49 protein-coding genes and 1 pseudogene (1 of these 50 running past the window's edge) are annotated in these 57,671 nt (G+C 41.1%); 19 read left to right on the top strand and 31 right to left on the bottom strand.

The window, feature by feature from the left end:
- The 3 genes from pgk to PR699_RS08725 form a co-directional block, all read left to right on the top strand.
- Nucleotides 1-489, top strand: partial view of a phosphoglycerate kinase gene (gene pgk / locus PR699_RS08735; RefSeq protein ID WP_004927258.1) — the end only. The gene continues 675 nt to the left of window position 1, outside the view; only the last 489 of its 1,164 coding nucleotides appear in the window; the start codon falls outside the window, past its left edge; its stop codon occupies nt 487-489.
- A 59-nt stretch (nt 490-548) separates the two neighbouring features.
- On the top strand, nt 549-1,625 hold the full coding sequence (gene fbaA / locus PR699_RS08730; protein WP_004927260.1) for a class II fructose-bisphosphate aldolase: 1,077 nt from the start codon (nt 549-551) through the stop codon (nt 1,623-1,625).
- A 158-nt stretch (nt 1,626-1,783) separates the two neighbouring features.
- On the top strand, nt 1,784-2,188 hold the full coding sequence (locus tag PR699_RS08725; protein WP_004927262.1) for a hypothetical protein: 405 nt from the start codon (nt 1,784-1,786) through the stop codon (nt 2,186-2,188).
- Nucleotides 2,189-2,236: 48 nt separating this feature from the next.
- Here the strand turns inward: PR699_RS08725 and PR699_RS08720 are convergent, their stop codons facing one another.
- The 3 genes from PR699_RS08720 to PR699_RS08710 all read right to left on the bottom strand — a co-directional run bounded on the left by PR699_RS08720 (nt 2,237) and on the right by PR699_RS08710 (nt 4,348).
- Nucleotides 2,237-2,944, bottom strand: coding sequence for a colicin Z family toxin (locus PR699_RS08720; RefSeq protein WP_004927264.1), 708 nt, complete (start codon nt 2,942-2,944; stop codon nt 2,237-2,239).
- Nucleotides 2,945-3,114: 170 nt separating this feature from the next.
- Nucleotides 3,115-3,483, bottom strand: coding sequence for a DUF4440 domain-containing protein (locus PR699_RS08715; RefSeq protein WP_223854846.1), 369 nt, complete (start codon nt 3,481-3,483; stop codon nt 3,115-3,117).
- A 13-nt stretch (nt 3,484-3,496) separates the two neighbouring features.
- Nucleotides 3,497-4,348, bottom strand: coding sequence for a LysR substrate-binding domain-containing protein (locus tag PR699_RS08710; protein ID WP_014656753.1), 852 nt, complete (start codon nt 4,346-4,348; stop codon nt 3,497-3,499).
- Nucleotides 4,349-4,433: 85 nt separating this feature from the next.
- On the opposite strand from PR699_RS08710, the gene PR699_RS08705 reads away from it, so the two are divergent.
- The 8 genes from PR699_RS08705 (at nt 4,434) to PR699_RS08670 (ending at nt 12,884) form a co-directional block, all read left to right on the top strand.
- Nucleotides 4,434-5,120, top strand: coding sequence for an ankyrin repeat domain-containing protein (locus PR699_RS08705; protein WP_014656752.1), 687 nt, complete (start codon nt 4,434-4,436; stop codon nt 5,118-5,120).
- A complete protein-coding gene (locus PR699_RS08700) occupies nt 5,120-5,584 on the top strand; it encodes a nucleoside deaminase (RefSeq protein ID WP_014656751.1) in 465 nt (154 codons plus the stop codon). Before PR699_RS08705 ends, PR699_RS08700 begins: the two co-directional genes overlap by 1 nt.
- Nucleotides 5,584-6,804 carry a cyanate transporter gene (locus tag PR699_RS08695; protein ID WP_014656750.1) on the top strand — a complete coding sequence of 407 codons (1,221 nt, stop codon included), beginning with the start codon at nt 5,584-5,586 and terminating at the stop codon, nt 6,802-6,804. Before PR699_RS08700 ends, PR699_RS08695 begins: the two co-directional genes overlap by 1 nt.
- Nucleotides 6,805-6,897: 93 nt before the next feature.
- A complete protein-coding gene (locus PR699_RS08690) occupies nt 6,898-7,767 on the top strand; it encodes a helix-turn-helix domain-containing protein (RefSeq protein ID WP_004927282.1) in 870 nt (289 codons plus the stop codon).
- A gap of 102 nt (nt 7,768-7,869) precedes the next feature.
- A complete protein-coding gene (locus PR699_RS08685; protein ID WP_115113463.1) occupies nt 7,870-10,011 on the top strand; it encodes a TonB-dependent siderophore receptor in 2,142 nt (713 codons plus the stop codon).
- The gene (locus tag PR699_RS08680) at nt 10,011-10,268 is read left to right on the top strand and encodes a hypothetical protein (protein WP_014656748.1); all 258 of its coding nucleotides are present in this window, start codon (nt 10,011-10,013) and stop codon (nt 10,266-10,268) included. The genes PR699_RS08685 and PR699_RS08680 overlap by 1 nt, the downstream gene beginning before the upstream one ends.
- A complete protein-coding gene (locus tag PR699_RS08675) occupies nt 10,265-11,695 on the top strand; it encodes a PepSY domain-containing protein (protein ID WP_014656747.1) in 1,431 nt (476 codons plus the stop codon). Before PR699_RS08680 ends, PR699_RS08675 begins: the two co-directional genes overlap by 4 nt.
- Nucleotides 11,673-12,884 carry a RhtX/FptX family siderophore transporter gene (locus PR699_RS08670; protein WP_014656746.1) on the top strand — a complete coding sequence of 404 codons (1,212 nt, stop codon included), beginning with the start codon at nt 11,673-11,675 and terminating at the stop codon, nt 12,882-12,884. Before PR699_RS08675 ends, PR699_RS08670 begins: the two co-directional genes overlap by 23 nt.
- Before the next feature lie 40 nt (nt 12,885-12,924).
- Here PR699_RS08670 and PR699_RS08665 read toward each other — a convergent pair whose 3' ends face one another.
- The 22 genes from PR699_RS08665 to PR699_RS08560 all read right to left on the bottom strand — a co-directional run bounded on the left by PR699_RS08665 (nt 12,925) and on the right by PR699_RS08560 (nt 42,402).
- Nucleotides 12,925-15,585 (bottom strand): TonB-dependent receptor, encoded by a 2,661-nt coding sequence (locus tag PR699_RS08665; RefSeq protein WP_232074367.1) that lies wholly within the window; start codon nt 15,583-15,585, stop codon nt 12,925-12,927.
- A gap of 308 nt (nt 15,586-15,893) precedes the next feature.
- Nucleotides 15,894-16,412: a 4-hydroxyphenylacetate 3-monooxygenase, reductase component gene (hpaC, locus tag PR699_RS08660; protein WP_004927299.1), complete on the bottom strand. Its 519-nt coding sequence runs from the start codon at nt 16,410-16,412 to the stop codon at nt 15,894-15,896.
- 19 nt (nt 16,413-16,431) lie between these two features.
- Nucleotides 16,432-17,994: a 4-hydroxyphenylacetate 3-monooxygenase, oxygenase component gene (gene hpaB / locus PR699_RS08655; protein WP_004927302.1), complete on the bottom strand. Its 1,563-nt coding sequence runs from the start codon at nt 17,992-17,994 to the stop codon at nt 16,432-16,434.
- Between the two features lie 552 nt (nt 17,995-18,546).
- Complete coding sequence (locus PR699_RS08650; protein WP_004927309.1) at nt 18,547-19,230, bottom strand: LysR family transcriptional regulator; 684 nt, start codon at nt 19,228-19,230, stop codon at nt 18,547-18,549.
- A 501-nt stretch (nt 19,231-19,731) separates the two neighbouring features.
- A complete protein-coding gene (gene galU / locus PR699_RS08645; protein ID WP_004927318.1) occupies nt 19,732-20,622 on the bottom strand; it encodes a UTP--glucose-1-phosphate uridylyltransferase GalU in 891 nt (296 codons plus the stop codon).
- Nucleotides 20,623-20,732: 110 nt separating this feature from the next.
- Nucleotides 20,733-21,629, bottom strand: coding sequence for a sensor domain-containing diguanylate cyclase (locus tag PR699_RS08640; RefSeq protein ID WP_004927322.1), 897 nt, complete (start codon nt 21,627-21,629; stop codon nt 20,733-20,735).
- Nucleotides 21,630-21,650: 21 nt separating this feature from the next.
- Nucleotides 21,651-22,106 carry a cellulose biosynthesis protein BcsD gene (bcsD, locus tag PR699_RS08635; protein WP_004927325.1) on the bottom strand — a complete coding sequence of 152 codons (456 nt, stop codon included), beginning with the start codon at nt 22,104-22,106 and terminating at the stop codon, nt 21,651-21,653.
- A 2-nt stretch (nt 22,107-22,108) separates the two neighbouring features.
- Entirely contained in the window at nt 22,109-25,804 is a 3,696-nt protein-coding gene (locus PR699_RS08630; RefSeq protein ID WP_272577836.1) for a cellulose synthase subunit BcsC-related outer membrane protein, read from the bottom strand.
- 1 nt (nt 25,805) lies between these two features.
- Nucleotides 25,806-28,109, bottom strand: a complete 2,304-nt coding sequence (locus PR699_RS08625) for a cellulose biosynthesis cyclic di-GMP-binding regulatory protein BcsB (protein ID WP_272525952.1) — start codon at nt 28,107-28,109, stop codon at nt 25,806-25,808.
- Nucleotides 28,102-30,213, bottom strand: a complete 2,112-nt coding sequence (gene bcsA, locus PR699_RS08620; RefSeq protein WP_014656739.1) for a UDP-forming cellulose synthase catalytic subunit — start codon at nt 30,211-30,213, stop codon at nt 28,102-28,104. The genes PR699_RS08625 and bcsA overlap by 8 nt, the downstream gene beginning before the upstream one ends.
- A gap of 49 nt (nt 30,214-30,262) precedes the next feature.
- The gene (locus PR699_RS08615; protein ID WP_004927336.1) at nt 30,263-30,598 is read right to left on the bottom strand and encodes a hypothetical protein; all 336 of its coding nucleotides are present in this window, start codon (nt 30,596-30,598) and stop codon (nt 30,263-30,265) included.
- A gap of 459 nt (nt 30,599-31,057) precedes the next feature.
- Nucleotides 31,058-31,942 carry a 4-hydroxyphenylacetate catabolism regulatory protein HpaA gene (hpaA, locus tag PR699_RS08610; RefSeq protein ID WP_004927338.1) on the bottom strand — a complete coding sequence of 295 codons (885 nt, stop codon included), beginning with the start codon at nt 31,940-31,942 and terminating at the stop codon, nt 31,058-31,060.
- A 75-nt stretch (nt 31,943-32,017) separates the two neighbouring features.
- Nucleotides 32,018-33,388, bottom strand: a complete 1,371-nt coding sequence (hpaX, locus tag PR699_RS08605) for a 4-hydroxyphenylacetate permease (protein WP_004927339.1) — start codon at nt 33,386-33,388, stop codon at nt 32,018-32,020.
- A gap of 323 nt (nt 33,389-33,711) precedes the next feature.
- Nucleotides 33,712-34,518, bottom strand: coding sequence for a 4-hydroxy-2-oxoheptanedioate aldolase (gene hpaI / locus PR699_RS08600; protein WP_014656738.1), 807 nt, complete (start codon nt 34,516-34,518; stop codon nt 33,712-33,714).
- 10 nt (nt 34,519-34,528) lie between these two features.
- Nucleotides 34,529-35,332 carry a 2-oxo-hept-4-ene-1,7-dioate hydratase gene (gene hpaH, locus PR699_RS08595; protein ID WP_004927346.1) on the bottom strand — a complete coding sequence of 268 codons (804 nt, stop codon included), beginning with the start codon at nt 35,330-35,332 and terminating at the stop codon, nt 34,529-34,531.
- Nucleotides 35,333-35,434: 102 nt separating this feature from the next.
- A complete protein-coding gene (locus PR699_RS08590; protein ID WP_004927350.1) occupies nt 35,435-36,901 on the bottom strand; it encodes an NAD-dependent succinate-semialdehyde dehydrogenase in 1,467 nt (488 codons plus the stop codon).
- On the bottom strand, nt 36,898-38,124 hold the full coding sequence (locus PR699_RS08585) for a Bcr/CflA family multidrug efflux MFS transporter (protein ID WP_004927355.1): 1,227 nt from the start codon (nt 38,122-38,124) through the stop codon (nt 36,898-36,900). The genes PR699_RS08590 and PR699_RS08585 overlap by 4 nt, the downstream gene beginning before the upstream one ends.
- A gap of 9 nt (nt 38,125-38,133) precedes the next feature.
- The gene (locus tag PR699_RS08580) at nt 38,134-38,514 is read right to left on the bottom strand and encodes a 5-carboxymethyl-2-hydroxymuconate Delta-isomerase (protein WP_004927358.1); all 381 of its coding nucleotides are present in this window, start codon (nt 38,512-38,514) and stop codon (nt 38,134-38,136) included.
- 9 nt (nt 38,515-38,523) lie between these two features.
- Nucleotides 38,524-39,405 (bottom strand): 3,4-dihydroxyphenylacetate 2,3-dioxygenase, encoded by an 882-nt coding sequence (gene hpaD / locus PR699_RS08575; protein WP_004927362.1) that lies wholly within the window; start codon nt 39,403-39,405, stop codon nt 38,524-38,526.
- 134 nt (nt 39,406-39,539) lie between these two features.
- Nucleotides 39,540-41,006 (bottom strand): 5-carboxymethyl-2-hydroxymuconate semialdehyde dehydrogenase, encoded by a 1,467-nt coding sequence (gene hpaE / locus PR699_RS08570; RefSeq protein ID WP_004927363.1) that lies wholly within the window; start codon nt 41,004-41,006, stop codon nt 39,540-39,542.
- Nucleotides 41,006-41,773: a fumarylacetoacetate hydrolase family protein gene (locus PR699_RS08565; protein WP_004927367.1), complete on the bottom strand. Its 768-nt coding sequence runs from the start codon at nt 41,771-41,773 to the stop codon at nt 41,006-41,008. Before PR699_RS08565 ends, hpaE begins: the two co-directional genes overlap by 1 nt.
- Complete coding sequence (locus tag PR699_RS08560) at nt 41,773-42,402, bottom strand: fumarylacetoacetate hydrolase family protein (protein WP_004927370.1); 630 nt, start codon at nt 42,400-42,402, stop codon at nt 41,773-41,775. Before PR699_RS08560 ends, PR699_RS08565 begins: the two co-directional genes overlap by 1 nt.
- Before the next feature lie 408 nt (nt 42,403-42,810).
- Here PR699_RS08560 and hpaR point away from each other — a divergent pair, with 408 nt between their 5' ends.
- On the top strand, nt 42,811-43,263 hold the full coding sequence (gene hpaR / locus PR699_RS08555; protein ID WP_004927374.1) for a homoprotocatechuate degradation operon regulator HpaR: 453 nt from the start codon (nt 42,811-42,813) through the stop codon (nt 43,261-43,263).
- 78 nt (nt 43,264-43,341) lie between these two features.
- Here hpaR and PR699_RS08550 read toward each other — a convergent pair whose 3' ends face one another.
- The 4 genes from PR699_RS08550 to PR699_RS08535 all read right to left on the bottom strand — a co-directional run bounded on the left by PR699_RS08550 (nt 43,342) and on the right by PR699_RS08535 (nt 47,451).
- The gene (locus PR699_RS08550; RefSeq protein WP_014656736.1) at nt 43,342-45,348 is read right to left on the bottom strand and encodes a choline BCCT transporter BetT; all 2,007 of its coding nucleotides are present in this window, start codon (nt 45,346-45,348) and stop codon (nt 43,342-43,344) included.
- Between the two features lie 468 nt (nt 45,349-45,816).
- Nucleotides 45,817-46,083: a DksA/TraR family C4-type zinc finger protein gene (locus tag PR699_RS08545; RefSeq protein ID WP_004927380.1), complete on the bottom strand. Its 267-nt coding sequence runs from the start codon at nt 46,081-46,083 to the stop codon at nt 45,817-45,819.
- 72 nt (nt 46,084-46,155) lie between these two features.
- Entirely contained in the window at nt 46,156-46,593 is a 438-nt protein-coding gene (locus PR699_RS08540) for a GNAT family N-acetyltransferase (protein ID WP_004927383.1), read from the bottom strand.
- Between the two features lie 180 nt (nt 46,594-46,773).
- Nucleotides 46,774-47,451 (bottom strand): hypothetical protein, encoded by a 678-nt coding sequence (locus PR699_RS08535; RefSeq protein WP_014656735.1) that lies wholly within the window; start codon nt 47,449-47,451, stop codon nt 46,774-46,776.
- Nucleotides 47,452-47,748: 297 nt separating this feature from the next.
- Here PR699_RS08535 and PR699_RS08530 point away from each other — a divergent pair, with 297 nt between their 5' ends.
- Nucleotides 47,749-48,402 (top strand): DUF421 domain-containing protein, encoded by a 654-nt coding sequence (locus PR699_RS08530; RefSeq protein WP_014656734.1) that lies wholly within the window; start codon nt 47,749-47,751, stop codon nt 48,400-48,402.
- Between the two features lie 77 nt (nt 48,403-48,479).
- Here PR699_RS08530 and PR699_RS08525 read toward each other — a convergent pair whose 3' ends face one another.
- Nucleotides 48,480-50,189 (bottom strand): phosphoethanolamine transferase CptA, encoded by a 1,710-nt coding sequence (locus PR699_RS08525; RefSeq protein WP_004927389.1) that lies wholly within the window; start codon nt 50,187-50,189, stop codon nt 48,480-48,482.
- A 370-nt stretch (nt 50,190-50,559) separates the two neighbouring features.
- Here PR699_RS08525 and PR699_RS08520 point away from each other — a divergent pair, with 370 nt between their 5' ends.
- Genes PR699_RS08520 through ccmB form a run of 3 tightly spaced genes read left to right on the top strand, consistent with a single transcriptional unit; the run spans nt 50,560 to nt 53,033 of the window.
- Complete coding sequence (locus PR699_RS08520; RefSeq protein WP_004927391.1) at nt 50,560-51,735, top strand: ion channel; 1,176 nt, start codon at nt 50,560-50,562, stop codon at nt 51,733-51,735.
- A gap of 15 nt (nt 51,736-51,750) precedes the next feature.
- The gene (gene ccmA / locus PR699_RS08515; protein WP_014656733.1) at nt 51,751-52,368 is read left to right on the top strand and encodes a cytochrome c biogenesis heme-transporting ATPase CcmA; all 618 of its coding nucleotides are present in this window, start codon (nt 51,751-51,753) and stop codon (nt 52,366-52,368) included.
- Nucleotides 52,368-53,033, top strand: a complete 666-nt coding sequence (gene ccmB, locus PR699_RS08510) for a heme exporter protein CcmB (RefSeq protein WP_004927397.1) — start codon at nt 52,368-52,370, stop codon at nt 53,031-53,033. The genes ccmA and ccmB overlap by 1 nt, the downstream gene beginning before the upstream one ends.
- Before the next feature lie 204 nt (nt 53,034-53,237).
- On the opposite strand, the gene ugpQ is transcribed toward ccmB, so the two are convergent.
- Nucleotides 53,238-53,978, bottom strand: a complete 741-nt coding sequence (ugpQ, locus tag PR699_RS08505; protein ID WP_004927402.1) for a glycerophosphodiester phosphodiesterase — start codon at nt 53,976-53,978, stop codon at nt 53,238-53,240.
- 489 nt (nt 53,979-54,467) lie between these two features.
- Here ugpQ and PR699_RS08500 point away from each other — a divergent pair, with 489 nt between their 5' ends.
- The 3 genes and pseudogenes from PR699_RS08500 to PR699_RS08490 all read left to right on the top strand — a co-directional run.
- A complete protein-coding gene (locus tag PR699_RS08500) occupies nt 54,468-56,573 on the top strand; it encodes a type VI secretion system Vgr family protein (RefSeq protein WP_014656732.1) in 2,106 nt (701 codons plus the stop codon).
- The gene (locus PR699_RS08495) at nt 56,570-57,376 is read left to right on the top strand and encodes a DUF4123 domain-containing protein (protein WP_004927410.1); all 807 of its coding nucleotides are present in this window, start codon (nt 56,570-56,572) and stop codon (nt 57,374-57,376) included. The genes PR699_RS08500 and PR699_RS08495 overlap by 4 nt, the downstream gene beginning before the upstream one ends.
- Nucleotides 57,373-57,671, top strand: a pseudogene (locus PR699_RS08490) (hypothetical protein); the annotation flags it as partial. The gene PR699_RS08495 and the pseudogene PR699_RS08490, both read left to right, overlap by 4 nt.

Raw genomic sequence — 57,671 nt, 5'->3', positions numbered from 1 at the left:
GGCAACAACGTTGGTCGCTCTTTATATGAAGCGGACCTGATCCCTGAAGCGAAAAAATTACTGGCAAACTGCCATATCCCAGTTCCGACTGATGTTCGTGTGGCGACAGAGTTCTCTGAAACTGCCGAAGCGACACTGAAATCCAGTTCAAAAATTAAAGATGACGAGCAGATTTTGGACTTAGGTGATGAGTCTGCTGAGCGTCTGGCTGAAATTTTGAAAAATGCCAAAACCATTCTGTGGAATGGCCCTGTTGGTGTCTTTGAATTCCCTAACTTCCGTAAAGGAACAGAAATCGTTGCTCGTGCTATCGCCGATAGTGAAGCTTTCTCTATCGCGGGTGGTGGTGACACATTAGCGGCTATCGATCTGTTTGGTATCGCGGATAAAATTTCATACATCTCAACTGGCGGCGGTGCTTTCCTTGAGTTTGTTGAAGGTAAAAAGCTGCCAGCAGTTGTGATGCTGGAAGAACGTGCTAAAGCGTAATTAATTTGTCATGAACAACAGGCTGCCGATGCAGCCTGTTTAACACAGGACCTTTTCAAATGTCTAAAATTTTTGATTTTGTAAAACCGGGTGTTCTCACAGGTGATGATGTACAAAAAGTTTTCGCAGTTGCCAAAGAAAATAACTTTGCATTGCCAGCGGTGAACTGTGTCGGTACAGACTCAATTAATGCCGTACTTGAAGCGGCAGCGAAAGTACGTGCTCCAGTTATTGTTCAGTTTTCTAACGGCGGTGCTGCTTTTATCGCAGGTAAAGGCTTAAAAGCGGAAGGCCAACAAGCGGCTATTTTAGGTTCCATTTCAGGTGCTCAACACGTCCATCAAATGGCTGAGCATTATGGTGTTCCTGTGATCCTGCATACTGACCACTGTGCACGTAAATTGCTGCCATGGATTGATGGTTTGCTAGACGCAGGTGAAAAACACTATGCGAAAACCGGTAAGCCTCTGTTCTCTTCACACATGATTGACTTGTCTGAAGAAACTCTGGAAGAAAATATCGAGATCTGTGCTAAGTATCTGGCTCGTATGGCGAAAATCGATATGACGCTGGAAATCGAACTGGGTTGTACTGGTGGTGAAGAAGACGGTGTTGATAACACCGGTATGGATAGCTCTGCGCTGTACACTCAACCAGAAGACGTTGCTTACGCGTATGAGAAACTGAGCGCAATCAGTCCTCGTTTCACTATCGCCGCTTCTTTCGGTAACGTTCACGGTGTTTATAAGCCAGGTAACGTACAGTTAACACCAAAAATTCTACGTAATTCACAGGACTATGTTTCTGAGAAATTTAACCTGCCTCACAACAGCCTAGACTTTGTTTTCCACGGAGGTTCTGGTTCAAGCGCTGCTGAAATCAAAGAAGCTGTTAGCTACGGTGTTATCAAAATGAACATCGACACAGATACTCAGTGGGCAACTTGGGAAGGTATCCTGAACTACTACAAAAAGAACGAAGGTTATCTGCAAGGTCAGTTGGGTAACCCAGAAGGTGATGACAAGCCTAACAAAAAATACTATGACCCACGCGTATGGCTGCGTAAAGGTCAAGAATCCATGGTTGTTCGTTTAGAGCAAGCGTTCAAAGAACTGAACTGCGTTGACGTTCTATAATTGTGCTTAGGCTTGGTTAACCAAGCTAATCGCTAAATCAATCCCTCAGTAGGGTTATCTTACAGGGGGATTTTTGTATTTTTGAGCACTGAAACTAAATGTATAACAAGCTAAGATGGAAGTTATTATTTTTTATTTGTTATAAAGGAGATATTTGAGTGAGTCGATGGATCCAGAATTTTTTAATCGCTATTGTTGGTGTCTTATCAATAGGTTGTTCAGTGGCAGGTAACAACGATAGGCTCGTCTATAAATTTGAAAATGATGAGTTTATTTTAGAAAAAGAGTGTGTTTCTGTACTTCAATTGGGACATTCACAGTTAAAAAATGACTATGTTTTGAATATTGAGATCAATAGAACACCTAAATGTTCGGAAAGATTTAATTCTCTTCTGAGTAAAAATATTGGTAAAAAGGTATCTCTTTACTTCGGTGTAAATAAAATTTCTCAAACGTATATCGCAGGGGAAATACAATCTGAAAATGGATATAGACAGGCATTTTCGGATAAAAAAGTAATAAATAATATTTTAGAAAGTTATGGACGAAATGCTAAAAACTAAAAGAAATCACGTTGTACTTCTTTTAGTTTTATATAGTTAAATAATGAATTATTTAGGGAAGCTTATACTGACCGTGATAGGTACTGAATGTGATTTTATGCGTATACTTGCAGTTCCACCACCAGTAGCTTCAATAAGATAAGCTCCTGGTCCCACTGTATTAACCGTTTTCATTCCACTAGATATTGGATATTTAATCTCCACATCAAATGATGACTCTAAGTTTGATGAATTATTAAAATTAACTGTATACGAATGGGGAGTATTGGTAATTTCATTTGGCATACTTGTGAGGAGATCTTTCCACGCACTCCATATCCCTGGCATTGCAATAATACCTGTTGACTGTATAGGCCCTGAATAACCACATGGACCTTGTCTTTCCCTTGCGACTCTGGCTCTATCTAAACTCGCCATAATAATGCTTTTTTTCATATTCCTGAATTGCGCAAATCTTTGACTGTAAATTCTTAAAGCACCCGTCTTATCACCACTATTGATCGCTTTAATTAATTCTTGAAAATTTTTCTCTTTAAGGTACGGACAATTCTTTTCACCACAAACAAGACAAATATTGTTCTTTAATGCATCCTTGACTTCAGGCGGCAAGCTTGCTGGGATGAAGTCATGATTAACTTGTACATCATTGAACTCCCATGCTTTTGAATGTGGATCCCAGTGTGTATCAGGTATATGAGGTATACCACTATTACAATTATAGGGGTCGTAGTTAGGCCGAATAGGGTGTCTTTTCATTTTAATTTCCTTTTATTTATTCCATTAACTATTTAAATTTATTAGATATTATTTTCAATAAACAAATAAAATAGTAGCCATGAAATTGCATAGAGTAAATAAACGAAATTTGTTTATATGTCATAGGAAAGTGTAATCGTAATGACGTTTACGATGCAGCAAAAAAGCATTTATAACGAGCTTGGTGTTCCTTGGTGGAAACGGAGCTGCCATTGGTTGTGATGATTTTTGCTCCAAATCGATGAACGTAGTGTTTGTTTAATACGTATCTCATTATCAAGTTGAAAACTTAAATAGGTGATGAGCACTGTATTCGCATCTATCTGTGCACATTGGAAATTTTCGGAGTGAATTTCCAATAAATTATTAGCTTGGGTGAGGGCTAAAAGTGTCTCTGTTTTATCGGCGCTCACACCAGAGCGGCAAAATTCTAAAAACGCTGGGTGCAGAATATTTTCAAGAAATTCTAAATTATCTCTATTTGAATAATGATGTAGCTTTTTTTCTAGCGTGATTAGGTGATCAAAGAGTTTCTGCATATCATGTTCTTTATCAAAGTTGTTCAAGCTGTCTTGCCAACCGTTCTGCTAACACCTTAATCGAGTCGGAACTATCGTGGACATGCATCGCTATTTCCATCTCTTCGGCGGCGGGGAAACCTTCTTGCTCCGTCAGGATCCGATGTTGTGGTAACTTAGCGCGTAACGGCAGTAAGCTGATCCCAAGCCCATCAGCAATGGCACTTTGAATACCTGCAAGGCTTGAACAGGTGTAAGTTATATGCCAAGGGCGCTGTTCAATATCCAGTAAGCGGAACATATCGTTACGATACAAGCCATTTTCAGGGAAAACAATCAAAGGCAAAGAATCGGCATTTAAATACTCATTATTGGCGCTCGTTAGCCAACATAACGGCTCCGGCCAGCGATAATCACTCTTAAATTCCCCCTTGCGCTGCTTAACGATAATCAAATCAAGCGCTCCTTGCTGGTAGTGTTGATATAACTGGCGACTAAGACCACTTGTGACCTCTAAACGAATATTGGGGTGTTCATGCATAAAAGCGGCGAGAGTCGGGGTTACTTGCCCTGAAGCAAAATCTTCCGGAAAACCTAAGCGCAGCGTTTGGATCACCGCATTTCCCGTGATTTTCATAAAAAACATATCGTTGAGCGCGATGATCTTCTTTGCATAACTGAAAAGTACTTCGCCGGTTTCCGTCAGTGTGAGCATACGATGACCACGGATAAATAAAGGCTGCCCAACCAAAGCCTCTAAGCGTTGGATTTGCTGGCTTAGCGTGGATTGAGTTGAGTTTAAATGTTGTGAAGCGACGGTGAAATTACCGGTTTCTGCCACAGTAATAAAGGTCTTAAGTAGAATAAAATTCAGCAATGTATTCATTTTATAGATACCTGACATTTAAATATTTAATTTTTAAATAGCATATATTTTCAGTAGATTAAATAGACGACAAAGGAGGAGCACAATGAAAAAATGGTGTTTAACGACCAAGTGGTTAGCTTATATGTTAGGTATTCTTAGTATGTCACTGATATTAATGGCCAAATCATTTGCACAAGTAGACTCATCGTCGTTGGTGACTCTTGCTGAAAAAGGGGATCTTTCTGGGGTGACTCAAGCCCTTAAGCAAGGTGCAAATATTGAACAGCGTGATTTACGTTTACGTACTCCTTTAATGGCAGCGACACATGCCAATCAAATCGAAGTGGCTCGCTTTCTAATCGAGCAGGGGGCTAACGTCAATGCCCGTGATGCAATCCAAGATTCACCTTATCTGTATGCGGGGGCCAGAGGGCTACAAGAAATTTTAGAGATGACACTAGAAAATGGTGCAGATCTAGCAAGTACTAACCGCTATGGGGGAACCGCATTGATCCCCGCTGCTGAACGCGGTCACGTGAAAACTGTGCAAACCCTAATTGATGCCGGTGTTAATGTTAACCATGTAAATAGACTTGGTTGGACGGCATTAATAGAAGCTATCATACTCGGTGATGGCAGCGAAAAATATGCCACGATTGTGACGCAACTTATCAAAGGCGGTGCTGATGTTAATTTAGCAGATGCGTCAGGCAATTCTCCATTGACGTTGGCAAAGCAGAAAGGATATAGCAACTTGGTTGAAATCCTTGAACGTTCAGGAGCGAAATAATGCAAGATAAACAATTTTTACAACAAGCTATTTCACTGGCTAAAGAGAATGTTAAAGCTGGTGGCCGGCCATTTGGCGCCGTGATTGTGCGTGATGGCGCAGTGGTTGCAACAGGTGTTAATCAGATGCTTGAGCTGAACGATCCAACGGCTCACGCAGAGCTAATGGCGTTACGTCAAGCAGGCGAAACCTTAAAACGCACTCGGTTAGAAGATTGTGTGGTATATGCGAGTGGTCAGCCATGCCCAATGTGTTTAGCTGCGATGCGTATGGCGGGGATTTCGCGGATTGTTTATGCGTATTCAAATCAAGATGCAGAGCCATTTGGTTTATCGACAGAGGCTATCGCCCAATCACTGAGAGTCGAGCCACAGCAACAACGTGGGCTGACTTTTATTCAATTAAAACCCGAAAATGAGGCTCAATCCGCGCTTTATACTTTCTGGCGGGAACAACAACATTAATGGCTGGGCATAAAACTGCTTCATTAGGTTTGGTTATGACCATCGTATTAGTCGGGATCAATTTACGGCCCTTTATCACGGGGCCAGGTCCACTGATCGAGGGGATTATCCAAACTACGGGGATGACTTACCAAAGCATTTCATTACTGACGCTGTTACCGATGCTATTAATGGGGGTTGGCGCTTTAATTGTTCCTGCCTTAAACCAAAGGCTAGGTGAGCGAGTTGGGCTTAGCCTTGCGATGTTATTGTTGCTTATCGGCTCTTTATCGCGTCTATTTGTGACTAATGGAGAGCAGCTCTTAATCACCGCTTTTATTTGTGGTGTGGGAGCTGCGTATATTCAAGCGGTATTTCCGGGACTAATTAAATTACGTTTCCCACAAAAAATGGCCGCGATGACGGGGCTATACTCCGCGATGTTAATGGCGGGTGGGGCGATGGGTGCACAGTTGGCCCCGATACTTGCCAATATTTCTTGTAACGAGATGGCACAATCATGTACAACAGCCTCAGGACATTGGCAAATTGCTTTAGCATGGATGGCATTACCCGCTTTATTTGCACTAATCGCCGTTGTCGTTAATATCGATTCATCAGCCACGCATCAAAACCATGGGCGAGGATCGGTTTTTGTCTTTTTAGCGAAGCCGAGGGCTTGGCTACTCATGGTTGGTTTTGGCCTTGTTAATGCAGGATATGGAACGGTAGTCACATGGTTAGCGCCATTTTTTATTGAGCAAGGTATGAGCAGTGCTGATAGTGGTTCACTGGTTGCCTTACTGAGCGTGTTTCAAGCCCTCTCTGCTTTGTTAATTCCCATTCTTGCTTCTCACAATATTGACCGTCGATTTTGGCTGATTGTGACATTATGTAGCCAAATGATCGGGTTTACAGGGTTAGTGTTTTTCCCTCAGTTATTCGCTTTTTTGTGGGTTTGTTTAATCGGTATTGGGTTAGGTGGGTGTTTTGCATTGAGTATTATTGCTTCTCTTGATCATCTTCCGCACCCTGTGAGTGCGGGGGCATTAACCTCCTTGATGCAAGCTGGCGGGTTTATTATCGCGGCCTTTGGGCCTCTATTTGCTGCTTGGTTACATGAGGTAAGCCAAAGTTTTGCTTTGGTTTGGATAGCGCATATTTTGATGATCTTGATAACCTTGTTGTTATTTTTACGTCTTAATCCAAAGCATTACGCCAGATTATTCAATCTAAAATAATTGGCATTGCACAATTTGCAAATGATAATGATTGTTATTTTCTTATTTATTTGACAAGATAGTCAGCACATCGCCTTTGTTTCGAAAAAAATCATGCAGCAACGTTCTGAAGATAAACTTAATCAAGCGCATTCTAACCGCGAAGATTATACTGTTGGGCCTTTTGTGCGCATCAGTCGCGGTGAGTTTGTGATCCCACATGATCTGGGGATTAATGAAGAACAACAGGCAGGCCTGAAGTTAGTGGCCATACATCAAGGCGCAATGGGTTGTCGTAGCAGCTCTGGACATAATGTCGAGGTTAATTCACCCTCATTGATACTCTCTGGCAGCCAGAAAAATTACCAGCTATGCAACCTGTTTCGCGCCTGCCAACCGATGAAATATACGATGATCGATATTTCACCTGAATGGTTGGAACAACATCAATTAAAGTTACCTGAAAGCTGCTATCATCCTAGTAAAGCTCAATTATTACATTTTTCAATTCCTGCAAGTGTGCTAGCAATGACACAGCAGCTATTTGCCTGTCCTACTCATCCATCATTACATCAGCTCTACTTATGCGCTAAAGTAACTGAAATTACAGCATTATGCTTAGATCACTTTTTACATGAGCCATCGCAAATAGCGCCTAAATTGCGTCAACGTGATATTGATAATTTGCAGATAGCGAAATCTATCTTAATGCAGGAGTTAGAATCCCCGCCTAGCTTGGATGAATTAGCGAAGCGTGTTGGTATGAATACTCGTAAGTTAACGCAAGGGTTTCGCCAACTGTTTGGTAATAGTATTTACGGTTGGTTGCAAGAGTATCGATTGGAAACGGCTTATCAGCTGTTGAGCGTCCATGATGCGAATATTTCTACCGTAGCTTATCAGGTTGGCTATACTCCCGCTCACTTCTCTGTCGCTTTTCGTAAGCGCTTTGGCATCTCACCAAATCAACTCAAAAAACGTTAGTTATTGCCGGATAGCGATAGACAAAATCCGGCATTCGAAAGTATCCCACCCCATTAATTGCTAAATTGATAACAATTATCATTTAACTTTTTAGGGTAGAAAATGTTGTCCGTTCATAATGCTAAGCGCTTAAAAGGGCTAAAACTTGCCCCTTGCGCACTGTTTTTAGCAACTGCTCCATGGGCTTTATCAGCAGGGGCAGAACAAAGCTCGCAACCTAAGCATGATGTCATGCAAGTAACAACGACCTCCAGTGCTGATGACGATTATGTGGAGCCTGGCGTCACAACATTAGGCAAAATAGCCCTAAAACCAAGAGAAGTTGCACAATCTGTCAGTGTTATTGACCGCGAGCAAATCGAAAAGCAGAACCTACAAACCCTTGACGATGTTATGCAAAGAGCCACAGGGGTAACGAGTGCCCCTTACGTCAAGTTAACGACCGCCTACTATGTACGTGGCTTCCAAATTGACTCCTTTGAAATTGATGGTGTGCCAGCGTTGCTCGGTAATGTGGCGAGTTCACCGCAAGATATGGCGGTGTATGAGCGTGTTGAGATCTTACGTGGCTCCAATGGGCTACTTCATGGAATGGGAAACCCTGCTGCGACGGTCAATATGGTTCGCAAACATGCACCAAAGGAAGATATGGCGAAACTCAGCTTAACAGCGGGGAGTTGGAACCGTTATCGCGGTGAAGCGGATGTTGGTGGATTACTCAATGAAGCAGGCAGTGTGCGTGGGCGATTTGTGATGGCGTGGGAGGATAAGGATTTCTTCTATGATGTATCCGATCAAAAAACACGTTTAATGTACGCGACGGTTGATGCGGATCTCACCCCTGATACTTTATTACGTGTTGGTGCACAATATCAAACTATCGATTCAGTCACCAATATGGCTGGCGTACCTATGGGGAAAGATGGTCGTGATTTGCATCTTCCGCGTAAAACCTACCTTGATGTGGATTGGGACCGTTTTAAATGGGATACCACACGCACCTTTGCTGCGATTGAGCACCAGATCAATGATGATTGGCAATACAAACTCAATACTGAATATCAACATGTTAATGCTCGCCTAATTTATGCAGGTGCATGGGGCAATATCGACCCTGAAACTGGGGATGGTGCCATGCTAATGGGGGGCGCTTATAAATTCCGCAATGAACAAATCAGTCTTGATACAAGCTTGAATGGTAAGGTTGAAGGCTGGGGGCAGAAGCATGATGTGATTATGGGGGTTAATTACTCGCATGCGAGTGAAAAGCAGTATAGCGCGGAATTTGACCCTTCACTGAATGTTCCCGTGAACGTCTATCGCTGGGATCCACACAGCGTACCAAAGCCTAATGTCGGGCCTTATAGCTCTCCAGGTGCAACGAAAACAACTCAAAAAGGCGTTTATGGTATGGGGCGCATTAAGGTTGTAGAGCCTGTCACGGTGATCATTGGGGCTCGCGATAGCTGGTGGGAATTGAAATCGCCAACGTCTAAATTTACTGAAAATGGCCGGATCACCCCTTATGGCGGTGTGATTTGGGATTTTGCAAAAGATTGGTCTTGGTATAGCAGCTATTCAACCGTTTATCAGCCTCAAACCGCGAAAACCTGGAGTGGTAAAATGCTGAAACCCGTTGAAGGGCAAACGCTAGAGACGGGGATTAAAGCGGGATTACTCAACGGTAGCTTGAACTTATCAGGGGCTATCTATCAGATAGATATCAAAAACAATCCTCAAGTTGACCCTGATCACCCGACGGGAGGCTTTGATAATTACTTTATTAGTGGGGGCAAAGTACGTAGCCAAGGTTTTGAATTAGAAGGTGTTGGCTATATTACGCCATTTTGGGATGTCTCTGTCGGCTACACCTATACAGACACCAAATATCGCGATGATAGCCAAAACAAAGGTAATGCCTACAACACGTTAACGCCTCGTCATATGTTACGTGTATGGACCAACTACGATCTTCCTTGGGATGAACGTAAATGGAGTATTGGGGGCGGTATGCAAGCACAAAGTGCTTATAGTACCACCAACGGCAATGTCACTTTACGTCAAGGGGGTTATGCCCTCTTTAATACGCGTTTGGGGTATCAAATTGACGAAACGTGGAGCGCAGCGGTCAATGTGAATAACTTATTCGATCGCCGCTATTATTCAGGTCTTTTCTCTCCACAATGGAATAACCGTTACGGCGAACCTCGTAACGTGATGTTGACTGTAAAGGCTGATTTTTAATGAAATTAGTCAGTGCGATTTCCATCATTGGCACTTTAATAGGGGGAGTTGTTCTCTCCCTATTATTCGTTCGCATTTACCCTTCGGATGATCTTCTAAACCGCTTGTATGGAGCAGTTTTTCTTGCCGTTTTTTGCACCATGGGGATGTTTGTCTACAGCTTTACCGCGAGTAGCTGGCGACAAATGTTATTACGCAGTTACGGATGGTGGCCGCTTCCTCTATTGTGGTTATTGCTGTGGGGGGGAGGACAATGAAAGTCCCACTGACGCGCAGAATGTCCGATCTACATCGTAGTGCGGGTGCATTTTTGGGCGTTTTTTTATTTGTGATTATGCTAAGTGGCACTTGGAGCTTAGGAAGTGATGCTTTACGTCTTTGGTGGAATAAAGCGCCCTTTTCAGGAGAACTCCTGCCGCTATCACAATTACTAACGTTACAGCCAGAGGCTGCATTGGTGCAGTTACCTCAATCAGCCAATCCTACCATCACTTTTTGCCTTGGGATGGGGCAGTGCGATAACAGCTATAGTGCCATTACGGGCCAAGCTTTAGCGCAGAATACTCCTGCAATGTGGCTGGTCACATTGCATAAAAACCTATTTATTGATTTTCCAGGACGTATTCTGATTAGCCTATTTGGTTTTGCGTTGGCAGTACTGTTAATTAGCGGCTTTATTATCAACCGCCGCAAGCTAGCTTCGATGATGCGCCTACCACGTCGGCTGAATTTACGCTTATTTATTCATGATCTGCATAATTGGCTGGGATTATGGTGCTATCCATGGCTAATTTTATTTGCTGTGACAGGGGCGCTTTCAGGGTTAGGTGCGTTAGGAACCGTTGGCTTGGCATCAAGTGTAAGCCCTGATAATCCACAGTTGGTCATGCAGCAATTGATGGGGGGCTTTCGTAAGGTTGATAACCACCAAGTAGTTCTACGCGAGCATCAACCAGAGCAAGTATTCGAGTGGCTTAAACAAACTTATCCCTCTTTTACGCCACAAACCTTGATGCGCCAAGGCGATTCATTGGTGATTGGTGGAGTACACGCGGGGCAACCGGGTAGTGCTAACTTTGAGCAATATCGTTTTGATTTGAATGAAGGGCGGCTTGTTGGTGTTCGAGACTCCTCTGATCACGCTTTCTGGACTCGTGCTTTTATCAGTATTCAACCACTGCATTATGGTCAGTATCAATGGCTACCAAACGTCGAAACGCTATTTAGCGTTTTGCATTTTATCGCGGGATTTAGTGGCTGTGTCTTGGTAGCGAGTGGGTTGGCAATGTGGTGTTGGCGGCATGCAGCCTCGCGGATTGCCGGGGGGATCGTTGGATGCTGTGGTGGACTGTTGCTGTCAGTAAGCGCATTGCTGGTTGTGATGTCTCTGTCATTAACATTGCCAATAAGTGCTTTTTTCCTGTGCTGGGGAGGCATTTTTATCCTCTGTCTAGTGATTAAAAATGCTCGCAAGATGCTGATTTTAATTGCTGCTTTATCAACTTTACTCTTTTTCATCGCATTTATTTTCTCGTTATGGCAGCAGCCTGCTGGCTTTAACCGTATTGATGTCATGCTGCTATTTTGTGGCTTGTTTTTGTTATTAACACTTGGATGTGTGGCTAAGTTATCTGCGACACAAAAAAGTGGTCGGAGTGGATATGAAAGATCTGTTACAGAATAAACAACTGGTGATGACCTTAGGATTGTTATACCTCGCTCAAGGTATACCGATGGGGATTGCGATGGATGCTCTACCTACCTTTTTACGACATGATGGTGGTGAGTTAAAGGTACTCGCATTTTTGCCACTTGTGGGCTTACCTTGGGTAGTAAAATTTTTATGGGCATCTTTTGTTGATAACCATTGGGGAAAACGATTAGGACGTCGTAAGAGCTGGATTATCCCTATGCAGGTTATCGTGACACTCACCATGTTTGCACTTAGCTTTATTGGTTTCTCTGTGGAAAATGCACTGGCTTGTGTTGTATTGCTATTTATTGCTTCTTTAGCGAGTGCGACACAAGATATTGCCACCGACGGTATGGCGGCAGAGCAAGTCAGCGGCTCAATGCTATCAAAAATCAATGCCGTGCAGATAGCGGGCGTGATGGCTGGCTTTTTTATTGGTGGTGCAGGGCTGATGATTATGAGTGAGTCATTGGGGCAGCATATGGCATTAGCGATTTTGGCTTGTGTGCCGTTGTTAAGTCTGTTTTTTATTTCGTTGTGCCCATTAAAAACATCACAAGCCATTCAGGAAGATGAAAAAGCGAGCTTATTAAAAACCTTTAAGCGTCAAGGTGCACCTCGTCTACTGCTGCTAACCTTACTTTCTGCGGTGACCGCCGTTTCTGGTTTTGGTTTGGCAAAATTATTCTTAAATGATACAGGTTGGTCGCTGGCTCAGATTGGGAAAATGGGAATGGCAGGTGGCATGGTCACGTTAGTGTTAGGTTGTGGGGGCGGCGCTTGGTTGATTGGTAAAATCGGCGTCTGGCGCGCATTCTCATTTGGCCTATTATTCGCATTACTCTCATCGCTATTATGGGCATTCCAGTCGATGAGCGGCGTATCAATGGCATTAGTGGCTACCTGTATCACACTTGGTTCATTATCTTCCGGTGTCACTTCTGTGGCGATTATGACCGCGGGTATGCAATTCGCTTCTCGCTATACGCAAGCAGGAACGGATATGACAGCAGTACAGAGTACTCGTGATATTGGTGAATTGGCTAGCTCAATGATGCTGGTGGGGCTAACGGCGGCGGTAGGCTATTCTGGCGGGTTTATGCTAGGGGCTGGTATTGCGTTTGTTGCATTGTTAGTCACCTTTTCTCACTATCGTTATATGAAAAAAATCGAAGCTTAATTGTCATCTTCCTGCCCACTCCTTGGGCAGGAATTGTTATTTAAAAGCGATAAGTAAAATCAACTGAAACCGTTCTACCTGGCGCAGGCATCAAGCTAAGCGCCATTGGATCAACATAGTATTCATTAGTGAGGTTAGTGACGGTAAGGTTGATATCCGCATTAGGGTTGAACTGATAATTAGCGTAAGCATCATAAGTCACGGTTGATAAATAAATTAACTGGGTTCCCGTCATCCCAACGGTATTCCATGAACGGTTTAACTTATGAGTAGGACCGCTATTATAGATACGGCGAACGCCAATATCTAAGTTGCGTTCATCAAGTAGCCTCACCCCAAGTGTTGTATTGATGCTGTATTTGGGTGGGTTAGTGATATTAACTAACGAGGTGCCAAAACCACCATTCACACAGTTTGGGGTATTAGGATCGCCATAAGCGTACTGACGAAAACGCTCAGCAGTTTTCGTATCACACGTTGTGGCTTCTAAATAGTAGTTACCCGATACATCAGCATAGAAGCGACCTTGATCATAAGCTAAGCTATATTCAATACCGGATGTTTTATAAAGATCCACATTCTCTATGAACCAAGAAGCGTTATTTGGGTGATAGCCTCGAGTGATCATGTCATGTAAGTCACTCTTAAACCAGGATACCTTAGCGGCAAGTTTATCTTCTTCGGTAAATAGTGAGTTTTGTACAGTTGATGCACCGATTTCAAGAACTTTGTTTTTCTCTGGTTTTAAATCAGCAGACGGCATTGAGGTCCAGTTGCCTAAAGTTGACTCAAAGATAGTTGGGTTCTTAACGGCTTCACTGTATTTAACATAGATTTGACTATTGTCATCAAGGTGAAATGCCAGCCCTACCTGTGGGCTGAAATCGCTTCCTTTCCGCTCAATAGGTTTGGTGTAAGCGTATTCTGTGGTGACTTCTTTTTTCAGATAACCTTTTTCCCCTCTTGGGTCAGGGTCATAACCATCAAAGTCATACTTTTCGCCAAGCGTTGTGTTTGCGTATGGGGTTTTCTTTAAAGAGTCTAACGTGTAGTTTCCTTGTTCATCAGGCCACCACTCCATATACCAGCTTTCAGGCCATTTGGTGAAATATTCACCGTTTTTCTTTAGGCGAGCAAACGTGTACTCTTGAGTGCGAGATTTCGCCGCATAAGCGGTGCTGTTTCTATCTCTAACATGATATTCGGTATAACGCCCTCCAACTTGAACTGTTAACCAATTCACGGGTTTATATTCTAGGGAGCTTGATAAGCTATACTCTTTGCGAACACCACTACGCAAGAAATAGTTTTTTTGCAGATTTTCTTTTAGGACAGGAGAATTAGGGCCGGTATCTTCATACTGGAAAGCACCACCAATTGTTAAATTAAACTCACCAAGACGATTTTCGAACGTTGAGCGGTTGGTTAAATTCACGCCATATCTATCCGCTTTAATATCGGATAATAGCCCTTGTTTGTACTCTTCACTTTGTGGGTCTGGACGCTGCTCAGTACTTTGATCGAAAACAGGAACGTTACCGATATTTGCATTGTACATACGGCTGACTGAGTGGGTATACCACAATTCAGAGGTCAAATTGACCCAATCATTATCCGGATCAAAATTGTGCTTTGCTGATAATGAATCAATGGTAATTTTACTCGGGATAAATTGATTAGATTCCCCTTTGCTATTGGGGGTTGTAATCATCGATGGCATGATTTCACCCCATTTAGCGTCATAACGGCGATAAATTAACTCGAGCTTTTGGGTATCAGTAAGCTCGCCAGCCCCTTTGACTAACCAAGATTCACTACGGCTATGGGTATCAAGAACCTCTTTTCCAGCAGGATAGGCGTCAATCACCGCGGCTGTTGTCATCCCCGTGCCACCCGTTGACGAATAATGGGCGTCACGATAGCGTTTCGCGCCGTTTTTACCTGCAAAATAGTTACCTTGATTACGGTAGGCGTAAGCTGCAAGTAATTGATAGCGATCCTGATCTGTTGCGATAGCGACACTACCAAAGCGGCTATTCATATTCGGCCACGGATTGGCGTCATTACTCTCTTTGGTTTTAGTATAAAAACCGGATCGTTCTGAGACCGTGTTATTGGCAAGCCCCCCTCTTAAACGTACCCCAAAAGTTTCACCTTTCGGAATAACATCGGCAGGTTGTAAGGTTGTGACCCGCACCGCTCCTCCGATAGCTCCCGCGCCATCTGTCGCAAGGGTAGGACCTTTGTCGATGGTAACATGGCTAATCAAGTCGGGGTCTAAATAGCTGCGTTGCTGTACACCAGCGTAACCACGGTAAACATCAATGGATTGCTGCGTACCGTCGACAATAACGGGAACGCGGCTTTGGCCTTGTAAACCGCGAATATTGACATCTAACGCTCCGCCATTACGAATATCCCCAAGATGGACGCCACTGACGCCACGTAGAAAATCGGCAGCTGAATTACCTCGGAATCTCTCAACGGTTTTGCCATCAATATAGGACGAGGAGCCAAGCTGCAAATAAGGATATTCAGCATCTAGCTCCTTTTGTGATTTTGCGGAAACTTTGAGAGGGCCTAGCTGTGTTGGTTCTTGAGTTGCACTCTGTGCAGTCATCATGCCGCTTGCCATAAACGGACTCACACCAATCATTAATTGAAGAAGCCGAGTGACAGGCTTCATAGTGTCATTTTTCATAGCCATTATTGTTAAAGATCAATCGGTAATGAGATTGTAAATAATAATTATTATCATTCAATAAAATAACTAAGCATTAACAATAAAAGATAGATTTGTACTAATGTATTGATTTAGAAAAATTATAAACATGACTAATTTGTATTTAGGCAGTCAATATAATTACATAGTGTTTGTTGGGATATTGAAAAAAAGAAGGGTGACTGTATCGGTAGGAACATATTGCTTAGAAAGGACTTTCTTAGCGTTGGATCAAAAAGAGGGGCTATATCGCATAGCCCCTCTAAGCATATTGATGGTTTAATCCGTTATGCGGTTACTGCTAATGTCTGGTGCATAACTGGGTGGAATTTACGTTTGAAGTAAATTAACCCGTGACCTTCTTCTCTCACGATAATCTGCTTCATTTCAACCAAATAAACAGAATGCGTACCAATGTCTTGCACTTGGGTTATTTCACCCTCTAGGTTAGCAAGTGCATCTTTCAATAATGGTTGTTGCAAAATACCTTTATCCCAGATGCTCCAAGCAAAGCGCTCTTCCATTGTAGAGCCTTTCATTCCCGCGAAGTGGCACGCCATCTCTTCTTGTTCATGGTTAAGGATATTGACACACAGGCGGCCATTTTCTTGAAAGACCGCATTCATAGCGCTGTTGCGGTTAACACACACCATCAAAGTGGGTGGCGTGTCCGTGACTGAACAGACTGCTGTTGCAGTAATACCGCAGCAACCTGCTGTGCCATCCGTGGTGACTATGTTAACTGCTGCACCAAGACTTGCCATCGCATCTCTGAAACGCAGGCGATGTTCATTTTCTAAAGACATATTGACCTCCTGCTGCCGATTATTTCAGCAGCGAATCTAACTTATTAATATCGTTGTTGTTATGCAGGTGTGGGCGTTTCCAACCATGCTGATCGTAATCAGACAGGCAGCGGTCAACCATATCTGTCATTGCTTTCATATTACCCGAACCATAAGCATGGCGTAGACATTGCAGACGAATTTCGTCCTGACTACCCGCATAGTTGATTTCATAAAGCTCATGACGTCCGCCAAACTCGCTTCCAATCGCATCCCACATTAGCTTTAACACCTTGATACGTTCTACATGATCCATACCGTTAGAGCCACGCACATATTTTGCCAGATACTTATCGATTTCTGGGTTGTTCATGTCTTTCACACTGGATGGTAGATATATCAAACCACTGGTGACATTACTTTCTATGATATTCTTGATTTTCGTATAGGCCATTGGTGCCATTACGCGATAAGTTTGGATTGCTTGCGTATCTGGCAGATAGGCTCCGCCTTCCCAAGCCTTCGCTTCCGAAGTCATTGCATCGGTAAGTGACCAGAATAAATTACGCCATGCGACCACTTCACCTAAGTCTGCTTGTACACCACGGAAGTCGACAACTCCAGTACATTCAAGGCTTTTTTGCAGTAAGCCTGTAATGAAATCCAATTTAACCGCTAAACGCACGCAGGCTTGTAATGGGAACAAGCGAGCGAAACCACCTTGTACAGCCCAATTACGCGCTCTATCAAAATCACGATAAATTAATACGTTTTCCCATGGGATCAACACATGATCCATGACTAATATCGCATCATTTTCATCAAAACGGCTTGATAGTGGGTAGTCAAAAGGTGCGCCTGTTACGCCAGCAACTAATTCGTATGATGCGCGTGAAATTAGTTTCACACCATCAGCGTCCATTGGTGCGACGAACATCAGTGCAAAATCAGGGTTATCCCCCATCACTTGTGCAGAGCCGAAACCGATAAAGTTGTAGTGAGTTAGGGCGGAGTTAGTGGCAACCACTTTTGCGCCGCTGACGATAATACCTGCATCAGTTTCTTTTTCCAGCTTGATATAGACATCTTTTACTTCATCAGCAGGTTTATGGCGATCGATTGGTGGATTAACAATCGCATGGTTAAAATAAAGCCCACTTTCTTGAATACGTTTATACCAATTACGCGCGTTATCAGCGAATTGGCCGTAATATTCTGGGTTAGCCCCTAAACAACTGGCGAATGCCGCCTTATAGTCTGGAGTGCGTCCCATCCATCCATAGCTTTGGCGTGACCAATCAGCGATGGCGTCACGTTGTTGGCGCAGTTCATCGGCGCTGGTGGCGAAACGGAAGAATTTGTGTGTATAGCCGCCGTTTCCGGTATCTGTTCCCCAGCAAAGGCTGTCATGAGTTGCTTTATCATGGAGTGCATCATATAACTGTCCTATTGAAGCGGCTGAATTACGAAATGCTGGGTGAGTGGTGACATCTTTAACACGCTCACCATAGATATAAATTTCACGGCCATCTTGTAGGCTTTTTAAATATTCTTGGCTGTTAAATGGGCGTTTGGCATCTGAGCGAAAATCTTCTGGTTTCATGTCTACCTCGTTATCTCACAAACAGCGCCGGCGCATCATAGGGTACATATTTTCGCTGGCATCTGGATTATGTTAATTTTATGTTTATTTTGTGTTTCTTAATTGAAGCTTTTTATTTAAAAATAAGAAAGAGACTTTAGAAAGGATCGCTGGTACTTTTCGTTGAAAAAGAGAGTTTATGATAAGAATGTGATCACGGTAGTATTTTTAATATTAACAAATGATCGATGCACTATAAAAATAATCATTTAATTCAATAAATTAAAATTTATTAACTACTTAATGAGTTTAAATTTTACAGGATTTTTTGATAAAAAAACTACCAATAAAAATTGCTTTATCAGTGATTTTTAAAAGAAAAAGTACTTTTCCTAGGAAGAAAAAAAGGTGTGCTGATCTTTCTCTATCGAGAACCGATGACAATAATAAAGTTAACAAAAAGTTGCATTGCAAGACGTTGTCGGTGCTAAAACTTCTCTTAGGTTAAGCGTACTACAATAGCGAAGATTGAGTTTTCGATATGTAGCACGCTGAGTTCCAGTAAGAGAAGCGCTAGGCGATATGGTTTTTTTTCAATAAAAGATCTATCGATTCATTGATTAAGTTACCAATGTGCAAGTAGTTATCCATATTTCTATCGCCATTTCGAAAACAGATTTTAGATTTTATTTCTGAATACGAACCTAAAATACTCGTTGGCTGCTCTGTACTATGTCCTTTTTGGGTGACAAATTGATGGTTTATAGGGAAGCTTATCAAGGAGGCTGAAATAAAGTTATCGGGGCATTTTGTTGAAGAAACGATCAGCAAGTTTAAGGACATCGAGGCGAGCTGGGCAAACAGTTCCTCTGAGCTATCCACCGTGACTATTAAGTTAATATTAGGGTCACTTGCTAAGACGGCTTCTGTAATGTAGGAGGCAAAATACTCTGGTAATGAATCAGAAATGCCAATATGAAAAGTTTTTATATTATTATTTGTAGATTGCTGTGCAATAGCTTTAATTTCTTCTATCTCTTTTAAAATAATCTTGCTGTGCTCTAAGATTTGTAGACCCAAAGGTGTAAAGTTAACCCGACGGGTGGTTCTTTCTAGCAGAAAACAGCCGAGTGTGTTTTCTAGTTTACCAATCTGAATACTTAAGGTTGGTTGAGCTACATTGCAATATTGAGCCGCTTTTTTAAAGTTAAGAAACTTACCTAATGCGTTTAAATACTCGAAATCTCTAATATTCATTTTGTTGCCTCTGCTGTGGTTTAAAAATCAAATTTCGTTGTTATTGTCCATTGCTTACATGACTGAGAATGAGTACTAATAAAAATTAAACAAAAATCATTAAAGTAATGGGATAATAAAACATCTGTTTTCAATGAAGTCAGTTTTACTTAGCTGATGACTAAACTCATTCATAATGAAATCTCGAATTAATCCATCATTGTTAAGGTATTACATAGGAGATATCATTATCAGATAAGTTTATTCAGACAGAGGTAAAATATTTCTCAATACGACCCATACTTTTTTAATAAAAAAGAATTAACATGATTAATTGTAATCTTCTTATTCTGTTAGCAATAAAAATCCAATCCTGATTTTTAAAGTTGTTATATCTATTTGAATAACAAACAAATATAAAAAATAAAGAACAAGATCTCGCATTAGGCATATAACTAAAAATCAGACTAGCGATTGGATTTTGTTGATTCATAAAATCTACCCTATAAATAGGCGTTATGATTAAACAGTTTCTACCGAATCTTTCAACCAGCGATGAAACTGTGAGCCAAATGTTTGATGCTGACGACTATATTCAAAGAACGCTTTCATATACCCCATTTTATCGCCACAATCATGAGAACGCCCCTTTATGTGATAACCTTCGATAGCATGGGTTTTCAGAAGCATGGATAATGCATCCGTCAGTTGGATTTCATTACTCTTACCAATAGGTGTTTTTGCCAGCAATGGCCAAATCTCTTTACTTAAAACATAACGGCCAACAATAGCTAAGTTTGATGGCGCACTCTCTTTATGTGGTTTCTCTACAATCGCATAGATATTATTAAACTCTCCGCTATGAGTAACCTCATTATGGCAATCTACAATCCCGTAATTTTCGACATGCTCGATATTGACTTGTTCAATTAATATTTGGCTTTTTCCTGTCGAGTAAAAGCGGTCAATCATTGCGGGTAAATTATCAGATGCGTAATTACAAGCATATTCATTAATAATGACGTCTGGTAAAACAACAATAAAATCATTATCACCAATAAAAGGCTGAGCACATAATATCGCATGGCCTAGACCGCTTGCACAGCCTTGTCTAACATGCATAATTTTTAAATTTTCAGGGCAAATACCATTTATTTCATTGAGTAATTGCTCTTTCCCTTTTTGTTCTAATAACGATTTTAATTCAAAAGAGGTATCAAAATGATTTTCAATTGAATTTTTAGATGAATGAGTAACAAATATAATTTCATTGATACCCGCCATATAACATTCTTTTATTATGTATTGTATAATAGGTTTATCTACAAGAGGTAACATCTCCTTAGGTATCGCTTTTGTTGCTGGTAGCATGCGAGTACCTAACCCCGCAACAGGTATGACAGCTTTCAACATATATAATCCTTGATAAATAAAATATTTATTATAATCTTTACTTGTTGAGTGTAGTTTTCAACTAAGTACGGTTTTAAATTTTATTAGTTAAAACAGCTATATAGTTAAACCTAAATACATTTCTTTATTTGATTTCCTCCTTGTTTTTTCGCATGGTATAAGGCTATATCGGCATTTTTTACTAAACTCCCTAAACGCTCACCATCACGCGGGTATTGTGCAATGCCGACACTAATATTGATATTCGATACTTCTCCTTCTAAATGGCAATATGAATAAGTCCCCATAAAGTGAACCAGCTCCCAAAAGATAGATTCTGCATGATGATGATGTATGTCATTCACCATTAACACAAATTCATCGCCACCTAATCGAGCAAAAATAACCTCACTCGGTAAGTGCTTTTTTACATTTTTAGTGAACTGTTTTAATAGTCGATCACCATAACCATGACCAAAGGTATCGTTTATTTTTTTAAATTTATCAATGTCAATAAGCGCCAAATAGCATTCTGTTTTACTATTTTTGGCTAATTTAAGAGCTTCTTTGCCTTTTCTATAAAAACCATATCTGTTTAATAGTCCAGTTAGAGGGTCATGGTATACTTGGAAAGAGAGTTTATTCTTAGCTGCTATTAGCCTTGTTACTTCAGATAAAATAAGACAGTAATGATAGGCATTGTTGCTATTTTCTTCTATCTCCATTAATCTAGCTATAAAAAATATTTTTTTATTTTCTTTAGTTATAAAAATAATATCTTCAGTGTTACTATAATTAGAAATAAAATCAAGACTGTTTTTTTCTAAAATCAACTGATTATTTATTATGCTTGGCTTATATCCAATAACATCTGCACGATTGTAGTTGTAAGTTTCTAAGAAACGTTGACTAACATATGAAACTCTTCCATATATATCAATTAATAAAAAAAGACAGGTTTGACCAATGATTAAGTCCAATGAGATTTTTTCATTTTTTATTGATAACTCTTTGGTTTTATTAATCATGATAATTTATATTTGATGAATCTATTTAAATAAAGCATAACGAAATATGAAAATATCTTCAGTTGCATTTTCATTCCACAATACAGGCACTGATTTATTACCACCTTGCGATGTTAACCACTGAGTATATAAGCCTTCTAAAATACTAGCGCTAGCTCGACGCCATTTTTTATTGACCGATTTAGGCGCGTGAGGCCACGCACAATGCATAATAAGCAATTCACTATTTGCGGGTGCCATTTTAACAAACCCCCAATTGAACACTTCTAGAACAGTATTAATATTTTTTTCTAATTGACTTAATGTACTTGAATTCTCAATAGTGTGTAATTCACCAAGCTGTTGCCCAATTCGCCGTAGCGTTTTACAGCCTTCATTAGTTTCACCTGACGAAAACTCATAAAATAAAAAATTAATTAAATCATGCCAGCCTGTTTTATAACCACGTTGTAAGTAACTATCTTGGTCAAACATCATTTTTATTTTCCTAGTATATCTTTGTCGAATAAATATTTAAAGTAAATATTAGCTTTTGTCTCATCATAATTACCAAAAGTATTATAACTAACATTCGCTCCAATAAATGAAGATGGTGATATTTTATAGTTAGTCTCTACGCCAAAAGAATAACTTATGCCATTTTTACTGCTCTTTTTATAGTGAGTATCTATATATTCATCATTATCTGTGTAACTGTTTAATTCATCTTGTAGTTGTCTATCTGTAGGGTAATAATCTGCACTTTCAGTCGTGTACGATTGATATCCAACAGTGGAGTTTAATTTTACTGATAAATTATCTAATTTTTGCTCATAAGAAATAGGCAATGAAACTGCAATATATTTCTGTGGGCTGAAATACCCTGCATGCCCTAATGTATAATAATTAAGGTTTTTATCAAATCCCATATAATGAATATTAGCGCCTAATTTTAGAGTTTTATTATTTTCATTTATTCCATAAATATAAGAGCCAGCATTGAGATCAACAGATTGGTTATTAGGAACGTGGGTACCAATATACTTATTAGCGGCAACTTTGGCATAAGTACCATAATGGCTATTATCCCATGCGTATTGTGCTGACAGCGTATTGCGTGTCACGGCTCCCCATGTTCTACCTGTTACACTATCTTTAAGCCCACTGTATGAAAGTTGGCTATCAGTTACCGCTCGCCGTTCGGCTGCTAAAGTTAATTGGCTATGTGGTGAGGTGTTAATTGACCATTCAGCTCCGCCAACTAAGGAAACAATTAAGCCATCACTATTGGTATGCCCGAAATCCAATTGAAAGTTATCGCCTTTCAATAAAATATTTGATTCTAAGCCTTGAATTGAACGGCTATTAATTTCATCGGCATGTACATTAGCGCGTGAAGCACTTTCAACTAGGCTACGGCGATTGGCTCTCGTTAACGCTCCACTGCCCACAAGGCTGGCATTTTCAGCGGGAGTTTTGCCTGAACTAATAACCGAAGGGGATACGCTCAGCGCTAACTTAATATTATCAAGCAGTGGAAGAGAGAGTGTGAGGGTCTTTTTGATTTCGGTAAATTTGCTTAATCCTGACTCCCCTGAGTGGCTGTTTACCTGAATGGTATTATTCAATGCGACAGATGTTTTTTGCTGTAAATCTGTAAGCATCATTTCAATATGGTCTAACTGGGCCTTTTGGCGAGGATTGTGCTGAGTGTGCATGAGTATTTGCCCAGCTAATGGGTGATTTACTGGTAAATAAGTTGGCTGTTCTTGCGGCTGAATTAATCCCCATTGTGCTGTTTTTAATAATTTGAGTGCTTGGGTATTATGACCTTCCAGCTCAGCAAGGCGAGCCGACAAAATCAGGTAATCGGTTTTGTTGGTTGCCTTGATCTCTGCAAAATATTTTCTTGCTGCCACACTGTCGTCATTGTTAATTGCTAGATCAACTAAGCCTATTAATGCATCCTGATTTTTAGGGGAAATAGCTAATAGGTATTGATAAACATCACTCGCTTGCTCGGGTTGATCATTTGATTGATAAACTCGGGCAACAGCTAATAAGAGTTGGCTATTATTCGGATCATTTTTTATTTCTGGCGCTAATATTTCCCAAGCTTCGTTGAGATGACCTTTTTCGCGAAATAAATCGGCTTGTTCGCTGAGGTAGCCCGCTCTAATGTGATTTAACTCTTTTTCGCTGGTTGTGGCGAGTAAAGCCGGGGAGTTCATCAAGCTCTCTGCTTCTGCAAAGTATCCTAAGCGGCGTAAGATAAGGATTTGCTGTGTATAATCTTTTAGGCTTCCTTGTGGTTCAACGGATAGGTTTTGATGGATCACATTTAGCGCCATTTGACTATCACCCGCATCTATATATAGCTGAGCAAGGCGGCCAATATCGGCTGGGTTCTGAGGTAATGATTTAATATTTATTTTTAGGGTATTTAATGCTGCATTGTGATTTCCACTATCAATGTAGTGTTGGGCAATATCAATTTGTTGATTAAATTTAGCGCGATGTTTAAGCTCTGTTATTTCTGCCGTTTGTGATCCACTAGGAATTTTATGAATTAAATTCAATACATCCTTCCAGTGATTTTGCTCGCTTGCCAAAATGATCGCGCTATGCCAAGTTGCAGGTGAAGGATAGGTTGCAACCAAATTATTCATCACTGCATTTGCTTTATGATGATCACCTTTTTTAAGTAGCAGTCTGGCGTAATCGAGGTGCAGCCAAGCATTTTGAGGATCTTTATTAATGGCTTGTGTGAGAATATTTTCCGCTTCATTCACTAAGCCATTATTAAGTGCTTTTTCTGCATTTTTTCGGTATTGCTCACTGAAATTTATTTTTTGCTGATAATCATAGCGCTCAGTAGGAGAGAAGGTTTGTAATAATAGCTCTAATTCTTGATATTTTTTTTGTTCGTTAAATAACCAGACTAGCTGCTCTTTTACTGTTTTATTATTAGGGTAGTTTTGATGAAGCGTCCGATATAACGACTCTGCGCTAGCATAGTCTTTTTTATCACGATAGGTTTGTGCTAGTAATAAATTGAGAGCAAGTTGCTGCTGTGGGTCACTCACACTGGTACTTTTAAGTAAGCTAATCGCGTGATCAAATTGCTGATTACGCGCTAATTGTTTAACTCTATCTAGTTGCGAATAGTAGTTAATATTTTTGATATCTTTTAACCATTGGGCTCTTTTATGATCCGTTGTGTTATTAGCCGCTTCACTTAATAACTTCTCTGCTTCTTGATAGTTTTTTTGACGGAGCGCCACGTAACCCAGACCCGCAGTGGCATCGATATTTTTAGGATCATTTGTTAGCGCTTGTGTGAATTTTTGCTTTGCTTGTTCAAGGCTACCTCTATTTAATAGCGTAAATCCAGCACGAATATCACTGTTACCAATGCGATTGTTATAGTGTTCCATTACAAGGCTATCATTTGGTGATAAATTCATAACATGCTGGTAAGCGGGCAGATCTTTTTCATCGGGTTGTAACCACAGTAGTGCTTGCTTCAATGAATTGACCACCGCCTTATCTTTATTTTCGATCTGGATGAGCTTTTGAATTCCCTCTCGCCTTGTTTTCTCTTGATAGGTTAATACCGTTGCAAGAATACGCTGTACCTTCTCATCTGATGGTGTTTGCTGTGCTATTTTTCTTAGCTCAGCGATTGCTTTTTCTAGGTGTTTTTTACTGCCAGCGAGTGTTTCATAATATTCAATCGCTAAGTCACCACTAGGTGGATTATGCGTAAATAATTTGTCATACGCCTGTATTGCTTGTTCAATCTGACCTTGTGTTGCAAATTCTCGGGCTTTTTTGAGTATCTCATCGGAACGATTTTCACGGGGCGAAAACTGGGCTAATTGTGAAAGCCGCTGATCGTCTGGGGCATATTTTTTGAGTTTATTAACCCAGAGAGCCGCTTCTTGTTTTTTACCTTGCTGAATTTTGTAATATGACATTAGATATAATGCTTCAATATTATATTGCTCAATGGCAAAAACTTTACTCAGCGCATCGTAAGCAAGGTCATAGTTAGATTTACTGTGCCAATAATTGGCTTTTTCTAATAGAACTTTAATGGCTGTTTCATTTTCTAATGATCGAGCTAACGTCGATAGTGGGTATGTACCACAGAGCAAAGTAATAAATACTTTTATTAATAAGCTATTTTTCATTTTATTTTTTCATCCTTGATAGACGTTTGGATTCATGGTTTTTTAATCTTTTAAACAAATACAAACTCATAAGGAATAAGGTGGTAAATAACATAGCCATTAATAGAAATAAATGTTGGCTAAAAAACCAAAGGACTAATGTGTGTAGCGGTAATTCGCCTGATAAAAATGATGCATTAACTCGCAGAACCTTAACATCATCAAAATCATTAAATAGCAAGATATCACCCGATTCGAGTTGTTGTCTTCCAGGCTTATCAATATCATCATGGAGTTTTTTCAGTTGTTCACTGTTAGTCGCAGTTAAAATGGTCACGACTTTGTTGCTAGACCAAGGTGATGGGAAACTGAGTAACCCTCGCCATTTTTGTGAATTTATTAAAATATTGTTTGCTTCTTCAAATTGATTTTTCCATTCTCCGAGTAGAAGCAGTTTCAGTTTCTGCAATAGAGAAGGGGGAATGACTTGTAATTGCCCATAACTATAATGATAAGAGGTATCTTTTATTAGTGGCTTGAATGCTGCGATCTCTTTTAATTTAGAGATTGCAATAATATTCGAACTCGTGAGTTTTAAATTATTTTGTGGTTTTGTTGTATCAGTGAGTATGGTGACCTGACTAACCGGAAAGCCAGTAATGCGTCCTGCTTTTTCCATTAAATGAAGCATTAATGCGATTTCTTCTTTAGCTGGATTTTTGGTTAATAAAATGACGGTATCTGATAAATCGGCATATTTCGTAAATGGGAATAGGCCATTTAAAAACCAAGCCGTATTTGGTAGCTCCCCAAAATTGGAAATATTACTGAGATCAAATGTAGAGCTAGACAATATTTGATTAACAATCTCACCATTATTACGGATATTACAAGGCGTTTCTTGATGCGGTGTGATATTAAAATAAAAGCTTAGTCTGTTTTCACCAAATAAGCTTGCGCTATCAAGATAAAGTGTTGTGCTGTTGTCGTGGTTATTAGTAAAAAACTCCGTGATTGGACTAATAATGCTGTGTTTTTGAGCAGAAATATTTTTTAAAAATTGATAGTTCAATGCGATAGTTAACATCGAATGCTTCATATCAATCCAATTTTTACCATCAAACGTATAGTCTATTTTCACGGGGATTTTGTTCCCTGATAACATGAATACATCAGGTGGAAGGCGAAAAATAATGTTTTTCTCTTCATTCCAAAACAAGCGGGATTGCAGGGCGTCGCGACTTTTAATTATTTGGCTGAAAGTGATTATTTTTTTCGCCGAAAGCCAGTTAGGGGCATCATAAGCTTGCCGTTTTTGTACATGATAGTTGGCGATAGCCATATCGCTGCTGTCAGGTAAATCAGGTGTAAAGAGTTGGTAAGCGGCCTGACGCAGCTCATGTGCATGACGTCCACTAATGACCAAGATTTTGTATTTCTCGTTTACAGGGTTATCTATAATTCTGATATTTGGGCCTTTAGCCTGATTAAAGGAGATCCCTGAAATGGTCTCATCCGCCATTGTGAATAAAACAGCATGCTTTTCCGGTAATTCATCAAGATAAACATTGAAATGGTTCCCTTTTTCCCCACTTTTGATGCCAAAAATAGAGGCTACAATGGCAGAGGCCATTAAGGTATCTGGGGTCGGTGAAGCGGCATAGATAAAAGCAAGTTCATTGCTATTCATTTTTAAAGGATCTAAAAATGGCCGAGGAAAATCCATGAGTGATTTACGCGTATTCATTAATACCCCTTTTAATGCCATTGAGGTTAAAGGGGAAATCTCAAGATTAAGATCTTTTAAGTCTGGGCGCTGGCATGTCCACTCATTATTAATGATGTCATCATTACTAATGATCTGAAAGTTTAAATTGTTCTTTGAAGAGAGAATGGCGTTTGGTACTTTTAAAGTAAAAGTCGATTTATTTTCATGAAGTTGAGATAACGGTATCGAACCTAAAGACTGATCATTTAGCGTTATTTGTAAATTATCCTTTTCGATATTTTCAGTTTCTTTGATTGAAATGATTAAGCGTATTTCTGCATTTATAACAATAAAATCATAGGGCAAAGTAAAACTAATACCAGATTGGAGTTTATCACTACTTAAGGTCAGGCCGTTTATGAGGCCAATTTTTTTCAAGGTAATTTCTTCAGCGGTAGTGTCTATAACATCGCTATTTTTTATTAGCCCATTATTTAATATAAAGTCTAATGGCGCAGAAACTTTTTTCTGTGTATCCACTCTCTCTACGGCAAATGCGGCCGTATGACTTATTAATAACGCGTAAGCGATAAATATTAATTTCAGGCGGTTAAACATGATGCTGCTCTTTACTATTTTGTTTTGAAAGCAAAATGGAATTATCCGTGGCCTTCTTATCTTTACGGATAATGAACAATTCAAATGCACATTGCAGCACGTCGATAAATGACCTTAATGGTTTGTCGTTTGCATGTTTAGGTTTAAACCAAGCATCTGCTCGAGTTAATACAACACGTACAACATCACGTCGAATAGCATGAGTTAAGTGAGCAAATTCCATTCTTAATTGCTTATTATCAATCCATGCTTGCTGGATCGGGATAAATGCTCTTTCTTTGCCTATACCAATGGCAATTTGTGTAATAAATGTCTGTGTAACATTATGCTCAAATGGGAAGTTAAGTCTTGCCCCACTCATGGAGAGATCAATGGATTGAGTTTCTATAACGCTATTATCAGAAAAATAAACGGTCACAGGGATTGATGCAGGAACCCTCGTGGCTCGACGTAACTGTTTGGTCTCTTTTGCTACCGATATAGAAGCGAGGACAATCAGTAAGCTATAAATACCCCATATAAGGTTAATCACAATGACACCGTCATCAATATAATGATATAGACCCATAATCCATTTGAATAAGGCAATCCCAATTGCGGCGACTAAAAGTACGGCGACAATAAGGAGCGGGCGAACGGCCGTGTGATCAAAATAGTTTTTATCTGTTAAATCACCTTTATCAGTAACATTAAATTTACCGAGTTTTGGCGATATTAAGCTCATCAATGTTGGGAGTATTAAATGAAAAGCCATCACTGTTTCATAAATTTCCCCCCAGAAAGAATAGCGATAGCTACCGACAAGTTTTGAATTGACATAGTTAGAAGTAATCAAATGAGGTAGCGCATAAGAAAATATGAGTGTTGCGGATGATGAGATAATATTTAAATCAAATAGAATAAAAACCAAAGGGGATAAGAGGAAAATCGCTCGAGGTAGCCCATACTGAAAATGTAGCATGGCATTTAAATAACAGATACGTTGTGTAAATGTCAGACCTTTACCTAATAGCGGGTTATCGACGCGAAAAATCTGTGTCATGCCTCGTGCCCAACGTATACGTTGGTTAATGTGCAAAGTTAAGCGTTCAGTCGCTAAACCCGCTGAAAGAGGAATATCTAAGAAAGCGGTATTCCATCCCTTACGCTGCAATTTAAGGGCTGTATGGGCATCTTCGGTAACCGTTTCTACCGCAAATCCATTTGTCTCTTTTAAGGCACTACGGCGAATTACCGCACAAGAGCCACAGAAAAACGCGGCATTCCAATTATCGTTACCTTGCTGCACTGGACCATAAAATAGCGCACCTTCATGCGGCGCTCTTTTAGCCGCACTTAAATTACGTTCAAAGGGATCTTTAGAGTAAAAATAATGGGGGGTTTGGATCAAAGCGAGTTTTTCATCGACTAAAAATGCCCCTACTGTTGCTTGTAAAAATACGCGTGTCGCTACATGGTCACAATCAAAAATACAAATCAGTTCACCATGCGTTTTTGTTAATGCATGATTAAGGTTTCCTGCTTTTGCATGGTTATTATCAGGGCGGATCATATAGCCAACTTGAATATCTTCAGCTAACTGGCGAAACGCATCTCGCTTCCCATCATCTAATATATAAATTTTTAATTTATCTTTAGGATATTCGATACACTGTGCAGCAAGCGCTGTATCTTTGACGATATCAATACTTTCATTATAGGTTGGAATAAATAGATCAACCGTTGGCCATAATGAAGTATCTTTCGGTAAGGGGGCGATCGTTCTTTTTAATGGCCAACAGGTTTGAATATAACCGAATAATAGAATAGCTAATGAATATAGTTCCGCAATAAATAGTAATGATCCTAAAATCAGCTCAATATAAGAATCAAAATAAAGGGTCGTTGTTGCCCGCCACCAGATATAACGAGAAGTACAAAGTAGTGATATTAATATCAAGGCAAGCTGTAGTTTTTTATTTTTAAATATTCCAATAAAGAATGTAAATACAATTAACACGCCTCCTAATAGAAACTGTTTATCACTATCTAGAGGAATGATAATTAATAAAATAAATAAGAATAACAAAAGTATAGACGTAACGATTTTGAGTGTTTTTTGCATGTCACTAACTCATAATGAGGTTTTATTATACTATAGGTAAATGAGTATTTTATTTTTTACTAATACTTGAAAAGAGTTCACTCAGTATAACAAGTTGCTCCGTATGAGAAGCTGAGTCCGCTGTATTATGGTAGTGATTATTTTTATAATTAAGGAAATGAGAAAACTCATTAATTGTTGAGTAAGACTCATTTGGTTGGGTTGGCTGGGGCTGAGTCGTTGATTCAGAAACCACTTCAATTTTCTCAGGTAATGGGAGTTCTTGCTTAATAGCCATATTAGATAATGGCTGTTCATCCTTGGATTGAGTGGTTTCTTCAATTTCAAGGAAAGAAAAATTATCCATTTTAAGCTGACGGCTTAATGAATTTAAATCATCGTACATAGTTAACCTTCACCCTGAGAATAACAAACACCATTACACGTAGAATGAGTGATTTTTACCATGGTCTTTTAGGTAAATCATCTTATTTTGATATAATATTTAGTTATAGAATTAAGTAAAAATACCTAATTGATTAATATGTAAATAATCTATAGAGATACGTTATATAACATCCTGATTTAATTTTAAAATATGATGTAATTGTGAAATTTGAATAAATAGTAATTGTTAATTTATTTCATTTTAATAGTTATTATTAATAAATAAAAATGACAATGAAAAATAGAAAATACGCATTGATTATTACTTATAGATATTAGTAATGAACAATTTATAAATAAAGCAGTTTATTAAACATTTTTATTATGGTTATTGCGATAAATAGCAGAGAAACGCGTTAATAGACAGCGTTAAAATTTTCAATAACCACGTGTCATGATTAAGTTTAACTATCATAGATTAGTGGATATTTTTATCTCGCCATTGGCTAGGGGAATCCCCAACTAAACGGTTAAAGAAGCGTGCAAAGTAAGCCGGATCTTTAAATCCAAGTTGGTAGGCTATTTCTGATACAGGGCTGTCACAAAACAATAGCATACGTTTCGCTTCTCGTAATATGCGGTCAAAAATCAGGCGCTTGGGTGGACGGTTAGCGAAACGTCGGCACATATCTTTGAGTCGAGATTCGGTAACACCCAGTTTGTCTGCATATTCGGGAACAGAAAGGTGCTCATGGTAGTGTGAATCAATAAGCTGGTTAAAACGTTGGAATAGGCGATGTTCTCCTCTTACACCACTAACTGGGTGGTCATCAAGGGGAATTGAGCGTAATAGGAAAGTAAATAGCGCTTGAGCTAAAGAGGATAATACCTGATCGCGTCCGGCGTAGCTATTGGCCGATTCGCGAGCCATTAGTGCCCAATAGTGATTAAAAGTTTCAAGGTCATCGGGTTTATCAGCAACGGACAAACAAATCGCAGGAATAGAGACTAAATCAGGGTTAGCAGGGTAAAGTGATTCTAATAAAGGGATGATTAAATCTTGGCGAACGGTCAGCACGTGCCCATCTGTATCTTCTTGAGTAAAAAAGGCATGAGGAACAGAAGGCGGCGTTAGAATAAATAAAGGGGCTTGGACTGAATAACGTAGGTCATCAAGTTGTAATGTGATATGACCTGTTTCAAGGTAGTGCAACTGAAAAAAGCCATCATGTCGATGTGCTTGCATATCACGGCCAAAAAAGGCGGCCATATTACCGAATGTTTGGTAATGAACATCATCATTCCCTTGTGTTTCATCATAATCTTTACTGATATCAATATTGGTTATTAATGATGACACCACATTCTCCCTTTACTCTGTTGGTTTCGAGCCGCAATACAGAGGATTGCGGCTCGACTATTTTGTTATCTTTGAATATTACGGTGTTGCTCTAGGACGTGAGCTCTTCATGGGGATAAATGCGACTAATAGCGCCCCAACGACCAACAACCCAGCGACAAAGTACAGCCCTGAATTGAAGCTACCTGTTTGGTCTTTTAGCCAACCAATCAGTAGTGGGCTGACCGCTGAACCAATATTACCTGTTGCGTTGATAACAGCAATACCAACAGCACGAGCACGTAAACTGATGGATTGGTCTGGCGTGGTCCAGAATACAGCCATTGCGGTAAATGAACCTGTCGATGCCATAATGATACCAATTAATTGGATGACAGGATGATGTGTCAGTGCCGCTAATACCCAACCTGCCGCTGCAAATAGGTAGGGGAGTGCGGTGTGCATTTTACGTTCTTGTAATCTGTCAGAACGCCGGCTCCAATACACCATACCAAGTATAGTACAGAACTGAGGGATAGCCGTCAGTAGGCCTATCATGGCGTTACTACTGCCTTCATTAAAGCTCTGCATAATTTGTGGCGTCCAGATATTAATGGCACTGAGCGTATTGGTCAGGCAGAAATAGGCCACGGTATACATTAAGACAACAGGGGTAAAAATCTCTTTCCATAAGCTAGTATTCTGTAATGCTGTATGGCTTTTCGAACCGTGCGGCTGAACCAATTCTAACTTATCTTGCTCCATCATTTCTTGAAGACTCTCTTTGTCTTCTTTCGTTAGCCATTTTGCTTTATCTGGCGAATCATCAAGGTAGAACCAGACCAGCACGCCTAAGATCACTGAAGGGAAACCTTCCAGCAGGAACAGCCACTGCCAGCCTTTTAGGTTTAAAATACCATCCATTTCGAGGATGTAACCCGATGCTAGGGAACCAAATGCCATTGTGACAGGCATGGCCACCATAAATAAAGCGTTAGCACGGGCGCGGAAATAAGCAGGAAACCAGTAAGTTAAATAAACTAGGATACCCGGTAAAAAGCCAGCTTCGGCGACGCCGACTAGCATCCGCAAAATATAGAGGCTTGTCGGGCCTGTTGCGAACATTGTGGCTGTTGAGGCGATGCCCCACAGTACCATGATGGTGGCAATCCAACGGCGGGCGCCCACAATACCCAACATAATATTGCTAGGTATCCCAAAAATAACATAGGTTGCATAAAATAGTGTGGCAGCAAGGCCAAACATCGTTGATGTCAGACCAATGTCTTTCCCCATAGTCAGACCCGCAAAACCGATATTGATGCGGTCAAGGAAAGAAAAAACAAATAATACAAATAAAAAGACAATTAGGCGGCGAAATAATTTTTTAATTACGCGTTGTTGTGGTTCAGTTAAATTTTTATGCTGTTCAGCAGGATTTTTTTCAGCAACATTGGATAAATTGCTCATTTTGTAATTCCCTCATTTATATGCATTTAATGCTATTATGGGTACAAAAAGCTCTTAGGCAGCCATATAACATGTCTGCCCCGTAGGTACAGGGTTGTTAATGTTGTTTTCCCTTAGCCACCAGATTGATATTTGTAGGGTAATTGGTTTGCCATATTCCAAGTTGTTTCATTATTCGCTCTTGCTCATCTATCCGAGTCACACAATAATCCATGCTCCTCGGCGATTTTTGCTTAGCGCTTAGAGACAAACTCGAAGTATTTACAACCGAAAGATCGAGTTATCTTAATGGCTTTGGGTGTTTACTACTGTATTGCAAATCACTAATACACACTGGGTGTGTTAGATGTCACTTCAGAAACGGTATTGCCAAAGCGAGCCGCTAATGCTTCTGCGCTACGCGCTAGCAATGTTGTATCCACACCAACCGCAACAAATAGTGCACCTAATTTTAAATAATGTTCAGCGACGTCTGGCGCTGCCATTAAAATACCAGGGGCAATACCCGCAGCACGAATTTGGACAATAGCCTTTTCGATGACTGCCTTCACTTCGGGATGATTTGGATTACCTGAATAGCCCATGTCTGCACTGAGATCAGCTGGCCCAATAAAGACGCCATCGATCCCTTCGACTTGTAATATTTCCGAAAGATTATTGATAGCTTCACGGGTTTCGACTTGCACAATGACACACATCTCATCATTGGCCCGTTGCAGATAATTAGGAATACGATTCCAACGTGATGCACGTGCTAGAGCGCTCCCCACACCGCGGATCCCCGCCGGAGGGTAACGTGTGGCGCGAACAGCTTGCTGTGCTTGCTCTGCATTTTGCACCATAGGCAGTAATAATGTTTGTGCCCCAATATCCAATAACTGTTTAATAATGACAGGATCATTCCAAGGTGGACGTACAACCGGCTGCGATGGATAAGGTGCGATTGCCTGTAATTGAGTTAATATTGTTTGTACATTATTAGGAGCGTGTTCACCATCAATCAGTAGCCAGTCAAAACCTGCTCCAGCCACCAATTCAGCACTATATGAGCTGCATAGCCCCAGCCATAAACCGATTTGTGGTCGACCTTCTTTTAGTGCATGTTTAAATTTATTTTGTAGGATATCCACGATGATCTCCTTATACGAAGCGGCAACTGACGGAACCCATCACGCCGTAGTCCACATGAAATACATCCCCTTTACGAGCAGGAACCGGTCGAGTAAATGAGCCACCTAAAATGATTTGGCCAGCTTCTAGTTGGACGTTGTGTGGCGCGAGTTTATTTGCCAGCCAAGCAACCCCGTTTGCAGGGTGGTTAAGTACCGCAGCCGCGACGCCAGACTCTTCAATAACACCGTTACGGTACAGCAATGCACTGATCCATCGTAAATCAAGGTCGCGAGGTTTGATTGGTCTCCCCCCTAAGATCACCGCCGCATTCGCCGCATTATCTGAAATGGTATCGAATACTTTGCGTGGGCGCTTTGTTTCAGGATCAATACCGTGGCAACGGGCATCAATAAGCTCAAGTGCCGGTATGACATAATCAGTTGCGTTATAAACATCAAACAGGGTGCAGTTTGGGCCACTTAAGGGTTTTGCTAAAACAAATGCTAGCTCAACTTCAATACGTGGAACGATAAAACGATCTGTTGGAATTTCACAACCATCGTCAAAAAACATATCGTCGAGAAGTGCACCGTAGTCAGGTTCATCAATTTGAGAACTAGCCTGCATAGCTTTCGATGTTAAGCCAATTTTATGGCCTTTCAGTGAACGACCTTCAGCGATTTTTAGGCCAACCCATTCACGTTGAATAGCGTATGCGTCTTCAATGGTGATTTGTGGATGATCCAATGAAATCTGACGGATCTGTTCACGTGTTTTCTCGGCCTGATTAAGGCGCTGTGCAACTTGCGATATGACATCTTTTTGTAACATGCGAGTATTGCTCCTGTTGAACTCTGCTTATCACGCAAGAAACGTTGGGCGCTTTCTAACCCGCACTGCCAGATGGCAGTGCGCTAATCTGTAAAGGTCAAATTAGTTTGTAGATAGCCCACCGAAGCAGAGATATTTCACTTCCAGATAGTCTTCAATTCCGTAACGTGAACCTTCACGCCCCAGCCCTGACTGCTTAATGCCACCAAATGGGGCAACTTCATTTGAGATAATGCCTTCATTGATACCGACCATGCCGCTTTCGAGTGCTTCTGCAACACGGTAGATGCGGCCGATATCTCTAGAATAGAAATAGGAAGCCAGACCAAATTCGGTATCATTTGCTAAATCAATGGCTTCTTGTTCATCGCGGAACTTAAACAGAGGCGCCAATGGACCAAAAGTCTCTTCTTTGGCGACGATCATAGATTCAGTGACGTCTGCTAATACGGTTGGCTCGAAGAACAATCCGCCTAATGAAGCAGGTTTACCGCCTGCCAGTACGCGTGCGCCTTTAGAAACCGCATCTGCAATATGCTCGGTGACTTTATCAACCGCAGCTTGGTTAATCAGAGGGCCTTGTTGTGAATCGGCTTGAGTTGCTGGGCCGATTTTTAGCTCAGTGACTGCTTTTGCTAAGCGTTTAGCAAATTCATCATAGACGCCTTCTTGAACTAAAATACGGTTAGCACAAACACAGGTTTGCCCGCTGTTGCGGAATTTAGCCGCTAATGCGCCCTGTACGGCGGCATCAAGGTCGGCATCGTCAAACACGATAAAAGGCGCATTGCCACCGAGCTCCAATGATAGCTTTTTCACTGTATCGGCACATTGCGCCATCAGTAATTTGCCAACGCGTGTGGAGCCAGTGAAAGTCAGTTTACGAACAACAGGACTTGATGTGAGTACACCACCAATGGCTTTTGCATCTGTACCTGGCACGATGTTGAACACCCCTGCTGGGATACCAGCTTCTTCACCTAATGCGGCTAGTGCTAATGCTGATAATGGGGTCTCAGCCGCAGGTTTCAGTACCATCGTACATCCTGCCGCCAGTGCTGGGCCAACCTTACGGGTGATCATGGCATTTGGGAAGTTCCATGGCGTAATCGCAGCGACCACACCCACAGGCTGTTTAATCGTCACTAAGCGGCGACCAGGAAGTGGAGATGGGATTGTTTCGCCATAAACGCGTTTACCTTCCTCGGCAAACCACTCAATAAAGCTTGCACCATAGGCGATTTCACCCATTGATTCTGTGATGGATTTGCCTTGCTCCCAACTGAGTAGCTCTGCAAGCTCTTTTTGGTTTTCCATCATCAATTGGAACCACTTATTAAGAATTTGGCTACGCTCTTTGGCACTTTTAGCACGCCAAGCGGGTAGGGCTTTTTCCGCAGCATCAATCGCTTGTTGGGTTTGTGCTGCACCTACATTACTGACTTTTGCAATGACTTCACCGTTCGCAGGGTTAGTGACATCGAATTGACTATTGTCGTTGGCGTTAACCCATTGACCGTTGATATAAGCCTGCTGGCGGAATAAGGTAGAATTGACATTGATACTCATTTTTCTTTTTTCTCCGAAGGCACTGAGACTAACTGTGAGCGGACATTTTTAGCCGAGAAACGTTGGCTTGTGAAACTTAATCCGGCACAGACAGCCATAACCAGTGCCATAGCAAATGGGGATTCATCCTGTAGTACAGAAACTGCAACACTTGCCAGCGCCGCCAATGCAAATTGAATCGAAATAGCAAGCGCACTGGCGCTACCGGCAATTTTTCCTCGATGCTGCAATAACAGTGATAAGCTATTTGTACCGATAGCATTGACCATCGATAAAAACAGCACCACCAGAATAACAATAATAGGCAGGCTTTGCTGGTAGAAAATGAGTAGTAATAGCCCAAACAGTAATTGCGCACCACTTTGTAGGCAGAGTATGCGAGTTAAACTGTATACTTTGAGCAGTCTGACATTCAGTAGTAATACCACTATCATCCCGAGAATATTACAGCCGAATAATAAACCGTAGTGCTGCTCCGATACGCCAAAATAGTTGATATAAACAAAGGGAGAGCCGCTGATAAAGGCAAACATACCCGCAAAAGAGAATGCCATCGTACCGATAATACTCAGTGCTTCTCTATCGCTTAAAACTTGAGCGTAATTTTGAAACGCGACACTGAGTAAATTTTTAGATTCTTTCTGTGGTGTCAAGGTTTCAGGAAGCAAGAAGAAAATACAACTTGCAGAACAAAGACCTATCAGTGCAAGAAGATAGAAGATCGCTTGCCACTGAAAGTGAATTAATAAAAAGCCACCGAGTAGGGGAGCCAGTAAGGGCGCTATCATAGTGACTAACGTCATCAAAGATAAAACTTTAGGCAGTTCACCTGTTGGGTAAACGTCTCGAGCAATGGCTCGTGCCATGACAATGGCGGCTCCACTACCGAAGGCTTGTAACGCACGAAAAGCAATTAATGCGTCAGCCGAAGAGGCTTGCGCGCACAGTAAACTTGCGAGCGTAAAAATAGTTAGGCCACTTAACAGCATCTTACGGCGACCAAGAATGTCGCTGAGTGGCCCATAAAACAACATGCCAATACAGAAGCCAGCAAAGAATGCGCCGAGTGTATACTGCATCTGCCCTTGGCTCGCCTGGAGGTCATTTCCCATTTGCGGCAGAGCAGGCAGATACATATCTATCGATAATGGCCCAAATGCAACCAGTGACCCTAATAATGGGATCAAGTAGCGAGGGATCTGTTTATCGAATGGCGTCGGCATCAGGCTTCCTTATTTAAATAAAGCGTGAACATTGTTTTGTTTGTAATTCAACACGGGATCAAGCTCTTCCATGGTAAATGATAGAGCGAGATACCTATCACTCATTAACTGAGCAAAGTGTTCTTTGATGAGGGTAAATAGCATCTCACCTGTTTTTTGACGATCTTCAAGAGAACGCCCTGAACCAATTTTGAGTGTCATATGGACAAAGGCGTAATCATGTTTACCATCAGCCATCTGCCAAGTATCTAACCAAATAGCACGGCTACGAATGCCGCCTAAAGGAAAAATACCAGTTCCTGCTAATGCACTATTTACCTTGGAAAATAGCTCAGGCAAATTCGCTTGTTCACGGATATTGTCGGTACACTCAGCAATAAAATGCGGCATGACGACTCCTTACGCACTGACTTTTTGTTTATCGGTGATATAGCTTGGCAACGGGAAAATAGCGTTAATTTGTCCGGTACCTGAACTGGCGAACAAATCGGTCAGCACTTCAACTTTTTCTGCATATTTATCCCAACCTAGCATGCCTAATAGCATCACCGTATCGTGCATATGACCTTCGCCATAACAGTAGTCAGCGTATTCCGGCAGCATCTTACAGAACTCACTAAAACGGCCTTCACGCCACAATTTGACGACACGCTTATCCATTTGCTCATCAAATTCACGGGTATAATTGTTCATCCCTTCTTCTGCACGATGGTCATCAATAAAGCGATGCGATAATGAGCCACTCGCGAGTACAGCAACCGTGCCATCATATTTTTCGATGGCTGTGAGTACGGCTTCGCCTAATTTACGGCTGTCTTCAAAACTGTGAGAGGTGCAAAATGCAGAAATAGAGATCACTTTAAAGTGGCGATCACTATTCATATAGCGCATAGGAACTAAGGTGGCATATTCTAACGTTAGGCTTGGGATTTCGTGGGATTGAGCACGAACGCCTAGTTTACGGGCTTCTTCACCGATCATGCGACCAAGCTCGGAGTTACCATCATATTCATATTCCATATCACGAATAAAATGAGGGAGTTCGTTACTCGTATAGATCCCTTTAAAGTGATCGGCACAGTTGATGTGATATGCACTGTTAACTAACCAGTGAGTATCAAAAACAATAATAGTATCAACACCAAGTTCGCGGCAGCGGCGGCTGATCTCTTTATGACCGTCAATGGCGGATTGGCGGCAGCCATGATGTTTGCCGGGTAATTCTGACAAGTACATGGATGGAACATGCGTTATTTTTGCCGCAAGTGCTAATTTACCCATAAGTTTTTACCTCCCCCGTGATATTTCGAGCTGTAGCGTGTGAGTGATTTTTCGCTACAGCCCGAATTATTTAGGGCATAAGTTAGATTAAATATTTATTATTGAATTTCCAATAAACTAAATATCTCAATAAATTAAACACCCCAACGAGGAATGTTGTGATCCCCGAAGGAAATACAAACGTTCTTCATTTCTGCAAAAACTTCAAAGCTATATTCACCGCCTTCACGACCAACACCAGAGGCTTTAACGCCACCAAATGGTTGACGTAAATCACGTACGTTTTGTGTATTAACAAACACCATACCGGCTTCAATGTTGCGTGATAAGCGAAGGATCTTGCTGACATCTTGTGTCCAAATATAAGATGCGAGACCATACTCAACATCATTTGCCATACGTAGGCCATCTTCTTCTGACTTGAATGGGATCAAGCAGGCAACTGGCCCAAAGATCTCTTCTTGCGCAACACGCATACGGTTATCGACATCTGCTAATACGGTCGGGCGTAAGAAGTTACCATTTTTCAGATGTGCAGGTAGGTCGGTTGGCTTGTCTGGGCCACCAGCCAGTAATGTTGCCCCTTCTTCTACACCAAGGCGAATATAGCCGGATACCTTGTTCCAATGCTGTTCACTGATCAGTGCACCAACTTGTGTTTTTGGATCCGTTGGGTCGCCGACAATTAGGCGATTAGCGCGCTCAGCGAAGCGCTTAACAAATTCAGGGTAGATACTTTCTTGGATGAAAATACGAGAACCGGCAGTACAACGTTCACCATTAATTGAGAAAATGGTAAACAGAGCCGCATCTAATGCACGTTCGATATCGGCATCTTCAAATATCAGAACAGGGGATTTGCCGCCAAGTTCCATCGAATATTTTTTCAGACCCGCGTTTTGCATGATCACGCGGCCTGTTGCTGTTCCACCAGTAAAGGAAACGGCACGAACGTCATGGTGTTTGACTAGAGCGTCACCTGCTGTGCTGCCGTAACCTTGCACAACGTTAAGTACGCCAGCAGGGATCCCCGCTTCTAATGCCAGCTCACCTAAACGGTTTGCTGATAATGGTGACAGTTCAGACATTTTTAAAACAGCGGTGTTACCTAGGGCTAAACAAGGTGCTGTTTTCCATGTTGCCGTCATGAATGGCACGTTCCAAGGGGAGATCAGTGCACAGACACCAACAGGTTGGATCAGGGTGTAGTTCATCATTTTGTCGTCAACAGGGTAGGTACGACCATTCATCTGTTGGCAGACTTCGGCAAAAAACTCAAAGTTATGTGAAGCACGAGGGATCAACACATTTTTGGTTTGATGAATTGGCAAACCTGTATCCTGAGTTTCCATTTCTGCAATTTCAGGGACGTTTTGGTCGATCAATTCACCAAGACGGCGCATCAAACGAGCACGCTCTTTCATTGGCGTATTAGCCCATTTAGGGAATGCCTCTTTGGCTGCCGCAACGGCTTGATTTATTTCATCTTGACCACCAGAAGCCACTTCAGCGAGTACTTCACCTGTTGCAGGGTTGGTGGTTTGGAAATATTCTTTGCTGGCAACATTTTTGCCATTGATCCAATGGTTAATCTTAGTCATTACACTCGTTCCTCATATTCTTTTTCGCTGACAATATAGTTAATCAGCCGGCCTACACCCTCAACTTCAACGATCACTTCATCACCAGGTACGACATCAGAAAGGCCTTTTGGTGTTCCTGTTGCGATCATGTCACCCGGTTGCAGTGTCATAAAATCACTGAGATAGGAAATTAAAAATGGGATATTGAAAATGAGATCAGCAGTGGTTCCTTTCTGGCGCAACTCACCGTTTACATAGGTATATAGCGCAAGGTTATGGGGATCTTTAACCTGATCTTTATCGATAACCCATGGACCGATAGGCGTTAAAGTGTCACGGCTTTTAACACGCAGGTTGGGGCGATAGTAATTTTCTAAATAGTCACGGATCGCATAATCATTACATACGGTGTAGCCTGCAACATAATCCATCGCATCTTCTTGTGATACTTTGTATGCCGCTTTACCAATGACCACAACAAGCTCTGACTCATAATGCATATAGTCAACATTATCGGGGCGCACTGAAACTTGGCGATGGCCTGTTAATGTGTTATCTGCTTTGATAAAAATCAGAGGCTCTTCAGGTGGCTTGAAATCAAGTTCAGTAGCATGGTCGGCATAATTTAAGCCCAGTGCGAACAGTGTGCCTCTAACAGGAGGTAACCATTCAACATTAGCATCATCGCCTGCAATAACTTGGCCATTTGGTAATGTGATTTGCTCGTTTTCACCAACCGTAACGGAATACTCAGTACCTTGGTAACGAATTTTTGCGTGTTTCATTATTGTCCTCCTGCCACAACAACGTTATTGCTTAGGCTCGGAAAGCCTTCTGCTTGAACAGTGACTTCATCACCAGGCTGAATGGTGACGCGTTGATGAGGCGTGCCCATCAGTATCACATCACCCGCTTTTAACGTGGCAAATTCACTGAGTGCGGCAACTAACTCACTGGCATCACGAACCAGATCTTTTGTAGACCAACGGTCAGCTTCTTTACCATTGATGAGGGTGATAATGTCGACAGGGGCAGTTAATGTTGTTTCAACCATTTCCCCAATAGGGCAGAAACTATCACAGCATTTTGCTTTGATAGCAGGACGATAAAATGAGTCTTCAGGTAGGCTGACTTCATTTGCTAATGCAAAGCCCGCAATATAATTTTTGGCTTCTGACTGGCTGACTTTACGTGCATCTTTACCAATAACCAGTGCTAGCGTTGCACCACTTTGCACCACTTCACCGGCAGGGTGCAAAATAGGCTCCCCTGAATTGATCCGAGTATTACGCGGCTTTATAAACCACACAGGTGTTTTTGGTGGGGTTTTATAAGGGGCTTGCCCGAATGCCTCATGCCAGTGAGCCACTTGGCTTTGATGATTGAGGGCAACGGCAAATACAGTGCCTTTCATTGACAACTCCTTATTAGGAAAACGATGATTTCGAATGATTGTTAATATATTAATAATGTATAAAGTGGTAATTGGCAATAGGCTAGAGAAATTGTTAATTTTAATTGTGATCTCTTTAACATATTCAGAAGGTTTTTATGTAACCTATTGATATTCAGTATTCTGATATTTTTTTTGAATTTTTATTGTAACTTTTTATTAACTTTTTGGTTTGCTGTTGAATTGTTTACTCATTAATATTTTGGGGTTTTTCTTTGTGATTGTTATTTTACCGTGCTAACCTTGGTTTTAAGTGGATAGAATAGGCTATCACTAAGGGTAAATTTGCGGTGTAAAGGCGCAATAGATTGTGTAATACCAATTTAATTGGTATTAAATAAACATTTTAGAGTGGTGAGTTTTAAACTTATGCATGAATCATTGACAATTGCATTATTACAGGCAAGAGAGACCGCGATGGGGTTCTTTCGCCCTATTTTAAAGTCATACAATTTGACTGAACAGCAATGGCGTATTATCCGAGTACTTGCCGATAAACGCTCTATTGATTTCCATGAGTTATCAGTTCAAACCTGTATTCTTCGTCCAAGTTTGACAGGGATTTTGACTCGTATGGAGCGGGAAGGGTTAATTTTTCGCTTAAAGCCACTCAATGATCAGCGTAAGCTCTATGTTTCTCTGACGCCTAGTGGTCAAACATTGTACGATAAAGCACGTCAAGAAGTGGAAGAGGGCTATCAAAAAATTGAGCAGGCATTTTCTCAGGAGAAAATGCAACAATTAACCGCACTGCTGGATGAATTAATTGCTTTAGAAAGCCCTGATTACAGCCATATTGCGGATAAAAAAGAGAGCGCTTAGGGCGAATTTCGCATGTCGTGGGCAATAAATAAATTGCCCCCTAATCAGCAACATTCTGATTAGGGGGCTTTTCGTTGTTTACTTACCTAGTAGATGTAGGAAGTGAATATGTTTTTCGTACTGGTCGAGAATATCATGGATGACCTGTTCTTTGGTCCAGCCCATAACATCATAGTCTTGCCCACCTTCTTTAAGGTGAACCTCTGCACGATAATATTTCTGCTCTTCGCTTTTTTCATCATCGCTCTCTGTTCCCATGCCAGAAAGGGCAAAAGAAGGTTGGACATAGTAGCGCAAGCGAACTTCGTATAGGAAGTTCATATCCTCACCTAAATCGACCTCGAAGCCAATCCTATCATCTTTATCATTATAGATATGGCAAGTCGTATTCTGCTTCTCAAGCTCCTCTGAGACCATTTCCATCGATGGATGAACAACCTCACCGAGAAAACGTTTTACTTGGTTACGTTTTGGGAAATACGCGATATTACGTAAGCGTCGTTGCCATGGAATTGGATTGCGGCTCGCTGTCGGAGCAATTGTGGCTAATTGTTGGCTATCACGTTTATAAGCATCAATACGCAATGCTTTAAATAAGCCATAAATTGCTGCTAATAGTACCATCGCAAACGGCAAGGCGCTGGCAATAGTTAAGGTTTGTAGTGCTTGTAAGCCACCTGCAAGTAATAATGTGATAGCAACGACACCCATTAAACCAGCCCAGAAAATACGCTGCCAAACTGGGGTATTTGAATCACCACCCGATGCTAAAGTATCAACAACCATTGCCCCAGAGTCAGCCGAAGTGACAAAGAAGACGACCACCATCAGCATAGCAAAAAATGATAGTACGGTAGAGAAAGGGAAGTAGGTTAAAAATTCAAACAGGGCGAGTGAAACATCTGATTGCACTGTTTCTGCCAGTTTAACGGCATCTTGGTTTTTAATCAGGTTAATGGCGGAATTACCGAAGAACGTCATCCACATCAAGGTAAAGCCAGCAGGAACAAATAGAACGCCAGTGACGAACTCACGAATAGTACGTCCACGTGAAATTCGCGCGATAAACATCCCAACAAATGGCGACCAAGAGAGCCACCAACCCCAATAAAGTAATGTCCAACCACCTAACCAATCACTGGATTTAGGCTCATAGGCATATAAGTTAAAGGTTTTGTTGACTATCTCGGATAGATAACCACCTGTGTTTTCAACAAATGATTTCAGTAATAAAACGGTTGGCCCTAAGATCAACACCAGCAGCATCAATATAAAGGCTAAACCTAAGTTTAATTCAGAAAGAATGCGGATCCCTTTATCTAGGCCTGAAACCACAGACAGCGTCGCAAGGCCAGTAAAGACAACGATCAGAATAACTTGTACGGTTGGGCTAACAGGCAGACCAAACAGGTGATTCATCCCTGCATTAACCTGCAATACGCCAAAGCCTAATGATGTCGCAACCCCAAAAACAGTACCGACAACCGCGAAAATATCGACAAAGTGGCCAATAGGGCCATAAATACGATCACCAATAATAGGATACAGTGCGGAGCGGAGGGTCAGCGGTAACCCATGGCGGTAGCTAAAAAAGGCTAAAATCAGCGCCACAATGGCGTAAATCGCCCAAGCGTGTAAGCCCCAATGGAAGAAGGTCAAACGCATTGCCTCTTTCGCGGCTTCAACCGTTTGCGGATCACCGACTGGTGGGTTGAGGTAGTGCATTACAGGCTCTGCAACACCAAAGAACATTAACCCTATCCCCATACCTGCGGAAAACAGCATGGCAAACCAAGACACATAGCTAAAATTAGGTTGTGCGTGATCGGGGCCGAGTTTTATCTGTCCATAACGAGAGAGTCCCAGATAAGTCACACTCAAAAGAATGATAGCGACGGCTAGAATATAGAACCAGCTAGCATTATTGAATAGGTTTTGTTGAAGATGACTTAGATGAGATTCTGCTACTTCCGGCATGATGGCGGCAAAACCAACAATAACCATAATCACAAGTGCAGAGGTATAAAATACCGGGGGACTAATTTTTGAGCGATTTTTTTTAGAATCAGTATCGTTTTGACTCATAACAACCTTCTTTGATTTATTTTATTTTTGACATACCAATAATCTGTTGGGTATGCAACGCGCTGTCCTTCTTAATGAAACAATGAAATTGCGAAAGGGTTCCCAGTGGGGAAACAGTAGAAAGAACAATAATGAAACAGTTTGCAGAGATAGCGATAAAAACGGTTATTGCGGCCGTTGCTATCAAATGTTTTTTTAGCTGTTATTACTCCATTTGCGAAAAAACCGGCGGATATATTGCCATATATCGAGACTAGTTTCAAATAAACAGGAAAAACCTCTATGTTTTCATGAAAATATAGCCTTATAAATCACATTATTAACTATCATTGTTGTTATCTTTTTAACTATTTAACAAAAAGTTAGATAAAAAGCTTAGAAAGGTTAATTAAATTAACATTAATATTCGGATTTTAGGTAGAAATAAATATTGGTAGAGTTTCGGTGTTATTTAGGAATAGGGCATATTCACCGTAACTGACTATCTTTACTCCCTCGGCGATTATAACCACTAAATGTGGCACTTTTTTGATCGGCGGCATTTTGGCAAGTGATACAGAGCTGTACGCCAGGGAGTGCCTTGCGGCGGGCGAGAGGAATAGGCTCACCACATTCAACACAGTATTCAGCACTTTCGCCTGAATGGAGTTGACTGCGAGCCTTAGCGATAGCGTCATCAAGAGTGGCATCAATTTGTTCTTGAACCGCATTTTCGTTAGCCCAACCATTTGCCATAATCACCTCGTACAAAAAAGCATCACTTTATTGATCATAAGGGGGGATATGGAAAATTCAAGGCGTTAGAACTTAAATTAACGGTAGAACCATATAGATATGATCCATACCATCTTCGTCATACATTTCGCCTTGTGTGTGATAGCCTAATGTTTCGTAAAAGGCGATTGCGGTATGTTGTGCAGATAGTCCTACAGCATGAAATTGGTTCTCGATAGCGTACTGCTCAACAAATTTCATTAACTTACGTCCAAAGCCTTTGCCTCGATATTGTTTAAGTACCGCGACTCTGCCCACTTTTATCACTTTGTCGGCTTGTAAAATACAACGTAGTACAGCAACAGGGCTATTTTCTAGGTATAGCACCACATGTAATGCGTCATCATCATATACATCTACATCGATTTCAGCAGGAAAGCCTTGTTCATGGGTAAAAACTTGTTGGCGAAGCGCGAAAGCGTGATTAACGATTTTAGGATCAGTATACCCAAGGCTATATCTCACTTGCATGTTGTCTCCAATTTATAAGGTAACGTGTTTATATTATTTCGGTTTTAAATTGTTATACCAGAATTGAGGGGGAACAGGACATGGTTTTGTGTGCTTTACTTTCTCCGTATAAAAATATAAAAAAAAGCAGGCCAGCGTAGACCTGCTTTGAGAATAAACCGAGTTATCTAGCACAGATAGTTATTTGTTTTCTGCTTTTAATTCTTCAGTTTTATTTTTGGCATCAGTCGCTAGTTCATCTGCTTTATTGATTGAGTCTGTTTTCACTTCTTGGCTTTTTTCTGCTATTTTATCATTTGTTTCTGATAGCTTATTTTTTGCCGATTCAGTTAATTCATCTGATTTTTTATCAGCCGCATCTTTTAGCTCTTTAGCTTTATCAGATAGCTCATCTGCCTTAGCTGAAGCTTGTTTTTCAAGTTCGTTAGCTTTCTCTGTGGCACTATTTTTAAATTCAGAGATTTTTTGCTCGCTAGCCTTTTTTAATTCATCGGCTTTCTCTGTAGCGCTTTCTTTAAGCTCAGCCGCTTTTTGCTCGCTAGCTTCTTTCAATTCATTAGCTTTCTCTGTGGCGTTCTCTTTAAGCTCAGCTGCTTTTTGTTCGCTAGCTTCTTTTACTTCTTTAGCCTTATCTGCAATTTCATCCGCTTTTTCTGAAGCTTGTTTTTGAAGGTCATTCGCTTTTGCTTCTGCACTATCCTTAAGTTCGGCTGCTTTTTGCTCACCAGCATCTTTTAATTGCTCCACTTTTTCTTCAGTTTGTTTCATCGTTTGATCTGTCTTTGATGAATCATCACAACCTGCCGCCATAGCGATAATACCTGCTAGAATAAGAGAACTTAACATTTTCTTTTTCATAAATATTTCCTTTAGCATGATGTAAGTGGATACGGATCTGCTATCAATAGCATGTTATAAATATAACTCATATTTTTAATAATTAAAAATCAGTTGTCTCTGAAAGTTACCTGAAATAAAAAGGTAGCATTATCAGCAAAATAGTGATTTTAATGCTTGATATCAATATTTAACTTAATAAAAAAGACGAGCTTTATTATTTCGCTATAATTAATCTTGGATATTAGCAAAAAAATAATATGCTGGTTTATTTAACTAAAATTCATAAAAACGTGAGTATACGAAAGGAAGTCTTATATGAGTTATTACTATATGCTTGTTGTAGTCAAGTTTATCATTGGTTTTGCCATTGTTCTTACTCATATGAATTTGTCTGGGAAAACGCAGCTGTCACAGATGACACCTATTGATTTTATTGGAAATTTTGTGTTAGGTGGAATTATTGGTGGTGTGATTTATAGCGATACAATCCCATTATATCAGTACATCACTTTACTCTTTATAGGTGTGTTTTTTATATCAGGGCTAAACTATTTAACTAAAAAATTTAACTTTATTCGCAACGTGACTATCGGCAATCCTATCCCTATTATTAGTAAAGGAAACTTTATTATGGAAAATATATTAGAAAAAGGGAATAAAATTGATATTTTGAATATATCCTCAAGAATTCATGCACAAGGGGTTCATTCATTCCAAGAAATCTATTATGCCCAGATTGAACCAGATGGGCAATTAACGGTTATTTGTGATCCAACAAATATGCCATCAGTGATTATTATGAAAGATGGTGTTGTTAGGCTAAATGAATTGCAATCGATAGAAAAAGACGAAGAGTGGTTAAATAAACAGATGGTTAAACATGGGATCGATAAGCCCGAATCTGTTTTTCTTGCTGAGTTTTGGCAAGGCGAAGTCAAATTTATTCGGCAAGATGGCAAAATTCAGTAACTATCACGTTTCTTAATAAAAAGATGAAGAGCCGCTAAAGGCTCTTCATCTTAGGTCTAAGATGCTTTACTGACAAATTATTTTTTCAAATCATCATACAGCATCAAAGAGGATTTATTCTCAGGGTCACCAATGTAACGCGGCTGTGGTTGGTATTCGTCACTAAATAGGCTTTTCTGAGGAGTGTAGCCTTTGTAGTTAAAGCCCGCGAGATCAGACCATGAGTAGATAAAATCCATGGTGCTATAAGGCCTATCGGTTTTACTGTTCAAATTAAAATTATGGCTTTGTAACCATTCAGGAGATTGCCATACTAGGAATGGAACATTGTAGATCACACGACTTGGTTTGCCTTCACTACGACCTAAAGTTTCATGAGGAGGTGTATCAAAGACATCTTCACCATGATCAGAGAAAAAGACTAAAAAGCCATTTTCTTTTGATGAATCAAAATCTTTAATTAATGTGGAAACAATATAATCATTGTAGTGTTGTGCGTTGTCGTAAGCATTGTAATCTTCGACTTGGCTCTCTTTGAGGTTACTTGGCACCAGACTATCTTTACCTTTAAAGATGGCTTTATCTTCAGGATAACGGAACTCATATCGCATATGGGTTCCAAGTAGGTGAACAACAATAAATTTTTTCTCAGCAGGGTCGGCCAGAGCTTCTTTAAACGGGGCTAGCACAACTTCATCGTAAATACGTGAACTTTGGGCCATATCGTTATTTAAGTAATATTGTTTATCTGTTTGTCGAGAAAAAGCGGTTAATAGCGTATTACGCTCCGTCATTGTCTGTTGGTTTGTGATCCAAAAAGTTTTAAATCCAGCTTGCTTCATCATATTCATGATTGAAGGGCGCGAATTAAATAACTCGGGCTCAGTTTGAGAGGCAAACGTGAGAATTTGCTGGAGCGCCTCTATTGTATAAGGACGAGAGGTCACGACATCGTTAAATACAGACAAATTATCGGGATACTGTTGTTTTAGCTGCTCAAGCTCTGGTGTTGTTGGGCGTTTATAACCATATAAGCTCATTCTATCGCGACTTGTTGATTCACCAATGACCAAAACAAAAGTTCTCGGCGTATTGCCATTAGCATCGATAAAGTTTTCTAATGGCGGGATCTTACTGTTATCACGGATCAGTTCTTCCATATTGGCTAACTGGTTTTTATAGAGAAAATAGCCACTAACAAATTGCCAAGGCGCAGCATAGGCAAGTTTACTATTCACATAAGACATGACATTGGCGAACGGCCTATCTTGTTTAATTCCTTTATTATAATAAGGCACGCCAAATAAGATGATTAGCACGAGCAAAGAGACACCACATCTCGCTGACACTGGCATGGTCACTGGTTTTAGTCGTGACCATAAGAAAATCGCGACCAAAGTATAAATCAATATAACCGCGATAACCTTAAAGCTAATGTATTGCCTTAAAAATTCACCTGCTTCATTTGTATTTGTTTCAAACATCACAAACATGACGCTTTGTGAGATCTGATGCCCATAGACGACAAAATAAGCGAGTGCAATGACAGATGAAAGCCAAAGAATGATACCGATAATGCCGGCAACTAATTTGATCCTTCTAGGGAAAAAGAGCGCAGGGATTAACCAGAGTGTGCTGTACAGTAAAGAGTCTCTTAATCCGACGGTGTTACTTTGTCCTGTAACAACAACATAGATTTGGAGCAATGATGAGAAATACCAGAAATAGATGAGCAACCACAGTAAAGCTGTCCAGCTAAATCTCTTTGCTTGCGTAGAATTAACCATAATTTATTGAACTCTTATTCTTAAGTCATGTTAGGTAATAAGAAAAAACGCCAAAAATCGATTTTTAGATATTATCTTAGAAATTAAGTTCAATAAAATAAACAACTAATAATTGATGAGATTTGGTTTATATTTGGTTTAATTTTACACAGGAAATAAAGTCAAATTAAGATAGCTTCAGTTTGATAGTTAGGCTTTTTTTATATTTTATTTCTCCTAAGTATAAAAATGGAACTGTATCAGTTGATATAAGGATATGTCGGTTATACCAATAAAATCAACCGAAGAACGGCATTCTAACTAACATCAATGACCAACATGTGTTATATAGACTTTATGTAATCTTATCTGAGCAGAGGGTGAAGGAAAAATGTCAGATAACGCGTTTATTGCTTTTCTGAAATCATCCTTATTTATCCGTTTAATCATCTCAATACTTATCATTTTTGATGGTTTTATGATTATTAAGCCTATATTGGGGGCTTATACTGACTATATTGATTGGCGAGCGAATGGGTTTAGTGAGTGGCTTAAATCTCTCGGCTTTATGAAGTTGCTTGATATCCCTCGTTTTTTGTTAGGAATTTCATTGATATTTTTATCTTTTTTCATGCTTAATGGTGCCCGAATCGCATGGGTGTTTTCACTGCTTTTACTGGCCATTATTTCGTTTGTTGATTTAAAAATTGCAACGGAAAACCTTCATCAAGGTTATTTTTCGCTGGTCCTTTTTTTGGCGTTGAGCTTTTTTTGGAAGCGTTATCATCATCACAGCTTAACCAGTGCGGGATTTGTGGCGATAACTTGTATCATTGCATTATTGCTTTATTCCATTTTTGGCACACTCTATATCGGTAATGAATTTCTACCTGTCGTTAAAGATGGAACCACGGCATTTTATTTCGCGTTAGTTTGTATGACGACCGTCGGTTTCGGCGATATAGTGCCAGTCTCTACAGATGCTCGGGTATTTACTGTTACGGTCATTATTCTTGGTATTACAATTTTTACAACATCAGTGGTTTATGTTGTAGGGCTGTTAGCTAAAGGAACAAAGGAAATTGTTCGCAAGAGGTTTTCTTATATGAAAAATCATTATGTTGTAATTGGTAGTACGCCAATGGCGGTAAGCATGTATGAAGGGTTAAAAAATCGCGAACTGCCAGTTGCGGTGATCTGCCAAGAAAGTCATCGCGCACATTATCCTGAGAAAGATAATATCGTCACTGGTGACCCTACAGATACAGCGCTATTAGCCGAATCGAATGTTAAACAGGCAAAATATGTATTAGTGATGACAGATAGCGACGCCTTAAGTACTTTTGTTCTCTTAGGGATAAAACAACTTGCTGGTGAAGGTGTAAAAACGGTGGTATTGGTTAACCAAGAAAGCAATATAGATAAAATTCGCCTGCTTAACCCCGACATGCTGTTTTCATTATCTTCTTTAGGGGGCGAAGTTTTGATGAAAGTGCTTTGCGGTGAAACAATATCAAATGACAGTATTAGTGATATTCTGTTAAATAAAGTGGCGAAAAACGAATAACAGGAATAAAACACTATGTTAACTGCCGAGCAAATCAGTTGTCAGCGGCAAAACAGGATGCTTTTTCAAAAGCTGGATTTCACCGTATTGCCCGGCCAAATTTTACAAGTTGAAGGGCCTAATGGTGCGGGTAAAACGACCTTATTACGTATGGTGGCTGGGCTGTTAAAACCAGATGAAGGGGATATTTTGTGGGAGCAATATTCGATTCATCAGTTAAAAGAAGATTTTACTCGTCAATTACTTTACTTAGGGCACAAGCCTGCCGTTAAATCACTACTCACTCCTTATGAGAACCTACAGTTTTATTATCAGATGCAGCATCGCCATCCTGCCGGGGATAGTTTGTGGTCGGCTCTCGAAGAAGTGTCACTCATTGGCTATGAAGATGTTCCTGTTGGTCAGTTATCAGCGGGGCAACAAAGGCGAGTGAATCTTGCAAGGTTATGGTTAAGTGAAGCTCCTTTGTGGGTGTTGGATGAGCCTTTTACTGCTATTGATGTCGCAGGCGTGAAACGTCTTACCGAACGCTTTCATCAGCATGCTGAACAAGGTGGGATCATTCTTTTTACTTCTCATCAAGCTATGTCGGGGCATTTTGGATCCTTAAAACTGACGGGCGGATATGAATAATGTTTTGGCTAGTGATTAAAAGAGAACTAAAAATAGCATTTAGAAGTTTTTCTGAATTGGTAAACCCATTATGGTTCTTCTTAATTGTTATTACGTTATTTCCATTGAGCATAGGGCCTGAGCCTCAGTTATTAGCACGTATCGCTGTTGGCATTTTTTGGGTAGCCGCGGTGCTTTCTTCTTTATTATCGCTCGAACGTCTCTTTAAAGATGACTATCTGGATGGTTCGTTAGAACAACTGTTGCTCGCACCGCATCCACTATTTTTAACGGTATTAGCTAAAGTGATTGCTCACTGGCTGGTAACTGGAGTGCCGCTAATCTTACTTTCACCGATAGCAGCTTTAATGCTCTCTTTTGACGCGAATACCCTTTCTGTACTTGCAGGTACTTTGTTGCTAGGTACACCGATCCTGAGCTTTATTGGTGCAATAGGGGCTGCTTTAACGGTATCTCTGAAAAAAGGGGGAGTACTCGTGAGTTTACTGGTGCTGCCGCTGTATATTCCTGTGCTCATTTATGCAACGGGAACAATGGAAGCGTATAGTTTTAATATGCCTTTGGGGAGTTATTTTGCGATTCTAGCTGCATTGTTAGTGGGGAGCGTGACATTTTCGCCTATCGCAATTGCCGCAGCATTAAAAATTAATATCAGTCATAATTAAACACGGTACCCAAAAACATCACTAAGGCGGTTGCACTATTTTTCAATCAGCTCCATCGTTAAAAGCAAATTAGAGTCGGGGGATAGCAATCTTCATCGTGATAAGCATAAAGCCAGAAGTGAGATTCAATGCTGGCTTTATGCTTTTTAATTATGCGGCGAGTGAAATAGTAGGTGTCTATAGATCAGTATGTAATTTATTTAATTAGGCACCAAAGTTGGGGCCAATGATATCAATCGCATCCGTACAAATTGCATCAACTCCCCAGTTTAAAAGTCGCGAAGCGCGCGCAGGGTCATTAACGGTATAAACTAAAATGTATAAGCCAGCCTCTTTTAAGCGTTTTACGCGTTTTTCATCCAATAATGTATGATCTAAATGGATGGAGACACAATCAAGCTGTGTTGTAAGGGTTTGCCAATCATCTCGCCATTCATCTAATAATAACCCTCTCGGTAGTTCAGGAGCGTATTGTTGAGCCGAAATTAGTGCTTCAATTGAGAAAGATGAAATCAATGGGGCTGTTTGTCCTTGCCACAGTTGACGAGCTGCAAGCGCAACAATTTGACCTGTTTTAGCTTCCAAGCCTGTCGTTGGTTTGATCTCAATATTTGCCATCATGCCATGTTGCTGACAACGTTTTGCGACCTCAGAGAGTAAAGGCAGCCGCTCTTTGGCGAATTCTGGACCATACCAGCTTCCAGCATCGATATTTGATAATTGCTCCCAATTTAATTCCCCTGCAATACCATGACCATCACTGGTGCGCTCAAGAGTATCATCATGTAATAAAAAGATTTGATCATCATGGGAAAGTTTGGCATCAAACTCGATCATGGTATGTCCATATTTTGCGCCAATATCAATGGCTGCGAGTGTATTTTCAGGAGCGAGTCTGCCACCACCACGATGGGCAACAATTTTAGGATAAGGCCAAGAGTTCATAATGTTGTCTATTTTCCTATTAAAGAAATACAACGGCTTTTTAAAGCGGTGTGACCAGTATTATAGCCGAATGTCACATTATCTTACTCTTTAGCAGCTGTAAATGAAGATTAGCTCTAGAGGTAAGTTATCTATTTACAGAAAAGCGGGTGTTTATGAGAAAATAATTTTCAAAAAAACGATATAAAAGCCTATATTTGTTTTTTTATTGGTATTTTAATTTTATTTATTACTCTAATAATGATTATCTGAAAATGTGATCTTGGCGCCTTTACCGAAATTGTTTCGTTTTGTAGGATACTTAACTTAAATTTAAGTATCGCGGTTGGATACATTGATACATCGAACAACTTATTTATCTGGTTGCTTATTGCTGGTTATTGTCGAGGTTTAATCGTGATTTTCTACTATTAGCCATGACTCATTCGCGATGAATGGTTTTTATCAATAGTAGTTTGTGGCGCGGTATGATCCTCAAACGGAGCATGTATGTCCACTCAAAACTCAAGTAAATCCGCTAACCCACCTCCAGTCAAAATGACACCAGCTGGCAGGGCTTATGCGGAACAAGAACGCCGTACCGCGAAGCGAGATTCCTTCTTGAAAGCATGGTATAACGGGGAATTAAACTCTGGTTTGGTGTTTAACTGTCGTATCGATGGGCTTCCCGATGACACCTTTCAGGTTACCGAATTTGATCTACAAGAGGGGTTGTCAGAACTATTTACTTTAACTCTTCATGCGGTCAGCTCCCTACTTGATGTGGATTTCCATGATATATTAGGCGGGGCTTCTTCCTTGACTGTGAAGCGGGATGGGATAAAAATTCGTGAGGTACAAGGCTTATTGGCAAGCGCCGAGAATCTGAATACCGATGGAGTGAAAACATGGTATAAATTTGTTATACGCCCAGAAATGTGGGTGATGACTCTCAAGCAAGACAGCCGTATTTTCCAAGATACCACCGTACCAAAGATATTAGAAACCTTGCTGAATGAATCGCACATTAAACACGATAAATTGTTTTATCATCCCGAAGAGCACCTTGAACGCCCGTACATTACCCAAAAGCGTGAAACGATGTATGATTTTTGGTGCCGCCTCGCCGCCGAAGAAGGGATTACCTTTTGGTTTGAGGAAGGCCCGAAACTGTTTTACAGCGGCCGCCATTTAGGAATGACGGCAGGGATTACCCTCACTTATAACCCGCAAGCCGATACTGATACTACCGACAGTACTGCTACTACATGGCGCTATGCCGAGCAGCTGTGCAGCGATATTCGTATTGATAAAGATTACAATCAACAGCGACCTTCTCACCCGCTCAGCCATCAAGTCGTTGGTGACGTGCACCACCAACACGAAGTGTTCGAAAGTTATGGTCGCTTCCAAGAAGACGCGGAAGGGGAAACGTTCAATCAAATTCGTTATGAACAATCGCAAAATAACCGTCAAATGGGGCACGCCAGCACCAACTGTTTTGCCTTGCACCCCGGTAAGATGTTTACTTTAACCAATCACCCCAATGAGCGTATGAATAAGCGTTGGCAGGTGGTCAGGGTATCACATCACGGCGTACAACCCCTTGCCGACAACAGTGGCGGCGAAGGAACGCAGTTGTCCAACAGTGTGTCGTTTATCCCAGAGACGCAAGAGTGGCGACCGCCGTATCGTTATAAACCGACTGCTGATGGTGATGAGTTAGCGACAGTTGTGGGGCCTCCGGGAGAGGAAATCTATACCAACAGCAAAGGGGAAGTGGTGGTCTATTTCCATTGGGATAGACGCGGCACGCCCGACCACGGCGCCTCCTGCTGGGTGCCAGTGTCACACGGCTGGAGTGGCAATGGCTATGGGTTTATGAGTATTCCTCACGTCGGGCAACAGGTTTTAGTCAGTTACCTGAATGGGGATATTGATAGGCCGATTGTCACGGGGTGCACCTACAATGGACGCAATAAACCACCGTTAAATTTACCCAACGAAAAAACGCGTACCACCTTTAAAACTTGTACTCATAAAGGCGAAGGGTTTAATGAATTGCGTTTTGAAGACAAAGCCGGATACGAAGAAATCTATTTTCACGCACAGCGTGATATGAATGTGCACATTCAAAACGATAATCACACTCATATTCAGCGGGACAGCAAACAGCGCATTGACCAACATCGCTACGCTGAGATTGCGGGTGATGACCACCTCCATGTCAAAGGCACGCAAAAAGCGTTAACCGAAGGCGATGTTTTTCAGCAAGTGCTGGGGGCTTACCATCAGCAAGTGGATGGTGCATTGGTCAGTGAAAGCGGACAAGAAACCCATCTGAGCAGCCAAGGCAAAGTGGTGATTGAAGCCGCCACCGAAATCACGCTTAAAGTCGGTGGCAGCTTTGTGCGCATCACCCCGAGCAACGTGTTTACCTCGGGCAATGTGGCGATTGGTGACAGTGGAGGCGGCTCAGGGCAAGCGGTCAATCTTCAGCTCCCTGACGGGGTGGCTCCGTTTGCACCTCCGCCATACCCCATCAAACCGTACTGTGCGATGCAAGCTCAAGCCACTGGCAGTTGGGTGATTAAACCCAACGGAGGCAATGCATGAGACCGACGCCTTGGACAACGTGGTTGAGTGAGCCTCACCGTGACCCGGTGTATTTACTGCTCAATACCTTGGCGCAGCCCAACCCGACGGATGTGCTGTTTGCCAACGATTGGATTGAACAGGCGTTTCCGCTGTATAACGGCACCCCCTTGGCCCATTTAATCGCACAAAGTCCGTGGTTGGTGAAATTGAAACCGAGCGCCGCCGTCCCACTCGGGCAGCTGCTTGACCGCAAAGGCTTCAGTGACCCCAGTTGGGGCTGGGCTTACCGTAGCCCGATGGCGTGGGACGCGCAGTTACACCATTGGCAACAACGTCAATTAGTGAAACTGGATGGCGAAATGGTGGTATTACGCTTAATGGACAGCCGCATCGCCAATATCTTGATACCCAGCATGCGCGAAGCGGATTGGTATGTGTTGATGAACCCGGTGCATGAAGTGATGCTGGATACTGACACACAACCTGTCTGCCTGATATCGCCCGCCCGTGACCGTCCGCCGCTGATACCCGAGCTGAAAGTGCACCCGTTTACCTTGGGTGAGCATTTACAAACGGCGTGGGAGAACTCTGAAACGTGCATCCAACTGATGGCAGAAAACCTCGCTTGTGAATTGTGGGAGAACCAACCTGATAACGCACTGGCGCTCGACACCCCTGTAGGGCAATTGCACGAACGATTGGTCGGTTGGTTGCATATCTCCCCCATATTAGCCGGTAACGTCGCCACACGCACCCTCGCCCAGTTTACCGACTATGCCCAACAATTGGGCTGGATACCCTCGACAACGGAGCCGTCATGAGTCAAAAAACAGAATCTTGCATTATCTGTGACAACTACCGATTTTGGATTAACCTGCAATTGGTGGATGATAAAGGACAACCATTAATTGGCGTGGCTTATACTTTATCCGAACGTGGCACAGGGCGCACCTTAGCGGGCAGCAGTGATACGCAAGGGCTAATACACGCCGAAGGCATGACGGCACGCCCGTATACTTTAACCCTTGAGCCGCAGTCACTGGCGGATGCACTGACCACCCTATCTCCTCCGACGGCGATTCAAGGCAAAGATAAATCGTTGAAAGATTTTTGTCG

The sequence above is a fragment of the Providencia sp. PROV268 genome, assembly GCF_028477805.1.
In the GTDB taxonomy this organism is placed as follows: Bacteria; Pseudomonadota; Gammaproteobacteria; order Enterobacterales; family Enterobacteriaceae; genus Providencia; species Providencia stuartii.
This window is presented reverse-complemented; position numbering and strand designations above follow the sequence as displayed.

What these genes read in the sequence shown, in the direction of transcription:
- bcsD (WP_004927325.1), bottom strand. Translation starts at nt 22,106, where the DNA reads ATGATGTTTGACCAAGATAGTTACTTACAACGTGGTTATAAAACAGGC.
- PR699_RS08530 (WP_014656734.1), top strand. Translation starts at nt 47,749, where the DNA reads ATGAGTTATTACTATATGCTTGTTGTAGTCAAGTTTATCATTGGTTTT.
- hpaH (WP_004927346.1), bottom strand. Translation starts at nt 35,332, where the DNA reads ATGTTACAAAAAGATGTCATATCGCAAGTTGCACAGCGCCTTAATCAG.
- PR699_RS08495 (WP_004927410.1), top strand. Translation starts at nt 56,570, where the DNA reads ATGAGACCGACGCCTTGGACAACGTGGTTGAGTGAGCCTCACCGTGAC.
- galU (WP_004927318.1), bottom strand. Translation starts at nt 20,622, where the DNA reads ATGTTGAAAGCTGTCATACCTGTTGCGGGGTTAGGTACTCGCATGCTA.
- PR699_RS08710 (WP_014656753.1), bottom strand. Translation starts at nt 4,348, where the DNA reads ATGAATACATTGCTGAATTTTATTCTACTTAAGACCTTTATTACTGTG.
- PR699_RS08590 (WP_004927350.1), bottom strand. Translation starts at nt 36,901, where the DNA reads ATGAGTATCAATGTCAATTCTACCTTATTCCGCCAGCAGGCTTATATC.
- PR699_RS08720 (WP_004927264.1), bottom strand. Translation starts at nt 2,944, where the DNA reads ATGAAAAGACACCCTATTCGGCCTAACTACGACCCCTATAATTGTAAT.
- ccmA (WP_014656733.1), top strand. Translation starts at nt 51,751, where the DNA reads ATGTTAACTGCCGAGCAAATCAGTTGTCAGCGGCAAAACAGGATGCTT.
- ccmB (WP_004927397.1), top strand. Translation starts at nt 52,368, where the DNA reads ATGTTTTGGCTAGTGATTAAAAGAGAACTAAAAATAGCATTTAGAAGT.
- PR699_RS08715 (WP_223854846.1), bottom strand. Translation starts at nt 3,483, where the DNA reads ATGCAGAAACTCTTTGATCACCTAATCACGCTAGAAAAAAAGCTACAT.
- PR699_RS08550 (WP_014656736.1), bottom strand. Translation starts at nt 45,348, where the DNA reads ATGAGTCAAAACGATACTGATTCTAAAAAAAATCGCTCAAAAATTAGT.
- hpaR (WP_004927374.1), top strand. Translation starts at nt 42,811, where the DNA reads ATGCATGAATCATTGACAATTGCATTATTACAGGCAAGAGAGACCGCG.
- PR699_RS08700 (WP_014656751.1), top strand. Translation starts at nt 5,120, where the DNA reads ATGCAAGATAAACAATTTTTACAACAAGCTATTTCACTGGCTAAAGAG.
- PR699_RS08650 (WP_004927309.1), bottom strand. Translation starts at nt 19,230, where the DNA reads ATGAATATTAGAGATTTCGAGTATTTAAACGCATTAGGTAAGTTTCTT.
- PR699_RS08685 (WP_115113463.1), top strand. Translation starts at nt 7,870, where the DNA reads ATGTTGTCCGTTCATAATGCTAAGCGCTTAAAAGGGCTAAAACTTGCC.
- PR699_RS08540 (WP_004927383.1), bottom strand. Translation starts at nt 46,593, where the DNA reads ATGCAAGTGAGATATAGCCTTGGGTATACTGATCCTAAAATCGTTAAT.
- hpaD (WP_004927362.1), bottom strand. Translation starts at nt 39,405, where the DNA reads ATGGGTAAATTAGCACTTGCGGCAAAAATAACGCATGTTCCATCCATG.
- PR699_RS08520 (WP_004927391.1), top strand. Translation starts at nt 50,560, where the DNA reads ATGTCAGATAACGCGTTTATTGCTTTTCTGAAATCATCCTTATTTATC.
- PR699_RS08535 (WP_014656735.1), bottom strand. Translation starts at nt 47,451, where the DNA reads ATGAAAAAGAAAATGTTAAGTTCTCTTATTCTAGCAGGTATTATCGCT.
- PR699_RS08630 (WP_272577836.1), bottom strand. Translation starts at nt 25,804, where the DNA reads ATGAAAAATAGCTTATTAATAAAAGTATTTATTACTTTGCTCTGTGGT.
- PR699_RS08585 (WP_004927355.1), bottom strand. Translation starts at nt 38,124, where the DNA reads ATGCCGACGCCATTCGATAAACAGATCCCTCGCTACTTGATCCCATTA.
- hpaC (WP_004927299.1), bottom strand. Translation starts at nt 16,412, where the DNA reads ATGTCTTTAGAAAATGAACATCGCCTGCGTTTCAGAGATGCGATGGCA.
- PR699_RS08705 (WP_014656752.1), top strand. Translation starts at nt 4,434, where the DNA reads ATGAAAAAATGGTGTTTAACGACCAAGTGGTTAGCTTATATGTTAGGT.
- bcsA (WP_014656739.1), bottom strand. Translation starts at nt 30,213, where the DNA reads ATGCAAAAAACACTCAAAATCGTTACGTCTATACTTTTGTTATTCTTA.
- PR699_RS08560 (WP_004927370.1), bottom strand. Translation starts at nt 42,402, where the DNA reads ATGAAAGGCACTGTATTTGCCGTTGCCCTCAATCATCAAAGCCAAGTG.
- PR699_RS08615 (WP_004927336.1), bottom strand. Translation starts at nt 30,598, where the DNA reads ATGTACGATGATTTAAATTCATTAAGCCGTCAGCTTAAAATGGATAAT.
- fbaA (WP_004927260.1), top strand. Translation starts at nt 549, where the DNA reads ATGTCTAAAATTTTTGATTTTGTAAAACCGGGTGTTCTCACAGGTGAT.
- PR699_RS08690 (WP_004927282.1), top strand. Translation starts at nt 6,898, where the DNA reads ATGCAGCAACGTTCTGAAGATAAACTTAATCAAGCGCATTCTAACCGC.
- PR699_RS08695 (WP_014656750.1), top strand. Translation starts at nt 5,584, where the DNA reads ATGGCTGGGCATAAAACTGCTTCATTAGGTTTGGTTATGACCATCGTA.
- hpaB (WP_004927302.1), bottom strand. Translation starts at nt 17,994, where the DNA reads ATGAAACCAGAAGATTTTCGCTCAGATGCCAAACGCCCATTTAACAGC.
- PR699_RS08580 (WP_004927358.1), bottom strand. Translation starts at nt 38,514, where the DNA reads ATGCCGCATTTTATTGCTGAGTGTACCGACAATATCCGTGAACAAGCG.
- PR699_RS08625 (WP_272525952.1), bottom strand. Translation starts at nt 28,109, where the DNA reads ATGTTTAACCGCCTGAAATTAATATTTATCGCTTACGCGTTATTAATA.
- hpaX (WP_004927339.1), bottom strand. Translation starts at nt 33,388, where the DNA reads ATGAGCAATTTATCCAATGTTGCTGAAAAAAATCCTGCTGAACAGCAT.
- PR699_RS08670 (WP_014656746.1), top strand. Translation starts at nt 11,673, where the DNA reads ATGAAAGATCTGTTACAGAATAAACAACTGGTGATGACCTTAGGATTG.
- PR699_RS08640 (WP_004927322.1), bottom strand. Translation starts at nt 21,629, where the DNA reads ATGATTAATAAAACCAAAGAGTTATCAATAAAAAATGAAAAAATCTCA.
- hpaE (WP_004927363.1), bottom strand. Translation starts at nt 41,006, where the DNA reads ATGACTAAGATTAACCATTGGATCAATGGCAAAAATGTTGCCAGCAAA.
- PR699_RS08680 (WP_014656748.1), top strand. Translation starts at nt 10,011, where the DNA reads ATGAAATTAGTCAGTGCGATTTCCATCATTGGCACTTTAATAGGGGGA.
- PR699_RS08500 (WP_014656732.1), top strand. Translation starts at nt 54,468, where the DNA reads ATGTCCACTCAAAACTCAAGTAAATCCGCTAACCCACCTCCAGTCAAA.
- PR699_RS08545 (WP_004927380.1), bottom strand. Translation starts at nt 46,083, where the DNA reads ATGGCAAATGGTTGGGCTAACGAAAATGCGGTTCAAGAACAAATTGAT.
- PR699_RS08675 (WP_014656747.1), top strand. Translation starts at nt 10,265, where the DNA reads ATGAAAGTCCCACTGACGCGCAGAATGTCCGATCTACATCGTAGTGCG.
- PR699_RS08665 (WP_232074367.1), bottom strand. Translation starts at nt 15,585, where the DNA reads ATGAAAAATGACACTATGAAGCCTGTCACTCGGCTTCTTCAATTAATG.
- PR699_RS08525 (WP_004927389.1), bottom strand. Translation starts at nt 50,189, where the DNA reads ATGGTTAATTCTACGCAAGCAAAGAGATTTAGCTGGACAGCTTTACTG.
- PR699_RS08565 (WP_004927367.1), bottom strand. Translation starts at nt 41,773, where the DNA reads ATGAAACACGCAAAAATTCGTTACCAAGGTACTGAGTATTCCGTTACG.
- ugpQ (WP_004927402.1), bottom strand. Translation starts at nt 53,978, where the DNA reads ATGAACTCTTGGCCTTATCCTAAAATTGTTGCCCATCGTGGTGGTGGC.